Origin of the sequence: Nocardia sp. NPDC051052 (genome assembly GCF_044456045.1) — a bacterium.
Classification (GTDB): Bacteria; Actinomycetota; Actinomycetes; order Mycobacteriales; family Mycobacteriaceae; genus Nocardia.
In genome coordinates, this window is the sequence record NZ_JBITFL010000008.1 from 170202 (window position 1) to 226537 (window position 56336).

Consider the following 56336-nt stretch of genomic DNA (forward strand, 5'->3'; position numbering starts at 1 on the left):
GAACTGTGCACCCAGCGCATCGCCCACGGACAAACCATCGAGGCTGTCGGAAACGGAATCGGAATCCAGCGGCATAAGTGCGGCAATCGTGCCAAACCGCAACCGGTTACCGCAACCGTCGATTACACGACGCGCTGCTCCATGCCGGACGTCATGTGTTCGACGATGCACTTCTCGAGGTGCGCGAGCCACTCGTAACCCTGCGTGGTCCCCGAGATCCACGCCGCCGTCGCGCCGCTGAGCACGTCGTGGGGGCGCGGGGGTTCGGGATCATCGACCGGCACCGCCGGTTCCTCCCGACGATGTCTGCCGCCGGGCTCGGGCGCAACGGGCGGTGGGGTTTCCGCGGGCGGGCGGTCACTATTCGGGACCTCCGGTATCGCTTCCGGCTCGCCGACCGATGGCACGGAGAACGGTCCGCTCGGCTCACCCACGGTGGTGAGGCCGCGACTCGCGGTCGGCTCGCTGCTCTGTGACCCCTCCCGGTCAGCAGCGATCAACGCGGTGATCAACGCGGCGGTCGACACCATTGCCAACCGCATCGGAACGTCGGGCTTTCGTGGTGCGCGGTGCTTACCCATCGGCTACTTTCCGTCGAATACCGTCGGGATTGAGAGTTTAAGACGCGCAACCAATTCGGGCCAGCAGTGTAAGTTCTTCTTCACGAAAGTTAAGTCGCAAACGGACTTTTCGCGTATAGGTTTGGCGGTTGCGTGGCGACGTGCAATTATTCGGAATTCATCCCGATTCTCCGGGCGCGCAGGGTGTGAGATCAGCTACTCATGTCCGCCACCGACTGGATCATTCTCGCAATTTCGCGGACGATCAGATCCGGCTCGGTGGCCGGACGGCACACTCCGTCGTCTTCACCAGCACACGTTAGTTCATGGCGGCGGGCGCGACCTGACTCCAATCGAAGGCCAGCTCGCCCTTGGCCGCGATGACCTGTTCCCACCAGTCGCGGTTGTCGCGATACCAGCGCACGGTCTCGGCCATTGCCGTCTCGAACTGGTGGGTCGGCCGCCACCCCAGTTCGGTTTCCAGCTTCTCGGGGTTGATCACATAGCGACGGTCGTGGTTCGGCCGGTCTTCGATGTGCTCGATCCATTCGCTCGGTTCCAGCCCGAGCGCGGTGACCACCAAGTGGGCGATCTCGAGATTGGTGACCTCGTGCCGGGCGGAGATGTCGAAGATCGGGAGCAGGCCGGGGTCGGTGGCCGCGGCCCTCGGGATCGGTCCCAGGTCGGCGTGCAGCACCTTGTGTACCGCATCGCAGTGGTCGGTGACGTGCAGCCAGTCGCGGCTCTGCAGGCCGTCACCGTAGACGGGGACTTTGCGGCCACGCAATACGTTGGTGACCGCGAGCGGGATCAGTTTCTCCGGAAGCTGATATGGGCCGAAGTTGTTGGCGCAGTGGGTCAATCGGATGTTCATCGCCGGATAGGTCGCCATGTATGCACGCACCATCTGATCGCCCGCGGCTTTCGACGCCGAATACGGGGTCTTCGCGTTCAGCGGGGAACGCTCGGTGAACCACGGCTCACTCGGCGGCAGTTCGCCATACACTTCGATGGTCGACACATGGACGTGCGACTTCACCGGCACAAGTCGGCTGCACTCCGCCATCACCTGCGCGCCCAAGGCATTGCTACGCATGAACGCCGACGGCCCGACGATCGCCCGATCGTTGTGCGACTCCGCCGCGAAGTTGACCACGAAGTCAGGCCGATGGGCCCGATAGAGCGCCTCCATGGCCGCCAAGTCGGCGATGTCGGCCTGCTCGAACACGATCCGATCGATCACCGCGGCCACATTGGTCATGTTCCCCGCGAAACCGATGTAGTCGACCGCGATCACCTGCGCGTCCGGCTCCCACTCGAGCAGGCGGTGCACGTAATTGGCGCCGATGAAGCCAGCAGCACCGGTGACAAGGTAGACGGCCATGGGTACAGAGCCTAGCCAACCGTCAGGGCGCCGTTCGGCCGCTCTCAGCAAAATCCGCACTCTCTCTCTTGGGAGCCGCACCCGGAATAGGGCCCTAAAGCGAGTGTAGATCCCTAGGGAGAGTGCGGATTTCGAGGGGTGTGGGCTGGTTGGGGTTAGGCTACGACTGAGCGTTGGGGGACGCCGATGTATTCGCTCAGGGGGCGGATCAGGGCGTTGGATTCGCTTTGTTCGATGATGTGGGCGGTCCAGCCGGTGATTCGGCTCATTACGAAGATGGGGGTGAATACTTCGATGTCGAAGCCGAGTAGGTAGTAGGCGGGGCCGGTGGGGAAGTCTAGGTTGGGTTTGATGCCGGTTGCGTTGTTCATGGTTTGCTCGAGGATTTCGTATATCTGGACCCATTTGTGACCGTCGGTGGCTGTGGCGATGTCGATGAAGGACTTCTTCATCGTCGGTACCCGGGAGTCACCGTTCTTGTAGACGCGGTGGCCGAAGCCCATCACCTTTTGCTTCTTGGCGAGCTTGGCGCGCAGCCACTGCTCGGCGTGGGCGGGGTCGCCGATCGCGATCATGTCGTGCATGACCGCCTCGTTGGCGCCGCCGTGCAGCGGGCCCTTGAGCGCGCCGATGGCCGCGGTCACCGCGCTGTAGATGTCGGACAGGGTCGAGGTGACCACGCGGGCGGCGAAGGTCGAAGCGTTGAAACTGTGCTCGGCGTAAAGGATCAGCGATACTTCGAACGCCTGCACCAGTTCCCGGGACGGGATCTTGCCGAAGCACATGTTCAGGAAGTTCTCGGCGAACCCGAGGTGCGAGTGCGGGGCGATCGGGTCCTGACCGCGGCGGCGGCGGTGGTCGGCCGCGACGATGGTCGGCAGCACCGCCATCATCCGTAATGCCTTGGCGCGGTTGGCGGCTGGGCTGTTGTCGTCCTCGGCGGGATCCTCGGCGCCGAGGTAGCTGATCGCGGTGCGCACGACGTCCATCGGATGGCAGTTGTCGGGCATCTTCGTCACCAGCGACAGCAGCGACCGGTCGGCGCGGCGGGCGGCCCGCTCCTGCTGGCAGAACCGTTCCAGCTGAGCGTCATTGGGGAGTTCGCCATGCCACAGCAGGTAGGCGACCTGCTCGAAGCCGCAGTGTTCGGCCAGATCCTGCACGGCGTAACCGCGGTAGGTGAGTGAATTGGTTTCCGGCACCACCTTGGAGACGGCAGTGGTGTCCACGACGACACCGGCAAGACCTTTGTAGATAGTAGGTATGACGGTCTCCGGCCCACCCGTCGTCCGGCCACCGGGATCGCGGAGCGATGCGGTATTCATTGGTCCCTTCCCAGGCTGAAATTGAAGACGTCGGAATCGAATTCGTTGTAGCGCTCGTACTGCAGCAGTTCGTAGAGCCTGCTGCGGGACTGCATCCGATCGAGCAAACCCGCCTGGGTACCCTCGGCGAAGATCTCGCGCAGTCCGTTCTCGGCCGCCCACATCGCCAGGCGCAGGGTAGAAACCGGATAGATGACCGCGTTGTAACCGATCGACTCCAACGTCTTCCCCGACAGCAGCTCGGACTTGCCGAACTCGGTCATATTGGCCAGCAACGGAATCGAGACGGCGGCGCGGAACTTCGCGAAGTCGGCTTCGGCGTAGAGCGCTTCGGTGAAGATCAGGTCCGCACCGGCGTCGGCGTACGCCTCGGCGCGGTCGATGGCGGCGTCGATGCCCTCGATCCCGGCGGCGTCGGTGCGCGCGCAGATCACGAAATTCGGGTCCCGCCTTGCGGATACAGCCGCCCGCAGCCTGCGCACCATGTCCTGGGTCGGCACCACGGCCTTACCGTCGAGGTGCCCGCAGCGTTTCGGGTTGACCTGGTCCTCGAAGTGACAGCCCGCGATCCCGGCGTCCTCGAGGACGGTCACGGTGCGCGCGGCGCTCATCGGTTCACCGAACCCGGTGTCGGCGTCGATGAGCACCGGCAGCTCGGTGACCCGCGCGATCTGCTGGCCGCGCTCGGAAACCTCGGTGAGCGTGGTGAGCCCGATATCGGGCAGCGCGAGATCGGCGGAGACCACCGCGCCGGAGACATAGACCCCCTCGAACCCGATCTCCTGAATCAGCTTGGCCACCAACGGGTTGAACGCACCGGGAAACCGCTGAATCGAACCCGAGGCCAGACCTGCGCGGAAAGCAACGCGCTTGTCGGCGGCCGAGGTCTCGGCGGAAATAAGGCCCGCCATCAGAAGAGCCCCTTCGGCAGCTGCGGTGCCCGCGCGAGGACATCGTCGGAGACCGTGAACGACAGCTGGGACAACTCCGCGGCACTGAGTTCGGCGGCGCGCTGCGCGACGTCGAGGAAGCGATCCTGCTCGGCGGGTGCGATGACGCCCTCGGCCAGCGCGCGGAACTTCGCGATGTACTGCGCGCGGGCGAACGGCCGCGCCCCGAGCGGATGCGCGTCGGCGATCGCGAGCTCGTCGACGATCACCTCACCGCTCTTCAGGGTGACTTCGGCCCGTGCGCCGAACGCCTTCTCCGCGGGGTCGGTCGAGTGGTAGCGCCGCGTCCACTCGGGATCCTCGGCGGTGGAGATCTTGCGCCACAGCTCAACGGTGTCGGGCCGCCGCGCCCGCTCCGGCGCGTAAGACCGCTCGTGGTGCCAGGTTCCGTCCTGCAGCGCGACCGCGAAGATGTACATCACCGAGTGGTCGAGGGTCTCGCGCGAGGCCGTCGGATCGAACTTCTGCGGGTCGCCGGAGCCGGTGCCGATGACGACGTGGGTGTGGTGGCTGGTGTGCAGCACGATCGAGGCGATCTGGTCGAGATCGCCGATCTGATCGCGCATCCGGCGGGCCAGGTCGATCGGCGCCTGGCTCTGATACTCGGCGGAATGTTCCTTGGTGTAGGAGTCCAGGATCGCGCGCTTCGGCTCACCAGGGCCGGGCAGCGGCACCGAGTACTCGGCTTTCGGCCCGCCGAGCAGCCAGGCGATCACACCGTCCTCGCCCTCCCAGATCGGCGACGGCGCGCCCTCACCGCGCAGCGCCCGGTCGACGGCTTCGACGGCCATCTTGCCCGCGAACGCCGGCGCGTAGGCCTTCCAACTGGAGATCTCGCCTTTGCGGGACTGCCTGGTCGCGGTCGTGGTGTGCAGCGCCTGGCCGACGGCCTGGTAGCTGGTTTCGGCGTCGAGGCCGAGCAGCGTCCCGATGCCCGCCGCGGCGGACGGGCCGAGGTGCGCGACATGGTCGATCTTGTGCTCGTGCAAGCAGATCGCGCGCACCAGATCGATCTGGATCTCGTAGCCGGTGGCCAGGCCGCGGATCAGGTCGCGGCCGGTGCGTCCGGCGTGCTGAGCGACGGCCAGGATCGGCGGGATGTTGTCACCGGGGTGGGAGTACTCGGCGGCGAGGAAGGTGTCGTGGAAATCGAGTTCACGCACCGCGACGCCGTTGGCCCAGGCGGCCCACTCAGGGGAGTAGCTGCCGTCGGCACCGAACACGGCCGCGCCCGGTTGATACGGGTGCCCCTGCGCTTGGGCGCGGGCATTGGCGACCGGGCGCCGGGTCAGCGACGCCGCCGCGACCGAGGCGTTGTCGATGATCCGGTTGATGATCATCTCCGCCGTCTCCGGCGCCACCTCGACCGGGTCGGTGGCGACCTCGGCGATGCGCCACGCGAGGTGTTCTTCGCGAGGGAACTGCTCGGCGGAGCGGTGGGTACGAACGAGATGATTCTTCATATTTCGCACGCTACACATAGCGGCCCACTGCGGAAATACCTCGCAAATGCCTATATTTGCGGAAGCAAATCAGTGAAGTTGTAAAAGTTGTGTAAGACGGGAGTGCTAGATTTCGGTTTATGCAGAAGATGTATGCGGGCGGTCGGCTGCGCGCGCTGCGTGAACAACGAGGCCTGACCCAGACCAGGATGGCCACCACTCTCGGGCTGTCGGTCAGCTACGTCAACCAGCTGGAAAACGACCAGCGCCCGCTGACCGTCCCGGTGCTGCTGCGACTCAACTCGACCTTCGATCTGGACATGCAGTTCTTCGCCGCCGACACCGACGCGAGACTGCTCGCCGATCTCCAGGAAGTGTTCGCCGAGGACCCCGACGGCGTGACTGTCACGACCACCGAGATCGATGAACTCGTTTCCCGCATTCCCGCCGCGGCACGGGTGCTGGTCGGCATGCACCGTCGTTTACGCGGCGCTACCGAACAGCTCGAACGCGTCTCCGCCGGTATCGACACCCACGCCCCGGACTCGGGCATCGGCATGCCCTACGAGGACGTCCGCGACTTCTTCTACGACCACCGCAACCACATTCCCAACCTGGACGCCGCCGCCGAAGAACTGTTCGCCCGCCGCGGATTCACCCTCGGTGGCTTGGATCTACAGCTGACCAGGCTCCTGCGCGAGGAACACGACATCGCGGTCGTTATCCGCACCGATGACCCCGATCAGCCCGGCCCGAAACGCACTTTCGACCCCGCCACCCGAATCCTCACCCTGGCTCGACGGCTCTCGGCCGGGCAACGCGCGTTCCAGCTCGCGACCCAATTGGCGTTCCTCACTCAGGCCGACACCATCGACGCGGTTATCGCACAGGCGGATTCGCTCGCCCCGCAGTCGCGTGGCCTGCTTCGGGTCGGACTGGCCAACTACTTCGCCGGAGCATTGATCCTGCCGTACACCGCGTTTCACGATGCCGCGGAGGCGCTGCGTTACGACATCGACTTGCTCTCAGCGAAATTCGAGGTCGGCTTCGAAACCGTCAGCCACCGGTTGTCCACCCTGCAACGTGCGGGCCGCCGCGGTGTGCCGTTCTTGTTCGTCCGCACCGACCGTGCCGGAAATATCTCGAAACGCCAGTCCGCCACCGCCTTCCACTTCTCCCGAGTAGGCGGCAGCTGCCCCTTGTGGGTGGTACACGAGGCTTTCGCGACGCCGGGCCGCATCCGGACCCAGATCGCCCAAATGCCGGACGGTCGCCGCTACTTGTGGCTGGCCCGCACCACCGACGAAAGCACCCCCGGCTACCTCTCACCCAAACGCGACTTCGCCATCGGCCTCGGCTGTGACCTCACCTACGCACCCAAACTCGTCTACTCCCACGGACTTCCGATCGACGACCCCGGCGCCGCCATCCCGATCGGCCCCGGCTGCAAAGTCTGTGAACGCCCCGCCTGCGCCCAACGCGCCTTCCCCCAACTCGGCCGCCCCATCCGCGTGGACGAAAACAACGCCCTCAACATCCCGTACACGCCGAGTGACCAACGCGGCTGACCCTCGCACCTGGGTCTCGGTCAGTGGGGAATGAGGCTGTGCGGGCGGGGTTTTGGGCGGGATGCTAGGTGGGCCTCGATGATCTGGACTACCTGGTAGGCGTCTTCGGTGGGCTCTAGTAGCGGTAGGTATTCGACGCTGCGGGCCAGGGCTGGGAGGTCGACGGATAGATACATTGCCATCAGGGGGTTTACGAATAGTTCTGTGCCGCTGGTGCGGTCGGTGGCGTGCGTGTCACCGAATTTCCCGCGTAACGCGTCGGCGATCTGGGAGTGAACGATACTGGGGCGCAACGGGGTTTCGGTTAGGCAGTGGGTGACGGCGGCGAGGTAGGCGGCGGCCTCCGGGCTGTCGGGCGGGATGGAGAAGGCGCCGAGGTAGGCGTTCTGGCGTTGCAGGGCGGCGAGGTTTTCCAGTACGTGGGCGTGACAGACGCCGTGGTAGGCGTCGATGCCGAAACCGACGGACACCACGACGCGGGTGATGTGGTCCAGTCCTGCGACGGCGGCGAGGCTGGTCATGTCCTCGTGCGGGGTGCCGAGCCCGGCCTCGTCGCCGCGGAGCAGGATGTCGGTGCCGCCGTCGATGAGCACCAGGGCATCCGCGTCGAGGTGTTCGATGAGGGCGCGGTAGGCGGCTCGGAGGGGACGAACGCCGGACTTGGGAAACGCGAACACAATTGGTTCGCGATCGGTGCTCGCCAGCCAGTGAGCCAGGGTGCGTTCGGGGAAGTAATCGTCGTTGCCGTCGGTCTCGGGGTGGACAGCGGCGACGCCCGGCGCGAGCCAGTCGTCGAGCGGGGTGCGGCGCAGGTCGCTGAACGACAGGTTCGCCAGGGACACCTTCTTGCCGAGCCCCTCCAGCGCCACCGCGAGTGGCAGGCCGCCGTACACATCGAATCCGCCGCCCGCCCCGGCGATCAGCACCCGCGAGGCGCCCCGCAGACGGGTGAACAGCGGAGGCTCGACCAAGTGAAACGAAGGCACTCAGTCATGATGGCCGCGGCGAGAAGTTCGTGCCACTCGGTTAGTGGGGCGTGGGCAGGCGATCGGGTGCGTCCCCTGATTTCGAAGCCGCGGCGATCCGGCTCGTGCGACTGACCGCGCGGGCCACCGTGTTTCGCACCACGAGGCCCGGCCGGGTGCGGGGCACCAAGATCCGGGAGACCAGACCGACGCGTCGCTGCCGTGGGTCTACTTCACGGCGGAGTCGCGACTCGTAGGCGGCGAAGGCGCGGGCGTGATCACCTGGATGGGCGGCGAGCTCGTCCGCGAGGGCGTACGCGCCCGCCATCGCGATACTGGACCCGTCGCCCAGCAGAGCTGTCGCTCCCGCCGCATCCCCGAGCAGTACGACCCGGCCGCGGGACCACGAGGGCATCCGGACGGTGGTCAGGGGGTCGAAGAACGGAGCCGGGTGGTCGAGGTACGCCGCCACGAGTTCCGGTGTCCGCCACCGCACGTCGGCGTAGGCGTCGGCCACCGTCTGCTTGTGCAGTGCGATGTTCTTGCGGTCGTGCGGTGCTAGCTGTGCGGCCCGGAAGGTGAAGATCGCGAGCGGGGTGGTCCGCGAGGGGTGGACGACCAGCATCCGGTTCGGCACGGTCAGCATCGTCATCTCGTTCGGGTCCTCGATGGCGTCGGGTTCCAACGGGACGGTCGCGCCATACAGACCCAGATCGCGCACGAACTGCCGCTCGGGTCCGAATACCAGGCGCCGTACGGTGGAGTGCATCCCGTCCGCGCCGACTACCAAGTCGAAGCGCCGTGGCCTGGACCGCCGAAAGGTGACATCGACTCCGCCGCTGTCTTGGTCGAGAGCGATGACCGTGTCGTCGAACAAGAACTCGGCCTCGGACTGCGCCGACCGGTGGAGCACGTCGGACAGGTCGGCTCGGGTTACCTCGACCGTCGGCGCCGCGTCCGAGGTGAGCGGGAGTCGCAGGATTCGCCTGCCGCCGGGGTCGAGCAGGGTCAGCGACCGATTGCGCGTGGCGAGCCCGCGCAGCTGCGGGAGGATGCCCATGCGCTCGGCGACCGGGATCGCGGGCCCCTTCACGACGATCGCGCTACCACCGGAGCGCAGCTGCCGGGCTTGTTCGACGACCGTCGGCCGGTATCCATGCTGGGAGAGCCAGTATGCGAGTGCGGGCCCTGCGATTCCGGCACCGACTATCAGCACCTCGCGCTTCTTCATGACGATGACCTCTCAGAGTGTCGATGACCAGGTCCCCGGCGAGTACTGGGCCGGGTCTCGGTGAGCGGCGGCACAGCGCAACACAACCGGGTCAAGGTACGATCAAATTCGTACCTGAGTAAAGCACCTCATTGAGGTACGATGCAAGTCGTACCTGAAGGGAGGTGTCGCGTGGCCGCGATGAACCAGGTCGGGCCGAAGGCCGATGCGCTGGATCTGGGTGCGGTGCTTCGCGCCCTCGCCGACGAGCATCGTCGTTCGGTGATGACGGAGTTGGCCGCCGACCGCAGCGACAGCGAACGGGGCTGCAACTCGTTCAATCTTCCGATCTCGAAGCAGACCCAGACCCACCACTTCCGGGTCCTTCGCGAGGCGGGCCTCATCGACGAGATCGACTATGGCAACCGCAAGGGCATCCGACTACGACGCACGGACATCGAGAAGCGGTTCCCCGGGCTGCTCGCACTCCTGAAAGCAGAGCCCCAAGGCGGTACCGCTCCGCGCTGAGCGCACCGCAGATCGCCGCGGACACCGCGTGCCGATAAAACCGTCCGACACTGATCGGACCTGGCTTCGGTCACTCTTGGATAAACATCGCCGAGGCTTTGCTGAACCGGTCGCGACGAGTGGTTCCATGTGCGGATGAGCCAGCGCGGTGACCTGCGTGCGCGGTACTTTCCGTCCACCTACACGATCCTCGCCGGTGTCGCTGTGCTGGTGTGGCTCGCGGCGTTCGTCGTTCCGCCGGGCGCCTACGACGTCGATGACAAGGGTCACCCGATCGCCGGGTCCTACCATCGCATCGAAGACGCCACGGATTTCGGCGCGCGGCTGCGTGATCTGTTTCTCGCACCGATCAACGGTCTCTACGGTATTCAAGACGCCAAGTCCGGTCAGGTGGGTCCCGACCTGTCCGGCCATCTCTACGGCGCGGCAGCGGTGTTCCTGTTCGTGCTGGCCGTCGGCGCGTTCATCACCGTCGCCTTCGCCACCGGCGCGCTCGACAGCGGCATCGGACAGCTGGCCTATCGGCTGCGCAGCCGGTCGTCGCTGCTGATCGTCGGCGTCATGGTGGTTTTCGCGATCGCGGGCACGGTGGAAGGTTTCGCGGAGGAAACCCTCGGCTTCTACGCACTCCTGGTGCCGTTGACGTTGGCGCTCGGCTACGACCGGATGACCGCGGTCGGCGCGATCATCTGCGGTGCCGGCATCGGCATGCTGTGCTCGACCGTCAACCCCTTCGCCACCGGCACCGCGTCCTCGGCTGCCGACGTCCCCATCGGCGATGGCATCATGCTCCGCATCGCCATGCTGGTGGTGCTCACCACGGCCACCGTCGGCTACGTGCTCTGGTACGCGCGCCGGGTCAAGCGGGATCCCGACAAGTCGTGGTCGGGCTGGCAGCCCGGCGACCGCGACGTGCGGGCCGATGACCACCGGACCGACCCGATGACCCGTCGGCAAGCCGCGGTGCTCTGGCTGGTCGCGCTCACCTTCGCGTTCATGATCTTCGCGATCATTCCGTGGGCGGAGGCGATCGACGGCCCCGGCGCCGCGCGGTTCCAGTGGGAATTGGATTGGTACTTCCCCGAACTCACCGCACTGTTCCTGGTCGGCGCGGTGGCGATCGGGCTGGTCGGTGGACTGGGCGAGAACAAGATGTCCGAGGCGTTCGGTAAGGGCTTCGGCGATTTCGTGGGGGCGGGCATGGTGATCGTGCTGGCGCGCGGTGTCACCGTCGTCATGAACAACACTGAAATCACCAGCACCGCACTGCATGCCCTGGAAGGCGTGGTGACCGGCACCTCCTCGGCGTTGTTCGCGATCGCGGTGTTTCTGGTGAATGTTCCGCTCGGCTTTCTGATCCCGTCCAGCTCCGGCCATGCCACCCTAGTCATGCCGATCATGGCGCCGCTCGCCGATTTCGCGAATGTGCCACGCTCCCTTGTTGTTACCGCGTGGCAGTCGGCCTCCGGCTGGGCCAACCTGGTCACCCCGACCACGGCGGTGGTGACCGGCGGTATTGCCCTGGCGAAGGTGCGCTACGACCGCTACGTGCGATTCGTCGCCCCGCTGATGGGCATCCTGTTCGTGCTGATCTGCGCGTTCCTCGCCGTCGGTGCTTGGGTCTGACACTCATGACTACTACGCAGTGCGTCATCGGACTACTGGTCTCGGGGGTCGTCGTGGGCGCCACATCGGTGTGCGGCGGTCCCGATCTCACCCCCGTGTTGCATGCTGTCCCGGCAGCGACCAGCCAGGTGGTGATCGTGCACGCGCCCACCGCCGCAACCACTTACGCGACGCTGGAGACATTCGAGAAGGTCGACGGCGACTGGCGACGCGCGCTCCCGGCGATGGTCGCCAGGATTGGCGAAAACGGCTTCAGCGACCACCACCGGGAGTCGGAGCCGTCGACGCCGACCGGCATGTACGGTTTCGGCGACACCCTTTACGGCATCGAGCCGGATCCGGGCACCCACTATCCCTATCACGTGCTCGCCAAGGGTGATTGGTGGAACGCTAACCCAACGACCCCTGGCTACAACACCTTCCAGCACGGCGCCGATCCAGGCGGCGCGAGCGAGGCGCTATGGCAGGTCACCCCGCAATACGCCTACTTCGCCGTCATCACCTACAACGTGCCGGCCATCCCCGGTGCGGGCAGCGCGATCTTCCTGCACGCCAACGGACCCGACGACACCTCCGGCTGCGTCAGCCTCGACCGTACCGACCTGGTGCACGTCCTACGCTGGCTGGACCCGACCCGTTCGCCACGCATCGTGCTCGGCCCCGACGGCGAACTGACCGGATCCTGATCACGGCTGACCAGCGACGTCAGCGGGGCGGGCCCAGTAGCCAGTTTCCGGGGGCGTTCTGGTCGTCGCTGAGATAGAACTCGACTATGGCGGTTCGGAATTCGGCGTAGCTGAGTGAACCGTCGCCGTCGCGGTCGAGGCGGCGGAAGGCGTCGCTGGAGTGGGCTGGGTCGATGCCGAGGCTGTCGTACATTCGGACGTACTCGTCGAAGCTGAGTGTGCCGTCGAACCAGTCGAAGAGGGTGTTGAACTTTTTGATTCTTCGCGCGATCTGCCATGGGTCTGTCCTTCTCGCTGACCGAGGTTTGTCGGTCGTGGATCGTCAGGGTGTAGCAGCGGGGCCGTCGATCGCTGTGTCGAACCTTTATCATTCATAAATCGAACGCTCGCAACGGATCTCGACCGTGTCGGTGCAACGTTTGCCTCCTCGGTCACGATGCGTTATGCAGGGGAACTCGAGCACTATTGATGGTTTGCCGGTCGATGCGGGTTCGGCTCGTTCACGGTGGTGGATGTGGAGACGTCGGGCCTACGAGCTGGGGATCATCGGGTCTTGTCGGTCGCGGCACTGACGTTGGACGGTGGCGGGAATGTGGCGCAAGAGTTTCATACTCTCCTAGACCCGGGCTGCGACCCGGGACCCGTGCGTATCCACGGGTTGACGAGAGCGGTGCTACCCGGTGCACGCTGTTCGAGCAAGTGCGAGAACAGCTTTCGGGCATGCTGACCGGCCGGGTGATGGTTGCGCACAATGCGCAGTTCGACTACGGGTTTCTTGCGCAATGACGGCGGCCTCCGTCGTGCCGACCCGAGGTCCTACGCCGACTGGATCCTATGGTGCTCGGACCGGGTAACGCGCTCGTGCCACCCGGCTCAGTTGCCTGAGTTCAGTTGCTCTGCAGTGCGATTCGGATGCCGAACGCCACCAGCAGGGTGCCCATGACGGTATCGATGGTGCGGCGGACGGTCGCTTTGGCGAGCAGGCCGCGTAGTGCGTTGACGATGTTGGCGAGCACCGTGAACCAGGTGAGGGAGACGAGCGCGGCGACGGCGCCGAGGGAAAGGGTGTCGGTGACAGCGGGTTCGGCGGGGACGAACTGGGGGAGTAGCGCGATGAAGAAGACCGCGACCTTCGGGTTGAGCAGGTTGGTGAGCAGGCCTTGGCGGAACGCGGCGATCGCGCTGGGCCCGCTGGCCGGTAGTTCCGCTGTCGAGTCGTAACCGCCGCGGCGCGCGGCAAGCAGCGCCCGGACGCCGAGCAACATCAGATAGCCCGCGCCGATGAGCTTGACGATGGTGAAGGCCAGCGCGGAAGCCGCGAGGAGCCCCGCGACACCGAGTGCGCTCACCACCGACCAGAGGAATACGCCGCCGGCAATCCCTGCCGCGCAAGCCATTCCGGCTCGGCGACCGGACAGTGCCGAACTTCGCGTCACGATAACGAAATCCGGCCCCGGCGACATGGCGGCCACCAGGATCACGCCACCGAGGGCAAGCGTCTGTGCTGTAGAAATCACCTCGCCACCTTAGCGATCCCGATGCGTCCGCGCAGCTGGATTTCGCCGGGGCGCATCGGGATCGCTGCGCTCAATGGCGCCGAGCGAAATGGTGCTTATCCGACAAGCGTTGATATTTATATCAGCGTTCGACCGATGATCAGTCGGTGTTGTGGGCGCTATTCTGGCGTGACTCGAGCATGCCCCGGATAACGGGCTGGCGGATTCTCTGGTCAACCGCCGCACTTCTGTCGAGTTCAGTAAGGAGCGTGGCAATGCCGACCGAGGTAGCTCCGGAAGACTCGCGATGGGCGCGGCCGAACGTTCCGGCCGCATTTCACGGTAACCACGACCGGGTCCGTGCCGTATTGGCCGAGCGGGTCGCGGCGAAGTCGCCGAACATGGTGCTGGCTAGCACCTATGTTCCGCCGGACGGCGCCGTCGCGGCGTATCTGCTCCATCGGATGTTCAGCGGCGGCGATTCCATCGGAACCGCGTGGCATTCGGTGTTCGTGAATTCCGGTGTCGAGGCCGTCGGCACGGTGCTGAAGTACTTGCGCAACCGGCACAATCGCGGTGCGGGGGATGGGGCGTGCCGCATCCTCGTGCTCGACCCGACCGGGACCGCGCGGTACGCATTCGGGCACGCGGTTCCGGGGCTGCAAGCACTGGTCGCGGACGGCATGGTGATTGTCGGCGCTATCGAGGAATTTCTGCGTCGACTCGATGCGGGCTGGGAATCATGTGTCGTGATCGCCGACGGTCTCGCACCGGATGCGGTGGCTCCGGTTCGCGCCGCGCTCGCGGCCGCCCGCGAGCGCGGCGCGGTAGTGGCCTGGGGCCTGCTCGGCGACGAAGCCGCGCTCGATACGCTGCGCGGATCGCTGGCCGCGGCTGATCTGGTGTTCTTCGGTGAGGTCGCGGTTGGCAATGAGATGCCCTGTGGCACTGTCTCGTTCACTCGCGAGATGTTCGCGCTGTGGAACAACACGATGGACAGCATCGCGCATGTGTCGACCTTCGGCGGCAACGGACTTGCCATGCACATGGTGACCGAGACATTGATGCGCTGGCGGCCGACGAATCGCCATGAGCGCGCGGCGATCGAACGCATGCGGTGCAACAGATTCGCGCGCAGCGCGCGCTTGCGCATGCACAGCAACACCTGGCAGACCAGGGCGATCGATCTGGCGGCCATCAATCTGACCTTCGACCAGGCCGATGGTGTCAACTATCGGCTCGGCGGACGCACCTACACCGACCTTGCGTCCGGCACCGGTCCCGCATTCCGCGGGCACAACGTGCAGTCGACCGACGCGATACTGACGGCGGGCACAATCGGCGACGAAACACCCAGGCTGGAAGCGAAGTTGGCGGAGCTGACCGGATTGCCGATCATGCTGCCCGCGGTGAGCGGGCAGAGCGCGGTCGACAACGCGATACTCGCCGCCCTGTGCTGTCGGCCCGGTCGCGCGACGGTGATCACCTGTCGTGGCAACTATTCCGGTAAAGGCCCGATGTCGCTGGCGCTGAGCAGGACGAGTTCATTCTTCCGCGACCGGGATGAGCATGCCTTCAGCCCATATCCGGTCGATGTGATCGAGGTCGACATCGATGATGCCGAGGGGCTGCGACGAGCCCTGCGACGTGACGATATCGCCCTGGTCTGGCTGGAAGTCGTGCAAGGCTATGACTGTGTCGAGATTCCGCAGTCGGTACTCGAGGAAATCGAGCATCGGCGCGCGGCCGCCGGCTTCTTAGTCGGCGTCGACGAGATATTCACCGGCTTCTGGCGCTGCGATATCGACAACTTCCTGACCTGTGCCGGTCGTGGCATGCGGCCGGATCTGGTCGCGCTGTCCAAGGCGCTCAGTGACGCGCTCGTCCCGATCGGGGCGGCGCTGATCTCGGCCGAGGTCTTCGACCAGATGTCGCGCGCGGCACCGGATATGGCGTATTGGCTGCGGACGCACTACCGCAACGATATGGCGGCCGCGCTCGCCCGCGCGGCGATCGAGGCGGCCGAACACGACCGGCGCGGGGCGGCCGATATCGAGGCGGCCATGGACGCCATGCTGCGCAGGGCAGCCCGATCCCCATTGTTCGAGGGCTATCGGCGGGTCGGCCTGCTCGGCAGGCTGGTGCTTTCGCCGCGTGCGATCGGCGCGCGGCCGCGGCCGTCGGTACAGAATTACGCCGAGGCGGTCGTCGCGCGACTTATCGTAAAGCGGTGTGGCGCAATTACTTTGCAAATGCGGATCGCGCCGAGCACGGCCGGCGACGGTGCCGATGAGTTGATCGCGGCGATGGCCGAGGTCGGCGAGTTTCTCGAGCGGCTGCCGCGCTGGACGGTAGATCGCACGACGCTGAACTCATTACTGGGTATGGCGGGTCGCGAAATTGCCGTTGCACTGCTTCGGGTGCGCGAGAGGTACGGCGATCGAAAGGATAGGACGCTCGATTGATAATGGTCCGAGCCGGACTTCGGTAAAACGACATTGTGCACATGAAGAATCGTTGATTTGCACAAGCTGTTCCGGATGAAAAAACGCCGTTATGCAACATTTACGTGCTACCCTGGTGAGCATTCGCTGGGACTGATGGGAGCGTGAGATGTTTTGTCACGCAATGGAACCGATCAAGCGGACTGGCGTGGACCGCAACTTCGAGGACCGATTATCGGACCCGTTGCGGCACCGATCTCCGGATCGGTGAGCGAGTGCCGAGGAACGGGCATGTCGGCGCACAGACCAGTGACCATTCGCCTGGTGGTCTGTGCGGATAGCGCCCTGATGCGCTCGGGATTGTGCGTGCAATTCGATCGCGAGCCCGATATTGATGTCGTAGACGACGTCGCCGGTGGGCACAGTCTGCTCGGCGCCATCAAGGCACACGCCCCCGACGTCGTCCTGCTTGTCGGCGCGGTCGAAGGCAAGCATCGTCTCACGGAGATCGTCGCGGCCTCGAAGGTCATCATGGTCATGACGGAGGAGGATGTGGCCCGCGCCGTCAAGCTCGTGCGGACCGGCGTGCGCGGCCTGCTGTCGTCGGGCTGCTCGCCGTTCGAGCTGCTGTGCGCCATTCGGGTTGTCGCAGTGGGTAATCGGCTGGTGGTTCCGCCGCAGATCGTCGGCGGACTCGACCATGTCGTGGCCTCCAGCGTCAGCCGGAACCTGGATATTCAAGTGGCCGGGAGCCTGACTCGCCGCGAGGCCGAGGTCCTCGGACTGCTCGCGCACGGCCGCTCCAATGCGGAAATCGCACGGCAGCTGTCGGTTTCGGCAACGACCGTGCGCAGCCACGTGCATCACGTCCTCCAGAAACTAGCGGTGGGGACGCGGGGGCAGGCCGTCGCGGTGGCCTATGAGACCGGATTGATCGCGCTGCTCGACGACAGCGCGGACAACGGGCAGGCCCGTGCGCCCCAACCGGGCAATGGCGTGCGCCGCGGTCGTCAGTGGCCCATGCCGAGCCCACCATCCACCGGAATCACCGCTCCGGTGATGTAACCGGCGTCGTCGCTGGCGAGAAAGCCGACCACCCGCGCGATCTCGGCGGCACCGGCGATGCGGCCGAGCGGGATCTTCTTGGTCACCTCGGCCCGCCACCGCGGTGTCAGCGAAGCCGTCATGTCGGTGTCCACGAATCCCGGCGCGACCACGTTGACGGTGATGTTGCGGGCGCCGAGTTCGCGCACCAGCGACCGCGCCAGACCGATCATGCCCGCCTTGGATGCCGCGTAGTTCGTCTGCCCCGCCGAGCCGAGCAGCGCCGTCACCGACGACACCAGGATGATCCGACCGCGCCGCTGTCGAATCATGGTCCTGGCGGCCCGGTTGATCACCCGGAACGTGCCGACCAGGTTGGTGTCGACCACGGACGCGAAGTCGGCCTCGGTCATCGACGCCAGCAGCACGTCTTTCGTGATGCCCGCGTTCGCGATCAGCACGTCGACCGGGCCGAGCCGCTGCTCGATCGTGGCGAACGCGAGGTCGACCTGCCGCTCGTCGGTGACATCGCATGGCACACCGAACAATCCGTCGGGCGGCGGGCCCGCGCGTACCGACACCGCCACCGCTTTGCCACGGCCGGCGAGCTCGCGGGCGATGGCGAGGCCGATGCCCCGGTTGCCGCCGGTGACGAAGGCGCAGTGGTCCATCAGCACACCTCCTCGGGGATGGCGGCGGCGAAGCCGGCGGGGTGGGCAAGCATGGCGGCTCAATCGGATCGTTCGCGCATGATCGCGGCGAGGTCGAGGCCACGAACGGCACGCAGCCCCGGTAGCAGCGACACGGTCGCGACGGCCAGGACCACGAGCGCCGCGACGCACAACGTGCTCGGATGGACGACGAGATCGAGCTGGAACTGGTCGTTGGTGTAGGTGGACAGGAAGCCGTGGCCGCCGAGCACTCCCAGCACCAGCCCCGGCCCGATACCGAGCAGCGTGATCAGCAGATTCTCACCGGTGATCAGGCGTGCGACCATCCCGGGCGGCATACCGCCCGCGCGCAGCACGCCGACCTCGCGGCGCCGCTCGACGACGTTGATCGACATCGTGGTGAAGATTATCGCGAAGGCCATCGCACTGCCCAAGGCCAGCATCACGCCGACGAACACGAAGAAGAAGCCGGTGTAGCGGTCGATCAGTCGGTTCAGCTCGGCCAGATCCTCGTAGGCCGCGATGCCGGGACGGCCGGACAGCTCGCGTCGGAGCTGATCGGGATCGGTGCCCGGCGCGAGTCGCAGCAGCACCGAGCTGACCGGCAGCTCGGCACCCGCCAATGCGTCGAGCTGGTCGATCGACAGGTAGGCGAAGGTGCCGATCGGTTCATCGAGTACGCCCGCGATCGGCACCCGAACAGCCTGCACGCCGGGCACTTTCACCTCGACGGTGTCGCCGGATTCGACGGGTAGCAGGTGCCGGATGCCCTTGCCGAGCAGAATGCCGTCGTCGGACCGGGACACGGTGGAACCGGCTGCGGGGCGAAGCCCGTGCATCGTGGTGTCGCGGGGCAACGCGATGAGTGCGGTCGAATAGGTATGTCCGCCCGCGGTCATGGTGATCGGCAGTTGCATCATCGGTTCGGCGGCCGCCACGCCGTCGACGCGGGCCAGCTCGGCCAGTCGGCCCTGATCGACGGGAGTGGTGAAATCGACTCGCGCGTCGGCGGTTTGCACCTGATGGAACGACACGTCCAAGGCCGAGGTCATGGTGTCGAGCATCGTCCAGGAGGTGAGGATGACCAGCAGGGACAAGGCAGTACCGAGCACCGTGCTCCAGGTGCGGCGCGGACTGCGGCCGATGTCGCGCAACACCAGCAGCCACCGGGCCGGGAGTCCGCGTAGCGCCGGAATCACCTTTTCCGGCAAGCTGATTCGGCCCGGGCGGGGTGGCGCGGGCCCGCGCATCGCCGCGGCGGGCGGGGTACGGAACGCGAGCAGTGCCGGTGCGAGTGCGCCGAGCGCGCTCGCGGCGACGCCGAAGGCCAGGCCGCCGAGGATGGTGATCGGCGAGACCTCGACGACCGCCGCCGACTTCGGCAGGTCGATCGCCCGTAGGTAGACACTGCTCAGTGCGCCGGATCCGGCCAGGCCGAGCAGGATTCCGCCGAGCGACCCGGCGAGGCCCGCCACCATCCCGTACCGCAGGTAATGCCACAGGATCGTCGCGCGCTCCATCCCGCCGGCCAGCAGCACGCCGATCACCGGACGCTCGGTCCGCACGCGCCGGTTCAGCAGGATGTAGGCGACCAGTCCGGCGACGCTCAGGAACAGCAGCGGAAACAGATAGGCGAGGCGACCGAAGGCATCGATGTCCATGCGCAGCAACCAGTTCGACGGCTGATCGGCACGGTCGAGTATCTCCTGTGCACCGTGACCGTTCGCGATATCCCGAATCTGGTCCACCGCTGGGCCCGGTGCGCCGGTGAACCGGATCAGGGCTTGATCGGTCGCGCCCGGAGTGACCGCGGTGGCCAATGGCTCGGCCGCGAAGATCACGCCGAAATTGTCGGGCAGTGGAAACATGTCCAGTCGACTGCGGGCAGGCCAGAGATACTCGGCCGAGGACACCACGCCCGCGATCGGCACGTCACGCCAGCCGTCGGGGCCGAGCAGCGACAGCGTTGCGCCGGAGCGCAATCCGAAGTGCTCGGCCATATGGTGTTCGACCAGGACCTCATTCGCGGCGGGATAGTGTCCGGACAGGACGACCGGGGAGTTGATGTCGGGTGGGTGGTCCGGGGGGAGGCCGACGATCCGACCGCGGAGCTTGTCCGCACCGACGCGCAGCGGCACGTCGGCCTGCCTGCGCACGATCGCGTCCGCGACGCCGGGCACCGAGCGTGCCTCGGCCGCGATGGCGGTCGAATCGCCGCCGGTCACCCAGACATCGGCGAACCGTTGCGTGTCGAACGTTCCGTCATAGGAGGCGGTCAGGTTTCGGTACGCGCCATAGGACGCGGTGAACAGTGCCACCCCGAGCACGATGATCATCGTCTGCGCGGCGAACTGCGGCCATTGGGTTCGGATGTCGCGCACCAGTTTCCGGCGCAACATCGGATGACGGTTCACCAGCAGACCTCGCTCGCGGCCAGCGGTGTGCGCTGGTGCATGTCGTCGACGATGTGACCGGAGCGCATGCGCAGCACCCGGTCGGCGATGGCGGCGATGGCTTGGTTGTGGGTGACGAGCACGACGGCGCGATCGTCGCGGTGGCATAGTCCCTGCAGCAGGCCGAGCACGCTGCGCCCGGTGTCCAGATCGAGTGCGCCCGTTGGTTCGTCGCACAGCAGCAGCCGCGGCCGGTTCACCAACGCCCGCGCGATCGCGACCCGCTGCTGCTGACCACCGGACAGCTGCGCCGGAAAGCGGTCCGCGCACTCGGCCAGTCCGACCTCGCCGAGTACCTCGTCGACCCGGGTGCGGACCGAACCGCCGGTCAATTCGGCGAGTACGGCGATGTTTTCGTAGGCGGTGAGGGTCGGCACGAGATTGAAGAACTGGTAGACGAAGCTCAGTGCTTCGCGGCGCAGCGCGGACATCCCCTTCGCGTCGAGGCCGGTGAGCGCACGGCCCGCGATGCTGATCGAACCGGTGGTGGGGGCCTCGATGCCGCCGACTACGTTCAGCAGCGTGGTCTTGCCCGAGCCCGAAGGGCCGAGTACCACGAGCAATTCGCCGGCAGTGATGGTCAGGTCGAACCGCGCCAGCGCGTGCACCGCGGTGTCTCCGCTGCCGAACGTCTTCGAAACACCCTGCAGCACCGCAAGTGCGGGTGCGTCGGGGAGCGTGGTCGTGCGGTGCGCGCGCCGGTCTCGGCCTGCGGAGTGGAACATCGGCTACCCGGGCCCGCGGGTGGCGAGCACCCGGACCTGTCCGAGCCTGCCCGCCGCCCCTTGCTCGCCGAGTGTCTCGAAGAATGCCAGACCGTCATCGAAGAGCTTGTCGCCGAGCACCTCTCGGCCTGCTGTCTCGAACAACCGATATGACTCGGCCCAACGCCGGTTGATCGCCACGAACATGGCGGTGCTGTCCCGGATATCGATGCCGACGAAGCCCGCGTGTGTCAGTAGTCGCCGATACCCCGATGGCGTCTGGGGGAATAGGCGGCCGTAGACGGACAAGGCACGCAACGTTTCCGCGTCACGGGGAAACGGGCCGGTCAGCACCTCGTCGGTGAAGACGAGGCGCCCGCCGGGTTTCAGCACCCTGGCGCATTCGGCGATGACCCGATGCCGATCGGGCACGATGACCAGACTGTCCACACTCATTACCGCATCGAATGTCGCACTGGCGTACGGCAGTTCGCGGGCGTCGCCGTGATCGAAGCGGATCGGCGGATCGGCGGCGGTCGCAGCGCGCCGGGCGATGGCTATCGCGGGCTCGGAGTAGTCGATGCCGGTCATCGCGCAGCCGGTGCTCTCGGCCAGGTAGCGGGCGATTCCGCCGGTGCCGCAACAGAGATCGAGGCCGGCCTTGCGCGGCGCCAATGCGGTAGCCCGCGCCAGCTCGCGGAGCTGATCTCTGGTCGTCCAGCTCAGCTGGCCGACGTAGCCGCCCCAGTCGCGCCAGAGATGGGCCATCATGGCCTGACCGGCGGGGGTGCGGGCGATCTGACGGTGGGTCAGGTCGTAGATTTCCCGGGTTTCCTCGATTACGGTGCGCACGCCAGGCTCCTCCTCGTCGTTGGCTATCCGGATGTCAGCGAGGCGCCACCGTCGACGACGATGGTCTGGCCCCTGATCCAGCTCGCGTCGTCGGTGCACAGGAACGCGACGACCTTGGCGAGATCCTCGGGCCGCCCGATCCGACGCATCGGACCGGCCTCGGCGGCCTGCCGCAGCCACTCCTGCGCACCCGCGAGCGCCCGGACCGACTCGGTCTCGATGAGCCCGCCGCAGACGGTGTTCACGTTGACCCCCGGTGCGAGTTCGACGGCCAGGTACCGGCCCATCGATTCGATCGCCGCCTTGCACACGCCGAGGCCGCCGTAGCTGGGTAGATAGCGGCGGCCGCCCATGCTCGACAGCAGCACGATGGCGCCGCGCCCGTCCGGCATCAGTTCGTACGCCGCGCGGCAGCCGAACAACGCGGCGGTGAGGTTCGTGTCGAGGGTGTAGCGCCAGTGCCGGGCCTCCAGCGCGAACAGCGGTTTCATGATGGCCGACGCGGCGTTGTTGACATAGAAGTCCACCGCACCCCACTGTGCTTCGATATCCGCGAAAAGCCGCTTCAGCTGGTCTGTTTCGCCGACATCGACGCGCAGCGCGAGCGCCCGCCTGCCCTTGCGCTCGATCTCGGTGACGACCTCGCGGGCGGCCGAGCGCCTGCGCCAGTAGGTCAGGATCACGTCCGAGCCGCGATCGGCGAACTCCAGCGCGATCGCCCGGCCGATGCCCCGGGAACCGCCGGTGACCAGGACGGAGCGACCCGCCAGATCCTCTGACATGGCACCTCACCTCTCTTCGTACGGTGCGCCGAGCACCAACGCGGCGACTTCTGGACCGTCCACGTTCCGGCTGAGCGTGATCGCATACCGTGCGCCGAATGCGCACGGCCGCGCCGAAACGACGTCGACCTCGCGTGCGGAGCTGTCGAGCCGACCGAGGTTGAGCGTCGGCGGGATGACGCCGTCGCGCACGCTCAGGCAGGCGAAGGCCGCCTCGGCGACGTCGGTGGCCGGGCCCATGTGGCCGGTGGCGGCCTTGGTCCCGGTGAGTCGCATACGGCATTGGCGTGCAAGGGTTTCCGCGATGCCACGCAACTCGGAGCGGTCGCCGTCCGCGGTGGCGTCGCCGTGTCCGTAGACGTAGCCGACCTGTCCTGGATCGATGTCGGCGTCCGCGACGGCGCGCTCGAGGGCGCCGCGGACGCCACTGCCCTCGGGGTCGGGGGCGAGCGGCCTGCCGCGATCGGTGGCGGCACCGAAACCGACGACCTCGGCAAGGATCTTCGCGTCGTTGGCGCGGGCCAGGTCGATATCGGCGAGGACGAGCGCGGCGGCTCCCTCGGCGCAGATATACCCGTCGCGATCCTGGTCATAGGGCCGGACCGAGCGCACACCGGACGCGCAGGCGGACGTCAACCCGAATTCGTGCAGCGCGAGTCGCGCGAATTCGTCCGCGCCCGCGTCGGTTCCGCCGCACACCGCGACGTCGACGCGCCCATCGCGCACGGCACGGAAGGCACGGCCGACCGCGCACAGGCCCATTGCCGAACCATCGACCAAAGTGCTGTTCGCGCCGCAGATCTCATGCCGGATGGTGATCTGGCACAGGGCCGCGTTGGGCAGCCCGGACAGCAGGAAGTCCGGTTTGGCGCGGTGCAGCGCCGCATAGCCGAGCCGTTCGTAGTCGAGGGTGCCGTCCGCGCGCCGCGCGGTGGCCAGTACCGGGGCGAACCGCTCGAGGTAGTTCTGCTCGTCCTCGTTCTCGTTGGAGCCGATGTAGATTCCGCGCCGCGGTGCCGCCGCGGCCCGAAAGACCGGGCCCGCATCGGTCACCGCCAGGTCGGCCGCGAATACGCCGAGCCGGGACGCTCTGGTCAGCCGTTTGAGATGTTTGCGGTCGGCGGGTGCGACGGCGTGCTCGGTGTCGTCGACCGCGCCGAAATAGCCGAGCTCCGGTGGACTTTCGCCGTCCCGGCGCCGTAATCCTGTTTCGGCGGCCAGAATTCGTCGCCATTGTGCTCGATAGTCGGTGCCGAGGCAGGACAGTACGCCTACCCCGACCACGGCGACGCGGCGCCTCATTTCCCGCTCACCTTCGCACCGTTGAGTCGCAGCACCTGATAGTGCCGTCGGGTGCTATCAGGATCCTCGAACTCCGCGAGCGGGTAACTGCGGCAGCGGAAGGTGGCGATGGCGATCTTGCGCCCATGTGCCTGCGCGGTGCCGCGGAAATCCAGCTCGGCCGCCGGGACCGGCGCGACACCGCCGTCGAGGTTGTCCACCTCGATGGTCAGCCGATCACCCGGCACCGCGAAGTCGATGAATTTGCTGTGCTGCACCGCGCTCAGCACGACGGTCGTGCGGAAGTCGCTGCCGGTGATCACCAGCCAGCGCGCCAGCTGGGTCATCGCCTCCAGGACGAGCACGCCGGGCAGCACCGGCTGCTGTGGAAAGTGATCGGCGAAGTAGTCCTCGCTCATCGCGGCGTTCTTCACGCCGGCGACCCGGCGTCCGCCGTCCAGCTCGGTGATCGCGTCAACCATGAGGAACCGCACGGGTACTCCTATCCCACTCCGCCGACCAAGATGGCCTGCCCATTGAGGTACGTGCTTTCTCGTGCGCCGAGAAAGACCGCGATGGCGGCGACGTCGTCCGGCGCGATCGGCCTCGGCATCGCCGCGCGCCGGGCGAGATAACCGGCGACCGCCTGGATATCGACGTCGAAACCGCCGAAATACGCCCTGCTTGCGCCGGTGTCGGCCAGCGTGGGACAGATGGCGTTGACGCAGATGCCACGCCGGCCGACCTCCTGGGCGACGCTGCGGGTGAAGCCGATCACCGCCGCCTTCGCGGTCGCGTACGCGACTTCGTCGGCGCCACCGGTCAAGCCGAGGGCCGACGCGACGTTGACGATCCGGCCGCTGCGCCGCGGCAACATCCGGCGCACGGCCTGCCTGCTGCAATAGAAGACGGTGTCGAGGTTGACCCGGAGCATCCGGTGCCAGTCGGCGTCGTTGTGGAAGACCAGCGGCGAGCGCAGCGCACCGCCCGCGTTGTTGATCAGGATGTCGATTCGGCCGAAAGTCTTGTCGGTGTGCTCGAACAGCCGCGTCACGTCGGTGGGGTCGGTCAGGTCGGCGACGTGCGCGGTAATCGGCACGGCGGCAACGGCTTCGATGGACTTCACGGTGGCCTGCAGCCGCGTCTCGTCGACATCGGTCAGCACCAGCGCCGCGCCCTCCTCGGCGTATCGGGTGGCGATGGCGGTCCCGAACACGCCGGCGGCACCGGTTACCAGTGCGACGGTGTCACCGAGCCGGTTCATCCGCGCACCGCCTCGGTGGCGAGCAGTACGTAGGCGACGGCGTAGTCGCCATCGTGGCTCAATGACACTGCGGCACCGCTGATGCCGAGCCGCCGCGCGAGCGTCACCAGACGGTTGTGCAGGAGTAGCCGCGGTGCGCCGGAGGCCCGGCATATCTCGATGTCGCGCAGCCGCCGCAGGACCGGTGGCAGTCCGAGGCCGACCTGCAACGCCTTCAAGGTGGCTTCCTTGGCGCTGAACCGTGCGGCAAAATGCGGTGCGGGATCGCGAAATCCGGTGCAGTAGACGACCTCCGCCGGTTGGAACACCTGCTCGGCGAACGCGTTTCCGGCGCCGAGCAGTGCTCGCACTCGACCGACCGCCGCGATATCGACACCGACCGTCATCGCCGCCGGCGCTGAGATCGCCGGCAGCAGCATCGATGTCGCGACGCTCCTGGTCACGGCCGTCGCTCCGAATCACCCGGGTCACCGGAGCCGCCCGCGCCGACGGCCGTGCCATAGTGTCGCTCCACGGCTCGCCGGTAGGCCAGGTTGAGGCCGATGACGGCCCGCTTCTTCGCCGCGGACTGCGGGCCGGGCAGCGCGCTGTCGGCGGTGTAGCGGCGCAGCCGTTGCCGGGTCACCGCGCGGGAATAGGTACTGGTGTAAAGGTATTCGAGGCCGTCCTCGAGCTGGCCGACGGTCATCGACACCGGCGCCACCGAGGCACGCAGGTGCGAGGGCCCGGCCGGGCCCGGGTCGACCATGCGCCCCTCGCGCCGATGTTCTTCGTACAGCGGAACTCCCGGGCCGCTGCCGAGCGGATTGAAATGGGCGATCTCTATTTCGTTCTCGACGACGAACTCCAAGGTCCGTTCGAAGACGTCCGGCGTATCGCCCGCGAAACCGAAGACGAACGAGCCGATCACCCCGATGCCCGCGTCGTGCAGGCGGGCGATGTGGGCGCGGTAGTCGGTGGGGCGGCTCCAGCCCTTGTCCGAGGAGATCAGGTTCTCCGGGCGAACAGACTCCAGACCGATGAAGACGAGCATGCATCCCGCCCGCCCCGCCGCCTCCGCCAGCGACGCCCGCTGCGCGATGGTGATCGTCGCCTGACTGCCCCACAGCACCCGCAGCGGTGCCAGCTCGGCGAACAGTGTGCGCGCATAGCGCGGGTTGCCCACGATGTTGATATCCGAGAACTGCACGAAATCGCCGGTGCGCGCGTCGATCTGCGCGAGCACCTGATCGATCGGGCGGGTGCGGAACACCTCATGGTGGTACCGGGTCTCGATGCAGAAGTTGCACGAGAACGGGCACCCCCTGGTGGCCTCGACCGGGAAGACGTAGTCGTGCGGCGGCAGGTGCTCGGGACCGTACTGCGGCAGCGTCGCCAGGTCGACGGGACCGCCGAAATAGCGCGGGCGCAGCTCGGCCCGGCTCGCATCGGCGAGTACCCGCGGCCACACCTGCTCGACCTCACCGCGGATGATCGCGGCGGCCCCGATCCGCTCGGCCTCGGGGTCGTAGCTGGGGAAGTATCCGTCGACAACGACCGGCGTACCCAGGTCGGCGAAACCGCGGACCAACTCGCCGGTCCGCCGCTCGCCGAAGAACTTCGAGGTGACGGCGACCAGGTCGGCATCGGCGAATTCGGCGAAATCGGTGATGGGCGTCGAGTTCTCGTCGATCACCGTGACCTGGTGCTCGATCGAGGTGATGGCCGCGCGATAGGCGAGGTTGACCGGGACCGGGTTGAGCATGCGGTTGCCGTAGATCACGCTCTTGTCCCGGACGTCGGGGTTCACGAGTAACACGTGCATGTGCGCCGATCCCATCCTCAGACTGGTGTCATCGAGTCGTCGGCGGCGCGGCGCACCACCAGGCTGCCGTTCTGTCCACCGAGGCCGAACGAGTTGGTCAGCGCCACCTCCACCGGTAGCTGCCGTGCCGTGCCGGGCACGTAGTCGAGATCGCATTCGGCATCGCGGTGGCGATAGTTGACGGTCGGCGGCACGGTGGCGGTGCGCACGCTCAGCACGGTGCTGATGAATTCCACGGCACCGCACGCGGCGATGAGATGGCCCGTCATCGACTTGTTCGCGGTGATCGCGAGTTGTGCTGCGGCACTGCCGAAGACGTGTTTGATCGCGGTGGTCTCGACCCGATCGTTGAGGATGGTCGCGGTGCCGTGCGCATTGACCAGCCCGACCTGGGCGGGGGAGACCCGCGCGTCGGCCATGGCCGCCCGCATCGCCAGCGCGGCGCCCGCGCCGTCCGGATGCGGCTCGGTGAACCGGTGCGCGTCGAGGGATCGGCCGAAGCCGGCCACCTCCGCGTACCACGGCGCCGACCGGCGGCGGGCGTGTGCCTCGGTCTCCAGCACCACCATGCCCGCACCCTCGCCGACCACGAAGCCCGTCCGGGTCGCGTCGAACGGTCGGCCGGTTCGGCCGGGCAGATTGTCGGTGGACGGTGCGCCGAGCGCGACGAGGCCCGCCATGCCGAGCGGGTTGATCATGGAATCCATTGCGCCGCACAGCACGACGTCGACGCCGCCGCGGCGGAGCAGCCGGAACGCGGTGCCGATGGCGTGCGCGCCCGCGGCGCACGCCGAGGTGATCACCGTGGTCGGGCCGCGGACGCCGAGGTATCCGGCCAGCAGTCCGATCACCAGATCCTGTGGGTCACGGATCAACGAAACCGGATCGATCGTGGATCCGTCGGCCAGCGGGGCGGGCAGGCGAAACCGGCCGTCGTCGTCGAGATGCCTGGCGATGTCGTCCATTCCGACGATGCCCAGCCCCGCGCCGATCACCAGGCCGACTCGGTCCGCCGAGCTCGCCCTGATCGGCTCGCCTGCCCGGGTCAGGCCACTGTCGTCCAGCGCCATGGCGCAGGCCGCGAGCGCGAAGCGGGCCTGCCGGTCGGCGTGCAGCTCCGGCGGGAAGGGGCCGTCCCAGTAGTCGGATACGTCGAATTCGGTGACCTCGGCGGCGATCCTGGTCGGCAGCGCGGACGCGTCGAACAGCGTGATCGGTGCCTCGCCCGAGGTGCCCGCGACCAGGTTGGCCCAGAATTCGCGGTGGCCGAGCCCGATCGGGGTCACCGCACCGAGCCCGGTCACGACCACGCGGTTCACCGGTGCACCGGCCCGGTCGGTACGGCCCGGATCCGCTCGAGCGGCCAGCCGGAGTAGTAGCGGAACCGGTTTTCCTCGGCCGCGACCTCTGCCGGGTCGCTGATATCCTGCAGGACGTAGTTCAGCCGGGCGATGTGTGCGATGGGCGTTGTCTCGTCGTAGGCCGCGCAGCTGAGTTGCGCCCAGCGCTTGCTCAGACCGAGCATCCTGGCCTCGACCCGCATCGCCCGTCCCGGCGCGAGCTCGCCGACGATCTCGGCTCGATCGATGAGGCACAGGAACGCCGAGACGGTGAAATCGGTGCTCAGATGGACCAGCCAGCCTGCCACCTGGGCCATCGACTCGAGCAACAGCGAACCGCTGAGCACCCTGCGGCCCGCGTAGCCCGCGGCCAAATGGTCCTCGGTGAGCGAGACGTGCTTCACCGCGATCATGGATTCGCCCTTGGTCGCCTCGAGCACCCGGTCGTAGAGCAGGAATCGCATCAGGCCCCCTTCGCCTCGAACTCGCCGAAGACGACGCACTCACTCTGTCCCTGGAACCCGGCGGCGAGGCACGCGATGGCATGGCCGGTATCGATCCGGCGCGGACCGGCGTACACCAGATCCAGGCCCGAATCAGGTTCGGGATGACGGAGATTGGCGATCGGCGGCACGTAGTGTTCGACGAGGCTGTGCACCGCGAAGACACTGTGCAGCGGCAGCGCGGCCGCCAGCAGATGGCCGGTGGCGCCCTTGGCGGACGTCACGGGGACATCGGCTGCGCGGCTGCCGAGTACGGCGCTGACCGCGGCTGCTTCGACGGCATCACCGGTCGGCAGTCCCGGCGCGTCGGCGTACACGCCACCGAGCTGGTCCGGTGTCAGCGCGGCGTCGTCGAGTGCCGCGGCGAGCGATTGTTCGATGGCCTGGCGCGGTGGATGCGGTTGCGGCCCGGGCGGAATGCCCACCGCGGCACCGTGACCGAGTACCTCGGCGAGAATGTGCGCGCCCCTGGCTCTGGCGTGCGTGAGCGTCTCCAGCACCAGCACGGCCGCGCCCTCGCCGGGCACCGTTCCGGTGCGGTCCCGATCGAACGGACGGCACGACCCGGCCGCCGGATCGGTGGTCGCCGCGACGATGCCGAGATAGAGGAACCGTTGCAGCGCTGAAAGATTCAGGCGCGGGCTGACCCCGCCCGCGAGCATGACCTCGGCGTCGCCTTCCTGCAGCATGCGCAGCGCGGCACCGATGGCCTGCCCGCCCGCCTCGCCGAACGGGCTGAACGACGCGTTCGGCCCGTGCAGGCCGTACTGCATGGCGATCTGGCAGAGCGTGGCGTTGTTGAGCATCACGATCGAGACCATGGGGGAGATGGCGCGCCACCCGGTGCGGCAGAATCGGTCGATGTCGAAGCCGTCCGAATCGCGCAGCGATCGCCGTGCGGCCAGCTCCAGATCGGCGATGTCGTAGTCGATCATGGTGACCCCGAGCGTGATTCCGGTCGCGTCGGCGTCCACGTTGCCCCGGTGGATCTTCGCCGAGGTCATGGCCTGGCCGGTCGCGGCGAAGGCCATGTGGGTATGCAGCCGCATGGCACGCGCGGCTTTGCGGTCGGTGATCCAGTCCCTCGGGTCGATACCGTGTACCCGGCCCGCCGCGAGCGGCCGATCGGCACCGTCGGGCAGCTCGAGGTTTTCGGCGAGACGGTGTAGCGGGGCGACGCCGGATTCCCCGCGCAGCAGTGCGTTCCATTGAGTCCGCGGATCGTTGCCGAGCGCGGACACCGCGCCGACACCGGTCACCACCACGCGTTCACGCATGGCCGTTACCGTCCGCCGGGCCGGGCCAGCGGCGCAGCACGATGCTCGCATTCTGGCCGCCGAAGCCGAACGAGTTGCTCATGGCGACTCGAACCTGCTGCGCGCGAGCCGTATTCGGCACATAGTCCAGATCGCAGTCCGGGTCCGGGAATTCGTAGTTGATGGTGGGTGGGATCAGGCCGGTGCGGAGCACGTACAGGCAGGTGATGCACTCGATCGCGCCCGCGGCAGCGATCGTGTGACCGATCATCGACTTCTGTGAGCTGATCGGTATCGAGGTCGCTCGGTCCCCGAAAACCTTGTGCACGGCTCGTGTTTCGGCGCGATCGTTGATCAGCGTCGAGGTGCCGTGTGCGCTGATGTAGTCGATGTCCTCGGCCAGCAGGCCGCCGTCGATGAGCGCGCCCGACATCGCGAGCACCGCGCCCTCGCCGTGTGGCGGACTGTCGGTGATGCGGTAGGCATCGCAGGACGCGCCGTACCCGGCCACCTCGGCGAGCGGTTCGCGGCCGCGCCGGAGCGCGTGCTCGAGCTCCTCGAGCACGACGAAGGCGGCGCCCTCGCCCATCACGAAGCCGCACCGCCTGCGGTCGAACGGACGACTTGCCGAGGCAGGCCGGTCGTTGAATCGGGTGGCCAACGCGGTGAGCAGGTCGAACGATGAGATCCCGAGGAAGCTGAGCAGCGAATCGCAGCCACCGGCCAGCACCACGTCGGCGTCGCCCTCCCGGATCCAGAGGGTGGCCTCGCCGATCGCCTGGGTGCCCGAGGCGCAGGTCGCCGAGACCGTCATGGTCGGCCCGGCCGCGCCGCAGGCATTGGCCAGCGCCGCCGCGCTGGCGTTCTTGCGCATGCTGTGGCGCTGCGCGGCGAGCAGGCCGACGAACTCCCGGCCGGGACCCGCTGGGCCCGTACCGAGTCGCCTGCTGTGGATCAGCCCGTCCAGTGCGCCGATGTCGTACATCTGGCCGGAGGTGCCGACACACACCCCGAACCGCGCTGCGGGCGTATCAACAAGCCCGGCAGCGTGATTCGCGGCGGTGCCTGCCGCGAGTCCGAGTTGTACCGCGCGCGGCGCCGTGCTCGACAACTCCTCGAGGCCGGCCAGGTACCCCGCCGACGTCGCCGCGGCGAGAAACCCGTCATCGACCTCGCCCGCCACCTGCGAGCCGAGTCCGGACGCGTCGAATCGCGAGGTGGTGCGCACGCCGGAGCGACCGTCGACGAGGTTACGGAAGGTCGTCTCGGCATCCCAGCCGAGCGGCGTCACCATCTCCGCCGCCGTGATGACCACCCGCCGTTGGCGGGCCTCGCCGAACACCGGTCACTCCGCGCCGGAGTTGACCGGCGCGGGCTCGCTCGCCTGGGCGGTCGCGGCCTCGGCTTCGGCCGCTTGGGCACGGCTCTGCTCGAGCAGTTGTGCCACCTCGTCGAGATCCCGGATCTCCTCGAACCAGATCTGGTTCAGCTCGTCGCCGGGTATCGCGGTGAGTTCGGTTGCGCACTTGTCACATTCGGCATGGAACTCACCGTCTTCGTTGCGCAGGAAGGTGCGGCCGCCGCCACACGCCGGGCACTGCTCCGGGATGGTGTCGAGCAGCCGCTGGCACAGGCCGCCCCAGGTATGCACCGTCCAGAGTGCGGCAACGTCCTCGACGCGCATTCCGGGCTCGACCTTGCTCAGGTCGACTCCGAGGAGGCGTTCGCGAACCAGATAGGCGCCGAGCGGGGTCAGCCTGCGTAGCGTGTCGACCGCCGCTCCGGCGCCGAACACGTCCTCGGCCTGTTCGTTCAGGTCGTCGCGTGGCACGGAGATCGGCAGGAACTGTTCGAGCCGGAACGTGATGTCCAGGAAGTCGATTGATTCCGCGCCGAGCTCCGGGATCAGCAACTTGTCCGGCGTCACGTCGTCGAGTTCGACGGCGAGCGCCAAAGCGACCGCGCTGCGTACGATGTCATCGAGTTCGTCCGAACTCAGCATTGACCCCACGGCGTTTCTCCTCGGATCGGTGTACATAATGGGCTTCTCTCTGCGGTAACGGGTTTCAGCCCTTGGCCGTGAGCCGGGAATACCTGGCGAGCACGCCGTCGAGGCGTCGATAGAGCTCGTCGACCTCATCGGTCGTGATGGTGAGCGGCGGGACGATGCCGATCGTGCCGCCGAGGCCCTCCGCACCCTGACTGCCGATGATCAGACCGCTCAGCGCGAGCCGGTCCTCGATCACCTGCCATTGCTGTTGCGGGATGGGCTCTTTGGTGTTGCGGTCCTTGACGAGCTCGATGCCCATCAGCAGTCCCGCGCCGCGGATATCGCCGACGATCGGGTACTCGCGCAGATTCGCGAATTTGTCGAAGAGGTATTTGCCGGTCTGGCGCACCTGATCGACGATGCCGTCGCGCACCATGATGTCGAGGGTGGCCAGCGCCGAGGCGCAGCAGAGCGGGTTTCCGTTGGTTGTGCTGCCCGTCGCGATGAAACCGTCCACCGAGGAAAGGAATTCGCGGTACACGTCGTCGTGCACCACGACCGCGCCGAACGGCAGGTAGCCGCTGTTGATCCCCTTGGACAGCGCCATGAAATCCGGTCGCACACCGAAATAGTCGGCGCCGAACCATTCACCGAGCCTGCCGAATCCGGTGATCACCTCGTCGTAGCCGAGCAGCAGGTCGTTGCTGTCGCAGATGTCACGCAGTCGCTCGTGATATTCGGGGGTCGGCACGATGGCGCCACCGACCCCGAGTGCCGGTTCGACGAGCACACCCGCGATGTTCGCCGCCCCGAGCCGATCGACCATCGTCTCGACGGCGTCGGCGCAGGCGAGGGTGCACGTTCCGGCGCAACCGGATTCGCAGCGATACGCATAGGGCGACGGCGCGTGGTGGAATCCCGGCACCAGCGGCTCGAACTGTTGACGGAACCGGCGGAACGCGGAACCGGTTGCGCTCAATGCGCCGTAGGTGACCCCGTGGTATGCCCGGTCCAGGGCGATCACGCCGAGCTTGGTGGTGTCCGCGCCGAAACGGAGCCGTTGATACTGGCGCATCATCTTGATGATGGTTTCGTTGGCCTCGGATCCGGTGGACGCGTAGAACACGGTGTTCATGCCGTCGGGGGTCACCGCGGCCAGTCGGCGTGCGTACTCGTCGGCCGCCGGATGAGTCGCGCGCTCGATGGGGAAGTACAGCAGCTTGCCCGCCTGCTCGCGGATGGCCTCGATGATTTCCGGATGGGCGCCGCCGAGGCTCAGATTGCATAGTCCGCCGAATGCGTTGAGATACCTATTGCCTTCGGTGTCCACCACCCAAACACCCTCGGCCGAGGCGATACTGATGCCGCGCCGGCGAAATCCGCGCATATTGGTGAATCCGTGCCAGAATGTCGAATCCGTTTCCGACGCAGTGTGATTCGGCATGACACTCCTCGCGTCGCCAACTCGATGACGGCCCGGAGTGGAAGATGTTCCGGGAGAACCGGACCCGTCTGAGACGACGATAGCCTTGGGTACGAGCCTGTTTCCTCGGCCGAATGGTCACACCTGGCTCAACACTTGATGGAGGGCGGCGCGGCGCTCCGCTGAGCATCGAGAGACCCGATCGGGGCGGACAACGTCGCGAGGTCCCATCCGGTGCGGCGGCAGATGAGACCCGCCTCGGTAGCCTCGGCCGCGATCGTCCGCATATCCAAGGCCCACCACTCCTGCGCGCTGACCGATTCCCGCACCGTCCGCCTGTCCTCCAGCACCCGGCACACCGTGGTCAATTCGATCCGCCCCGGGATGGCGGCGGGCCGCGAGCCGAGCCAGAGTTCGTGCTGTCGCACACCGAATCTCGCCGCGCCCACCCGAATCGGCCGGACCGTTCGGTGCGCGGGAAACGGGGCGGCGTCCACGACCGCATGGCAGTCGGGGGCCAGCCGGTCGGCGAGCAGTCGCCACAACCGATGCCGATCGTCCGGCGCGAGATATCCGAGCACGCCGCACGCGACGACTCCGCCGAGCCGGGCGGGCAGGGTGGTGTCCTGGAGCACGGTCGCCTCGATGGTTACCCGCCGCGCCAGCGCCGGATCGGCATGTACCCGGCTGGCCAATGCGGCGCGCATAGCCGGCGAGGGTTCGATCGCGATGATCGGGACTTCGGGGACGGCGTTGCCGATGATCTCGATGACCAGTCCGGTGCCGGCGCCGATATCCACAATCGGTGAATTCGTCTGTGCGGCAGCGGTCATCGCCGTGGTCAACGCGGTCGCTCGCGGCTTCCAGTAGGGACGACCGGCGATATCGTAGAACTCCGCCGCCTCGCCGTAGCTGTCGGCCATCGGGGGTCACCGCCCGGCGACGGTCGTCGGGCGCGCTCGCCTGCGATGTTCCAGGATCTGTTGCATATTGCGAAGTTCCAGCACGTCGCAGGCGTGAAAGACTGGCCAGAACGACCCGGGCCAGACCCGGCCGCGGCGGGGGGACAGGTGCGGGTACGGATTCTTGGCGTAGTACGGATGACGCCAGATCGTCCAGGACACCAGCGATCCGCTGCGCTGCTGCACCCTGCGGGCGGACAGGACCCTGCCGCAGAACACCATCCACAGGTCGTCGCCCTGATCGAACGCGGACTCGTAATCGACGGTGCCGACCTCGCGATTGCCGCTGATGCGCAGGTGGATCTTGGTCGCCGGCTCGGTCGCGTCCTCGCCGACGTACCGCCCGTTGCCGTCGGGCCGGAAATTCCGCATGCTATAGGTGAATTCCTCGACGCTGCGGATATCGAGCAGATAGTCGTAGAGGACTTCGGGCGGACAGTCGACGTGCTGATGCACCGTGTACACCTCGTTGTCGGTGGCGCCGCCGCGCAGCTGTTTGGTGAGCGCCAGCAGCTGGTTGGTGGCATCGGTGCGCGAGACCGTTTCGCACCGGAACAGTCCGGGGATATCGGCCAGCTGCGTGGTTGCCATGGGTCTCCCTCGGTCAGGTCGGAATGTTGTTCCAGCGGTGCAGTTCTCGGCAGATCACCGGCATCGGGAAGTAGCGCAGTCCCAGGTCGCGAAAGTGCCGTGCGATCGGCGATTCGAGCATCATGACGTCGCCGAACACCCTGGCGCGGTGCTGCTCCGCGTCGACCCGGGGCATGCGGCGGCGCGCGAACCTGGTGAGGGCGATGTCGATGTGCGCGGCATCGACACGGACCAGTTCGTCGTCGAGCACGGCCGCCGACTCCATCGCGAGCGACGCGCCGACGCCCGTGCTCGGCACCAAGCCCGCGGCGGCGTCTCCGAGCAGCACGATCCGGCCCCGAATCCATTGGGGGACGGTGATGTCCATCAGATCCACACATTCGACCCGGTCCGCGTCCCGCAGGGTGCGCAGGATCCCGCACTCGTCGGTGCGGCGCGGGTCGCTCGGCGGCCACTGACCGTCGGCTGTCGCGGCGCCCGTGCTGTCGAACGAACCCGCGATCGCCACGAAGCAGGCGACCCGATCCGGTGTCGGATACGCGGACATGATCCGGCGCAGCCCCCAGGTTTCATGCAGTTCGCCCGGTGGGGTGACACCGCGTCGCGCCCACCACCACCAGATGCGCCAGCCGAACCGATGTTCGGCGGTGTCCAGCTCCGCTTGGCTGCGCGTTCGTGAGCGGATGCCATCCGCACCGACGACCAGGTCGAAATCGCGCTCCCTGCCGTCGTCGAACCGGACCCGCACGGTTGACCCGATCTGCCGCATCCGGTCCACCTCGGTCTCCAGATCGACCGGTGTTCCGCCGTTCGCCGACACGAGAATGGCGAGCAGCTCGGCGCGGGGAGCCGCGCGCGGTAGCCCGTGCCACGCGTCGAGGCGGTCGAGGTCGAAGGTGCGCAGCACCCCGCCGTCGCGATCGTGCAGGACATAGCGTTGTAACGGCGCGCTGGCGTCGATGAAGGAACTCCACAGGCCGAGGCTGTGCAAGACCCGGCTGCCCGTCGGCCACAGCGTGATCGCGGTTCCGGCATGGCCGTAGCCGCGGATCGTGTCGATCACGGTGGGGCGCAGTCCGCGTTGTCGTAGTCGCGCCGCGAGCGTGAGTCCGGCGATCCCGCCGCCGACGATCAGGATCCTCACCCGGTGACTCCCTGCGGCACCGTTGCCGAAAGCAGTGTCGCGGCCGCGCGCTCGCCGGAGCGACAGCACGCCTCGATCGAGGTGCCAAGGAGATAGTCACCCGCCAGGGCGATATCGGCGAACGGGGCGGCGGCCAGGGTGAGTGCGTCCAGAAAGTCACCGTAGTGCGGCAGATAGCCACAGTAGGCCTGCGGCCAATGGCGGACGGCGACCGCGGTTCTCGGCTGTCGCACCACGCCGAGGTGGGCGCGCAACTGCTGTTCGGTGTCGGTGACCAGGTCGAGGACGTCCGCCTCGGCGGGCTCGGTCAAGCGGCCGTGTTTACCCGAAAAAGTGTATCGGACAATATTTCTCGTCTCCTTGCCGTAGCTACCGGCGTTGCTGCACGGCTGGTCGTCCAGAGCGATGGCGCGGACATCGGCGGCGAAGACGTCGTGGACGTACCGCACGACCGCGACTGTGGCCGGGAAGTATCGCACCGAGCGCAGCAGCCCGGCCAGCGACTCCGACAGCGGTGCGAGTAACGGCGCCGCCGCGTAGGCGGGAGTGCAGACGGCGACGGCGTCGTACCGCGTCTGGGTGGACCGGCCGCCCGCGTCGACGAGGTCGAGGGCGACGCCGCCGCGGACCTGGCTGATGCCGGTAACCGCAGTGCGGTAACGGATCTCGACGAGCTCGGTGATCCGGCCGAGCAGTGCCGAGAGCCCGACGGTCGGCTGGTCGAACTTGTCGAGAAGCATCCCCATGTTGGTGGGGAAGTTGCCGTAATACGCCTCGTCCGGCTCGGCGCCGTTCATTCTGACCGTGATCGGGCGGAGGAAGTTGGCGGTGGTGCGCCTGCCGAAATGGTCGGACAGTGGACGATCGTCGTGGCGGCCGAGCTTTCTGGCGAGATCGGAGCCGAGGAACCGGGCCGTGTCCGCGCCCTTCACCTTCCTGGCGATGCTGTCGAGTGTGGTCAGGTCCCGCCAATCACACATCCGCAGAATGCCGTTCATCGTCTCGGCGCGGTTGTCGCTGTCGAGGCTGACGAGCCGGCCCGCGACGATCCGGGACGTATTGATGCCGAAGGGTTCGTATCCGGTGCCGCCGAGCAGGTCGAGCATGGCTCGGAAGCGGGAGTAAGCCCGTCCGATGTTCTTGCCGCCCAGCATCACCTCGCGGTCGCCGAGTTCGGCGAAGCCGAGGCGGCCACCGATCCGATCCTCGAGTTCCAGTATTTCCACCGCGCAGCCCGCGCGGTGCAGGGCCAGCGCGGCGGCGATACCGGCGACCCCGGCCCCCACCACCGCGACTCGTTCCGGTGTCGTCACGTGGTTTCTCCCGTCAGCCCGAACCGGATTCGTCGAGTACGTCGAGGGCGATGGCGCCGAGCGACTCGCCCGCCTGCTCGAAGGCGACGCGCACCCGATGTCGTCTGCTCGGACCCGGCTCGCCGGAAGCGGCGATCTCGGCGTGGCAGTCGGTGCGCAGATCCGGTTCACAGAAGTTGCCGAAATCGACGTCACAGCCGACGATGAGAGCCCGGCGCGGGTTGGTGCCGCGGTGTTCCGCCAGCGTTGCCAAGCAGGCCTGCCTGGCCGCCTCCAGCATCAACATGCCGGGGACGTGATCCATCGGATGGTCGAAGAACACCGGATGCGTCGGATCGAAGGTGAGCAGGAAGGCCATGCGGTCGTCCCCGGTCGCAATACCGTTGGCGAGCAGGATATTCCGCGGATGGTGCCGGCCGACCTGGTTCGCGCCGAGCAAGGCGGTGGGGTCGACCGGGCGCGCGGGCTCCGGATCGAGTTTCAGGGTCTTCTTCCGTGCCCGTTCGCGAATGTATTCGTAGTAGTGCTGCGGCAACGGCAGCCATCGTCCACCGGCCCGGCCGCACTCGTGGCCGTCGACGATGATGGTCACCGGGTGCTGCGCCAGTCGCTCGGACGTGCGCGCATTGACGATGGTCAGCACGCGTGCCGGGTCCGGCCCGGTGCGCAGCCATTCGGGCGCGAAGACATCGATTCGCATATCGCGGAAGACCAGGAACTGGTTGTCCGGCACATTGACGAACTGATGTGCCACATACTCGGTCACCTGCCTGGTGACCTCCATGATGGCGATGGTGTCCAGGTAGTCCGGATTGCCGCCGTCGTTGAACAGCATGTGGCTGCGGGGGAGCATGGCCGCCACGGCCCATTCGCGTTTGCCGATGACCGCCGAGTCGGTGAGGAACACCTCGTTGACCGCGGCGCGATGCACCAGGGAACGTGGCACCGTCTGCTCGAAGCTCAACTCGGCTAATGCTTTTCGGTCGCCATCCGGCGAAGGGCGGGTGGTCACTGCGGTTTCGTCCACGGTTGCCTCTCCGGGCCTCGTGTTTCGAGCTATCGCGAGCGTATCGGCGTGACCAGCGCGGATCATCGTGCGTTCGGTGAAATGATCTCAACGTCTGAACGAATACCGGTGCCGCAGCGGGCGATACGCTCGTGCTGTGCTCGAGAGCGACGACAGGGTAGAGCTGCCGGCCCGGTCGGGCGAGCCGAGCGGATGTGCGTTGATCTTCCCGGGTCAAGGCGCGCAGCGACCCGCCATGGGCGAACGATGGCGAGACACACCGCAGTGGCGGATCGTCTGCGAAGTATCCGAATGGACCGGGTACGACATCGCCGAGCTGGTATTGCGCACCGGCGAACAGCGTTTGCGGAGCACCGATTCGGCGCAGTTGTCGATTTTCACGATGTCCCTGATGGCGCTGGACTACCTGACCGAGCATCGGCTGGTCGGTGGGGTACTCGCGTGCGCGGGGCACAGCCTGGGGGAGTACACGGCGCTGGTGGCGGCGGGTGCGCTGACGCCGCGGGCCGGTGCGCGGCTGGTCGCGGCGCGCGGTGCGGCGATGCGGACGGCCACTCGGCAGCGGCCGGGGACGATGGCCGCGATCCTCGGCGCAGGCAGCGACCTCGTCGAACAGCTCACCGCCGTGGCGCGTTCCGGCGGCGCGCAGGTCTGGGTGGCCAACGTGAACGGGCCGCGGCAGGTCGTGGTGTCCGGCACGGTCGACGGGGTCGACGCGGTGGCCGAACAGGCGCGCGAGTCCCGGCTGAAGGTCGTGCGGATCCCCGTCGACGGCGCATTTCACACCCCGCTCATGGCGTCCGCGGCGCCGCTGCTGCGCCGGGCCCTGCACGCGGTCGAATTCCAGTCGACCGACATCGAGGTGGTCGCGAATGTGGACGCGGGGCTGTTCACCGCCGCGCGGTGGCGAGAGCTGGCCGAGCGGCAGCTGACCGCGCCGGTGCGGTGGACCGACGTCATCCGCGGACTGACTCGACTCGGTTGTGCGCGGCTGGTCGAGGTCGGGCCGAGCAGGGTGCTCGCGAAGTCCATCGGCCGGGGCGAGTCCGCGCCGACGGTGCGATATTTCGGCTATCCAGGGGAGCTCGGACCATGAGGCAACGATGGAACCGGACGGCCGGGCGGCGCCGGAATCGGTTGAGCGAGTTGGATTGCATCCATCTGCGCCTCGACAGTATCGGGCACCCGATGCACTGGATATTCGGCCTGCAGCTCGAACCGGGTGATCCGATCACCATCGAGCAGTTGCGTGCCCGGGTGGCCGATCGTGCCCGCGAGCACGAGATGTATCAGTGGCGCCTGCCGGAGCGTCTGCGTCGGCGCCCGAGATTCCTTGGTGCGGAGGTAGATCCGCGGCAACGGGTGCACGAGTCCAGGGTGGCGGACCGGAGCGGGTTGTTGCGCGCGATCGAGCGGCTCATGGCGACGCCGATGACGCGCACCTCGCCACTGTGGGACATCACCCTCGTCGATGAGGCGGACCGCGGCGGACAGACGGTGTTGCTTCGCGTGCACCACTGTCTGAGCGACGGCCTGGCCGCGCCGGGCTTCGCCGCGCTGATCGTGGACACCGTCGGCGCGACGGACTACGACAGGTTCGTTACCGCGCAACGGTTTCCGTTCACCAGGTCGCTCACCTGGCGGACCTGTACCGAGGTCCCCCGGCAGTACCGCGCCGCGCGCTCGGTGCGCCGGTGTGGGCGGGTACTGCCTTTTCCACCGCAAGACTGTGTCCGTCAGGTCGCCACGTTCTCGATTCCGGTGCGGCGGTTACGACAGCACGCGGCGAGCGCCGCTGGGTCGAGCACCGAGTACCTCTTGGCGACCGCCGCCGAAGCGTATCGGCGAGTGGCGCCCGAGGTTTCGGGGAACGGCCTGCGGATCATGGTGCCGGTCACGTTAGACCAGGAACTGCGGCACACCGGTAATGCCACCGGGTCGGCGTTTCTCGATGTCGATATGTCGGGTGCGCGGATGGCCGATCGCGTCAAGGCGGTGCGGGAACGACTGGCCGTCATCGATCCGGTGGATCAGGCCCGCGCGCTGGCTTCAGCGGGTGTTGATCTGCAGTATCTGCCGTGGCGGGCGCAGACCCGCCTGATGGCGCGGATGGTGCGCGACACCTGTCAGCTCAGCGTGAGCGTCACGCCGGGATTCACGCTGCGGCACAGCGTATTCGGACGCGCGGTGACCGCAACGCTGCCGCTGTCGCCGCTGATGGCCGACGAGCTCATGGTCACCACGCTGATCATGCGCGACCAGCTGACCGTTGGTGTGGTTGCCGATCCGCGGGTATTGCCGTGTGCCCTCGCGGACTTCGCCGACTGCCTGCGCGACCTGCTGCTGGATGGGGCCGAACTGTCGGTGGCTTCGAGCTAGCGACTCACGGATTCCAGCGGGTGATCTCGGAGATCACCATGTTCTCCGGCAGCGCACGCATCATGGCGTTGCGCACAGCGGTGCCGAACCTGGTCCGGCGCAGCATCACCGGAATCAGCCACCGCGATCGGTTCTGTACCGCGTCGACTCGGGTTCGGCGTCGGTGCACATACCGCTGCAACGCATCCGGTACCTGGGCCGCGTCTACCTTCGACAGTTCCTCGGCGAGCACAAGCGCGGACTCCATCGCCATCGACGCGCCGACACCCGCGGTCGGCAGAAAGGCCGCGCCCGCGTCGCCGAGCAGCACCACCCGGCCGAACCGCCAGCTCGACATTCGGAGATCGTCGAGGTCGAAACTGCCGACCCGGTCGATGTCGTCGAGCGCGTCGATCATCCAATCCATCGGTCCCGCAACGCCATCCAGGCGGTCGCGGAGCTGCCGCGGGGTGGTCGGTGCGCCCGAGGCGGGTAGCGCGGCCGCACAGCCGACCGATCCGGTCGTCGGGTTGTAGCCGAAATACCGTGCCGTACCCCAGAACTCGTGCGACTCGTCGGGTGCGACATCGACGCCCCGCGTCCACCAGGTCCATAGCCGCAGCCCCGTGCGGTGCATCGGCACGTCCCCCGCGACCAGCCCGCGTACACCCGAGTCGATGCCGTCGGCACCGACCACCACATCGTATTCGGCGCTCTGCCCGTCATCGAAATGGACAACGACGACGCGTCCGTCCTGTTCGATACCCGCCACCGTCCGAGCCATCCGCACGTCGGTGCCGCCGGCATAGGAGCCGAGCAACTCGATCAGCTCGGACCGTCTGAGCGCGCGCGGGACACCGTCGCCGAGCCGACCGCGAAAGTCGAAGTCCCGCAGTCGGCCACCGCCGTCGACGTGTGTCGAGTAGGCGTTGATCGGTACGGTGAGCGCGTCGAAACGCCGACCCAAACCGAGGTGTTCCACCACTAGGCGGCCCATCGGCCACAGCGTGATGACATACCCGACGTCGCCGTACCGCGCCACCCGCTCCACGACCGTGGGTTCGATACCGTTGCACCGCAATGCCGCGGCGAGCGTCAGGCCCGCGATGCCGCCGCCGACGACCAGAACCCGCGGCGTGGTAGTCATCATGGCGGCGAGTCTATTTTCCGCGAGGCGATCCGCTCATCGGCCGAAAGTTGATCTGTGCTCGCGACCACGCCGTTCGTTGAGCGCGGTCCGATCGTTCGATGCAAGACCCGCGCGGTGCCAGCCGATACGCTCGGACCGTGCCCGATCACACGCTGCCCATCGTGCTCGATATCTTCGAAACCGACCTGGGCATGGACATCCGGCAGCCCGAGCCCGAGACGATCCTGATCGGCGATCTGGGATTCGACTCGGTGGCGGTCGCGATCGGCATCGTCGCCATCGAGGAACGCGTCGGTGTCCGGTTGACCGTGCACCAGCTGCTGTCCTGTTGGACGGTCGGCGACATCGTTCGCGTCATCGACGCGGCGCTGCCGTCGCCGACCGCGGCGCCCGACGCTCGCGGCGGCTAGTCGACCGGCTCAGTCCCGCAGCGCGGCGAGCATGCGCTCCTTGCCGGAAAGGATGTGCGCCTCCATCAATCGTCCGGCGGTCGCGGTGTCGCCCGCGGCGATAGTGTCGAGGATTTCGCTGTGCTGGCAATTGGAAATGGTGCGGGCGGTGTCGGATTCGAGGCCGTGGCGGCGGAAGAGGTGCAGTTCCTTGGAGACGTCGTCGTAGAGGTCGGCCAGGCGCGGGTTGTCGGCGAGGGCGACGAGGGTGCGGTGTAGGTCGACGTTGCGGGGGTAGTAGTCGTCGACCGTGGGGACGGCGGCTTGGAGTTGGTCGACCTTGGCGCGTAGCTCGATGAGCTGGTCCTGGGTGATGCGTTCGGCGGCGAGGCGGCCGGCCAGGCCGAATAGGCTGGCGCGGATGTCGTAGAGCTGGGCGGCCTCGGCTACCGAGACCTCGCGCACGAACATGCCTCTGTTGGTGCGGAATTCGACGAGTTTGCCGCGTTCGAGCTGGCGCAGGGCCTCGCGCACCGGCCCTCGGCTGACGCCGAGCCGCGCGGCGAGGGAGGACTCGTTGATGCGGTCGCCGCCGGTGAGGGCCCCCGCGATGATCAGCTGCTCGAGTTCCTCGGCGATCACCTGCAGCAGCGAACTGGACTGATGTTCGGCCACCCGGCGTTGCAGCGCGGTCATCGCCTGTGCCTGTTCGGTCATCCCCGTCTCCCTTGCCCACACCCAGTCAACAGTTTCGCAGTGTTGCATAGGCGATCGTCAATTGCAAATCGTTGACAGTTGACGATTCGCGCGCGCAGACTCGTTCCACCGTCCCGAGCGAACGAAGGAGGACGGAATGAAAATCAAAGACATCCGAGCTAGCGTGCACACCACCTCGATCGATGTGCCACTACTGAGCGAACGGGTCAGCGGCTACGGCCGCGAGGAACAACGCGAGTTCGTGTTCTGCGAGGTCGAGACCGACGAGGGGCTGACCGGTGTCGCCCTCACCGGTCACTTCCTGGCCAGAGCCGTGGTGGTCGCGCTGGAGCAACACTTTCTGCCCGTCGTGGTCGATATGGATCCGCGTGAGCTGGAGGCGATTCACCAGCGGGTGTGGCGAAAACTGAACCCGCGCACCATGACCGGCGTGGTGTCCAGTGCACTGTCGCTGCTGGACATCGCGCTATGGGACATCAACGGCAAGGCGGCGGGGCGGTCGGTCGCCAGCATGCTCGGCGGCGCGCGCACCGAGGTGCCGGTGTATGTGACATTCGGCTTCCCGCAGTACGACCGCGAAACCCTCTGCGCCGCAGCGCAACTACAACTGGATCAGGGCGTCACCGCGCTGAAGCTGGTGGTGGCGGTGGACAAGGGCGGCTGGCGTGAGGACGCGGCGCGCATTCACGCGGTCCGCGACGCGGTCGGCCCCGACATCGACCTGATGATCGACGCCAACTACCTGTTCACCCCCACTGAGGCCGCCTGCCTGTGCCGCGCCGTCGAGGACGCGAACCTGACCTGGTTCGAGGAGCCGCTGCACCAGAACGACGCCCGCGCGATGGCGGATCTGCGCAGGAACACCCGAATTCCGCTGGCCGCCGGGCAGATGGAGGGGCATCGATGGCGGCTGCGCGAGCTGGTCGAGAAGCAAGCCGTGGACATCCTGCAACCCAATGTCTGCTACTGCGGCGGTTTCACCGAGGCACGCAAGGCCGCGCACCTCGCGCAGATCTACAATCTGCCGCTCGCGCACGGCGGCGGCTGGCCGCTGTTCAACCTGCACACCCTGGCCGGGCTGATGAACGGCTGGATCCTCGAATGGCATCTGGGCATGGTGCAGGTCGGCGAGCTGCTGTTCCCGGACGCGCCGAAACCGGTCAACGGCCGGATCGCCGTGCCGGACCGTCCTGGTCTAGGGCTGACGGTCGATCGCGCTGCGTTGCGCGACACTCTTGTTGTTGACCAGTGACGTGCGGCGATTCCCATGAGCAGCACGGCAATCGAGGCCATGCCAGAGTCGACGACGCCTCATCCGCGGTGGCGGCGGCTGGCCACCAACACCAGCTTTCAGGTGCTGGTCGCGGCGATTCTCGCGGCGATCTTCGGCATCGTCGCGCCGGATGCGGCGGCGAGCACGCAGCCGATCGCGAAGGCGTTCATCGCGCTGATCCAGATGCTCATCGCGCCGATCGTGTTCTTGGTGATGGTCACCGGGATCGTCGCGACCGGCGGGATGAAGGCGGTGGGCCGGATCGCGGCGCGTGCGCTGATCTACTTCGAGATCGTGACCACGGTGGGCATGCTGCTCGGGCTGCTCGCGGTGAACCTGTTTCGGCCCGGCGCGGGTGTCGCGCCACCGGCACACGCCTCCGGTGATCTCTCCAGCTATGTGAACGGCGGTGCGGACCACAACTCGTTCGGCGAATTCCTCTCGGAGATGGTGCCGGACAACGCGGTCAACGCGTTCGCCACCGGCAGCATCATCCAGGTGCTGATCTTCGCGGTGCTTTTCGCCATCGCGTTGCTCGAGATGCCGGATCGGATCTCCCAGCCGATCGTGGACGGCTGCGCCAAGCTCAGCGACGTGTTCTTCCGGATGATCGGCATGATCATGCTGCTGGCGCCGATCGGCACCTTCGGCGCGGTGGCCGCGACGGTCGGCAAGTACGGGCCGGAAACCCTTACCGCGCTGATGAAGCTGGTCGCGATCTCCGCGATCGCGCTGGTGGCGTTCGTAGTCGTGGTGCTAGGCGGTGTTTCGCTGCTCGCGGGCTTCTCGCTGTGGCGGCTGATCAAGGTGCTGCGCAAGGAGTTCGCGGTGGTGCTCGGCACCTCGTCGTCGGAAGCCGTGCTGCCGCAACTGATGCAGCGGTTGGAACAGGTCGGTTGTCGCCGCAGCGTGATCGGTCTGGTTGTGCCGACCGGGTTTTCGTTCAATCTGGACGGGGTGGCGGTGGTGGTGCCGATCTGCGTGGTCTTCATCGGCCAGGTGTACGGCATCCCGCTCGGCTTCGGTGACCAGCTCGGCTTGTTCCTCATCTTTCTGGTGCTGTCCAAAGGCACTGCCGGGGTGAGTGGTTCGGCCTTCATCACGCTGGCCAACACGGTGGCCGCGACCAGCCTGGTGCCCGTCGCCGGACTCGCGCTCGTCCTCTCGGTCGACCGCTTCCTCTCGCTGATGCGCGCCCTGACCAACGTCCTCGGCAATGCGGTCGCGACCGTCGTCATCGCGCGGTGGGAACCCGACGGCCTCGATCGCGAACTCGCCGCCCGCGCCATCGGGCTGACCCGCCCGAAAACCACAGTAGGAGACAAGTAATGCCAAGAATCGTCGCGATCCACGAAGGTGTGGTGCCGATCAGTTCCTCGATGAGCAACGCGTTCATCGACTTCAGCGCGATGGACTGTTCCATCGTCGCGGTGGTCAGCGATGTGATCAGGGACGGTGAACCGGTCGTCGGCTACGGCTTCAATTCCAACGGGCGCTACAGCGCGGGAGAGATCTTGCGCCGCCGCGTCATTCCGCGGCTGATGCAGGCCGACCCGGACGAACTGCTGACCGAGGACGGCGCCGCCATCGACCCGGCCGTGGCGTGGAATCTCATGCTGCGCAACGAGAAACCGGGCGGCCATGGCGAGCGCTCGGTCGCCGTCGGCGTGATCGACATGGCGCTGTTCGACCTTGCCGCCAAGCTCGCCGGATTACCGCTCTACCAGTGGCTCAGCCAGCACTACGATCTCGGCGCACCGGACGAGGACGTGTTCGTCTACGCCGCGGGCGGATACTACGCACCGAACAAGGGGCTGACCCAGCTCCAGGAAGAGATGCGCGGCTTCCTCGACCAGGGCTACGACGTCGTGAAGATGAAGATCGGCGGCGCGAGCCTGGCCGACGACGTCAAACGGGTCGAGGCGGTGCTCGAGGTACTCGACGGTGACGGATCGCGCCTGGCCGTCGACGCCAACGGCCGATTCGACCTGGATACCGCGCTCGAGTACGGTCGCGCCCTGGCGCCGTACGGCCTGTTCTGGTACGAGGAACCCGGCGACCCGCTCGACTTCGCCCTGCACACGACGCTGTCGGAGCGGTACCCGGGCCCGCTGGCCACCGGCGAGAACCTCTTCTCGCTGCCCGACGCGCGCAACCTCATCCGCTACGCGGGCATGCGCCCCGACCGCGACTACCTGCAGTTCGACCCGGTGCTCGGTTACGGCCTCGTCGAATACCTGCGGATCCAGGACATGCTGCGTCAGCACGGCTGGTCGTCACGCCGTTGCATCCCGCATGGCGGCCACCAATTCTCGCTGCACATCGCCGCGGCCCTGCGTCTGGGCGGCAACGAGTCCTATCCCGGTGAATTCCAGCCCACCGGCGGCTTCGCCGACGCCGCCGTCATCGAGCACAGCCGGCTGCGGCTCACCGACACACCCGGCATCGGCTTCGAAGACAAGGCTGAACTGCACCGAGTCTTCCGAGCGCTGCACACGGGGTAGTACCTCCCCACCACAGGGCCGCGGACCGGTTAAGATCAACGCGGCCCATGCGGACGTGGCGGCGTCCCTGGGTGTACGGGGAAGTGGCCCGCCCGGCGGATTATCGACCTTCCGCTGGGCGGGCCACACACCGCTCGCGCTCCGGTGCTTCGAGAATCCGCCCGCCTCGGCAGCCGTGCATGTGCACTATCGCCGTTCGAGAATCCCAGCCATCACCACAGTGCCGGTGTTCATCGTCGGCGGTAGCGGACGCGGCACGGTTGCTCGAGCTGCACCACCATTTTGGAGTGGTCATTGCGGTAGGTGTCTGACGGCTGGGCGAGCTCGAATTCCCAGTCGCGCAGCAGAATCGAGAAGATCGCTTTGAGTTGCATGAGCGCGAACGGGGCGCCGACGCAGCGGTGGCGGCCCGCGCCGAAGGGAATCCAGGTCCAGCGGTTGATGATGTCTTCCTGGCGCGGATCGAGGTAGCGGCTCGGATCGAAGGTGTCCGGGTCGGGGAAGTCCTCGGGAATCCGGTTGGAGATCGCGGGCGTGGCCGCCACCATGTCGCCGGGTGCGATGCGGTGCCCGCACACCTCGAATTCGTCGCGGGCGATACGCATCAGGATGATCAGCGGCGGATGCAGCCGCAGTGACTCCTTCAGTGCCGCCTCGAGATTCGGGATCTGGCGCAACGCGTTGTGACTGACTTCCGAACCGTCGGCGTACAACTCGTCGAGCTCGGTGACCACCGTGCGCAGCACGTCGGGATGTCGCAGCAATTCGATGGTCGTCCACGCCGCGGTGCCGGAGGTGGTGTGGTGTCCGGCGAACATCATCGAGATGAAGATGCCGGTGATCTCGCTCGCCGAGAATCGTGGTGCGCCGTTGTCGTCGCGCACCGAGATGAGAATGTCGAGCATGTCGCGAGAGTCCTTGCCGGACGGTGGATTCGCGGCTCGGCCCGCCATGATCGACTGCACCAGTTCGACCAGTTGCTCGCGTGCCTCGTCGCGGCGGCGGAAGCTCTCGATCGGCGCGTAGGGGTCGACGTAGGCCAGCGCGTCGGTGCCCTGTTCGAGCTCGTGGTAGAGCCGCGCGAATCGCGCGTCGAGCTCGTTGCGGAACTTCACGCCGATGAGGCAGGCCGAGGACGTGTAGATGGTCAGCTCGGCGAAGAACTCGAGCAGGTCGATTTCGCCCTCGTCGTCCCAGGCGGCCAGCATCCGATCCACCTCGGCGGCAATGGTTGCCGCGTGCCCGCGCATGGACTCGGCGCGCAATGCCTGGTTGTGCAACATCTCCTTGCGGCGCTCCGGGCTCGCGTCGAAGACCACACCCGCGCCGAAGATCGGCGTCATGAACGGGTAGGCCGCGCCCTGGTCGAGATCGTCGTCGCCGGAACGGAAGAAGAATTCGTTCGCCTCCGCACCGGACAGCAGCACGACGTCACGCCCGGCGAGCTCGAAGGTGCCGATGTCGCCGCATTCGGCACGGACTCGGCGCATCAGCGCGATCGGATCGGTGCGGAACTCATCGAGATGCCCATGCTTATCCGCGCCGCCGGACACCCGCTGCGGCTTGACCAGTGTCATCGGAAATCCTCTCAGCAGCCTGTCCAGATGCACGCTGGACATGTGTCTGGACAGTACTTCAAAGAGTCGTCCGATGCCCAACGTTTCACCAGTTCACCCCTCGCCGAACACAAGTCGGTCCGGAGCATCCCCCGACCGGTATCACTAAAGACCCGCACCCTCACCGGCGGCACCGAGTGTGTTCACCGGGTGGTGCGCCGGTAGCGGGGTCGTTGTCGGACTGACCGTAGACCGCGTCCACCAGCGCCGGGCGGACCACCCTGCCCAGGTATGTGTAGCCGCGGCGAATCAGGTTGTCTACGTGGAGGTTTCCGTCGGGTTCGCCTCGAAGGGAGCGGATTTCGTGGGTTTCGGGGTCGATCGATTCGCCGGGGTGGCCGAAGGGGTGGACGCCGCAGGTTTCCAGGATGACGTGGAGTTCCTCGATCAGGGAGGTGACGAAGGGGTCAGGGGTGTGCTGGTCGGCTCGGTCGATCAGGCGGGTGAGTTGCAGCACGACCGGGAGGAGGTATTCGGCGCCGAGGCCCGCTTCGGCGGTGGCGGCGCGGAGTTGCAGGGATTCGACGAGTTGGCGGTAGCCGCGGTCGTCGAGGAGGCGACGTTTGAAGAGTTCGGACAGACCGGCCAATTCTGTTCGGAGGCTGTCGAGTTGGTCGGCGACGGTGTTGTCGGTCATGTCACCTTCGTCCAGTTCAGTTCGAAGCGACTGGCTTCGACTTGGGTCGCCGTGAGGTTGGCGTCGCGTGCGATCTCCATTTCGCCCAGGTTGGTTCCGTCAACGAGGTCGACCACCTCGATGTGCAGCGTGCCGTCGAGGTCGCAGGAGAAGACGACTCGGATCGGGGAACCGGCCGGTCGTTGGGCGAGGGTGAGTTGGGCGGTGCCGAGAATACGCACGTATTTGGGGTCGACGCCGTTCTCGTCACCTTCGGTGACCTGCAAGAACAGCAACTCCTGGCGATCTACGACGGTTGCGAACCAATCGGCGGTGATCTGGCACGGCACGGTCATGTTGGGTCGCACGACCATCGCGTTGGACGGCACGCCGTGCTCGTTGTCGGCCACCACACCCAGACCGTGCGACACCACATCGCGAATCGCAACAGTGCGTCGACCGGCCAGGGCCGGCGGCCGGCCCGCCGACTCCGCGTGCCGGAGTTCGCCGATGATCGCGGCGCCGAGCGCGACCGCCTCGTCGGGATGGATCGAGACATCGGCGGACCTGCCCGTGACCCGTTCGACGAGGTCACGCACCATCGGCATGCGCGTCGAACCGCCGACCAACAGCACCTTGTCGAGGTCGCGGTAGGTGAGCCCAGCCAATTCCACGGCTTCTTCGACGAGATATTCGCAGCGAGTGAGCAGATGGCGAGACAGCTCGACGAATTCGGCCCGGGTCAGCCGCAATTTCGCGGAATGGTCCTGGTGGGTGATGAAGATGGTGGCCGACTCGGCGGTCGACAGTCGCCGCTTGGCGTCCTCGGCGCGTTCGCGCAGTTGCGCCCCCGCAGTGGAATCCTCCTCGAAACGCGCACCGCCCGCGCGCTCGAATTCCGCCCGCGCCCAGGTGATGATCGCGTTATCGAAATCGTAGCCGCCCAGCTGTGGGTCGCCGCCGACCGCGAGCACGTCGAAAGTGTCGCTACCGCAACACATTACGGTGACGTCGAGGGTACCGCCGCCCAGATCGACGACGAGCAGGGTGCCGGCGTAGTCGCGGCCGAGCCCGAAGCTCACCGCCGCCGCTGTCGGCTCGTTCACGATGCCGATGACATTGATTCCGGCGATCTCGCCCGCCTGCCGTGTCGCGGTGCGCTGCGCCTCGTCGAAGTACGCGGGCACGGTGATGACCGCGTCGGCGACGTATTCGGTGAGTTCGCGCCCGGCATTGGACACCAGGGATTTGAGAATCAAGGCCGAGATCTCCTCCGGCCGATATTCGCCATCGGTCGACTCCGGGAAGAATCGGTAGTCGGGATTTCCCATCTGCCGCTTGATGAACTGCACGGTATCCAGCGGGAAAGCGCTCAATTGCCTTTTCGCCTTGGTTCCGACGACGATGTCGGAACCGTCGAACAAGACCACCGAAGGTGTCAGACTGGCACCGTCGCGATTCGGGATTATCTCCGGTATTCCTGCCTGATTTATCGCGGCGACGGCCGAATAGGTGGTGCCGAGATCGATACCGATAACGCGTGCGCTCATCGTGCCAACTGACTTGCCGCTTTCCAACGGGGCACCCAGCAGGTCTTGTAGACGAGGAATCCGATGCCGCCGGCTGCCAGGATCGACAGGAAACCGACACCGGCCGCGCCGGAACTGAACAGAATGAAAGCCAGGACCACGGCAGCCAGGGGAATGCCGACCGCCCGCAGGCTGGAGAAGCCGAACAGGCCGGGAACCTGCCAGGTCATCTCCTCCATACGGGCGAGGTACGACAGGATGTCGCGCGCACGGTTGGCGATGTCGAGATCATCGGTGGGCAGGCTCTCGGCGCGGGTGGTGAGCTCGCGCATGGTGGCGATCTCGGCCGGTGAGGTCGCCGCGTAGGAGTCGTTGTTCTGCACGCGCGGAGTCTGCTCGGCCTTGTCGAGTAGCGCGCTGGCGAGGTAATAGGCGACCAGCGGCACGTCACGATGGGCGGCGTAGACCGGTTCGATCACTTCGAGCGCCTTGTCGACCTGGCCGTGTTGCAGATAGACCCCGCCGATGGCGACCTGGTAGATGTACTCGTTCGGCGCGAGCCGTGCGGCGGCTTGATAGCTGTTCAGCGCGTCGGACCACTGCCCCATCTGCTCTTGGATCAGGGCGGTCTGGAACAGGTAGTCGGGGTTGTTCGGCGCGATGGTCGTGGCCTGCCTGGCCTCGTAGATCGCGTCCTGCAACTGCCCGAGGCCAGCATTGGCTCGGGCGCGAATGATCCACGCCTCGGGCGAGTTTCCGGCGGTGTGGGTCGCTTCCCTGGCCGCGTAGGCGGCATTGCGGTAGTCGCCGCGGCCGAGCGCCGCGCGGGCCTTGGCGACCCAATCGCCGCCACCCTGCACCGCCGCCGGTGCCGCGACGCCGCCCGCGTTCAGGTCGCGGTCATAGGCTTGTCGCTTCGGCGGCTCGAGCAGGATGTCGAATGCCTGACGCAGCAGGCTCGTCTTCGTCTCGGCTTCCTGGCGCGTGCTCTGATCCGCGCTCGCGGTCCGTTTGGTCCAAATGCGGGTTGCTCGTTTGTGGGCGTCACGAATGGTGTCCGCCGAGGCGTCGCGCTCGACGCCGAGAAGATCGTAATAGTCGACCTGCACGGTCACTGGCTTACTCCAAATCGGTTGCGGAAAGGCTACTGCTGCGAACTCGGTCACATCGTAGGAATAACATCGCGCCGGCCGCGATTTCTCCCCACTGTGACAGTCCGGCTGAGGCCGCGGTATCGGTTGTTCGGTGGACAAATCGACCGTTTTGCTGTCAGTCATCGGGAGGACAGACAAGCCGCGGCGGACTCGATACCGTTCCCTGGCGAAGTAGTGAACGAAACAGTCGAAGGAGAATCGCTGTGGCCGGTCTGAAATGCAAGTGCAATCGCCCGCTGGTGGATTGTCAGGCGTGCAAAGGAAAGGGTGGGGGATCCGACTTCGGGAACCACCTGAATTGTGGTCAGTGCGATCGAGGGTTGGTCTGCCCGGACCACGGCAAGAACTGGAAGTAACCTGTCGGCGGTGCCCGGTGGGCACTACCAGGTGTGCACTTTGCGGCAGCGCGGGCAGATAGTCGAGCAGGTTCGCATCCGCCCCGGACCCCCCGCCGCGCGCGGCATCGGCGCGCCAGGATCCGCACCCTCACTCGGGATTCGCACTTGGAATAGGGCCCTAGAGCGAGGCGGGTCCCGAGTGAGGGTGTGGATCCTGCTTTCTCGACGACAAGACTGGTCGAGGTGCCAGCAGGTCGCTAGCGGGTGAGGCGTCCGAGAAGGGCTGAGGCGCAGGCGATTCCGAGGAAGGTCGCGAGGACGAGAACGCCCAGGTCGGTCCAGAGGTGGTAGGTGCCGCCGATAAGGAGTCCGCGCAGTGCGTCGACTTCGTAGCTGAGGGGGTTGATGTGGCTGATGGCGCGCAGCCAGGTGGGCATCAGGTCGAGGGGGTAGAGGGCGTTGGAGGCGAAGAACAGTGGCATGGTGATCGCTTGGCCGATGCCCATCAGGCGGTCTCGTTTCACCACGAGACCCGCGATGGTCATCGAGAGGCATGCGAAGAAGGTTGCGCCGAGGAGCACGGCGACTACCGCGGCGAACAGCTTCAGCGGGTTCATCGTCATGTGCACGCCCATGATCAGTGACAGCACGACGATGATCAGCACCTGGGATACCGCGCGTACCCCTGCGGCGAAGCATTTTCCGGTGATGAGCGCGGCTCGGGGCGTCGGGGTGGCCATGAGCTTGTTGAGTATTCCGGCGTCGCGGTCCCAGATCAGCATGATGCCGTAGAAGATCGCGATGAACAGTGCCGATTGCGCGATGATGCCCGGCGCGAGGAAATCCAGGTAGGGCATGTTCCCGGTGGGGATGGTGTGCAGCCGGGCGAAAGTGGTGCCGAAGATCAGCATCCAGAGTGCCGGTTGTACTGCGCGCGTGACGAGTTCGGTGCGGTCGTGGCGCAGCTTCTGGAGTTCGACCAGCGCGAAGGTGTTGATCCGGGAGCCGAGGGCGCGCAGTCGGCCGATGCCGTGCGGGGCCAGTCGCAGCGGCGGGTAGTCAGCCGGCGCGTTGAGCGGTTCGACGGGTGCTTCGGACACCACGCAGCCCTCCTTCGGTGGTCGAGTCCTCGTCGAGCGCGGCGCCGTGGTGGCGGAAGACGTCTTCGAGGGTGGCGTCGGGGCCGAGTGCCGCCTCGAGTTCGGTGGGGGAGCCGACCGCCTGCAGTTTTCCCTTGTGCAGCAGCGCGACTCGGTCGCACAGCAAATCGGCCTCGGCCATGTAGTGGGTGGTGAGCAGCACCGTGGTGCCGAAGCGGTGGCGCAGATCGCGCACCCGGTCCCAGACGCTGTCGCGGGCAATGGGATCCAGGCCGACGGTGGGTTCGTCGAGGATCAGCAGGGCGGGCCGATTGACCAGGGCCTGGGCCAGTTCCAGTCGGCGGACCATGCCGCCGGAGTAGCCTGCGGCGAGCCGATCGGCCACGTCTAGCAGGTCCATGGCGGACAGGACCTCTTCCACCCGCTCGGCGCGTGCGCGGCGGGGTACGTCGAACAGTCGCGCGAACCAGGTCACGTTCTGTCGGCCGGTCAATGAACCCTCGATCGAAAGTTGTTGCGGTACATAGCCGAGGTTGTAGCGGATATCGATATCGCGCCGCCCGACCTCGAATCCGAGCACCCGGACGGTGCCCTCCTGTACCGGCATCAGCGTGGTCAGCAGGCGGATCGTGGTGGTCTTGCCCGCGCCGTTGGGGCCGAGCAGGCCGAAGACTTCGCCGCGTTCGATGCGCAGGTCCACCTGGTCGACCACGATGTGCTCGCCGTAGCGGTGGGTCAGGCCCGTGCATTCGACGGCCGGGCTGTGTTGTGGTGGGGCAAGGGAATTCGTGCTCATCGCCGTGTCCTCTGTTCGTGCTCGTGCAGGATGCCGGTCAGCTTGCCGACCACCGCCAGGCCGTGGATCAGCTGCTCGCGTTCGTCGGCGGTCAGCTCGTCGAGCGCGGCGGCGACCAGTCCGTGTCTGCGCCTGCGGGTTTCGTCGACCGTCCGCTGGACCGGCGCGGGCAGGCTCAGCCGGGTCGCGCGCCGGTCGGCCGGATCCGGTTCGCGCACCAGCAGATCCGCCTTCACCAGCGCGGTGACGAAGGTCGACACGCTGTTGGGGGCCAATCCCATTTCGGTGGCCGCGGCCTTGACCGAGATGTGCGGGTTGCGGCCGACGAGGCGCAGAAACTCCGCCTGCGAGGCGCTGACGCCGGGCTGATCGAAGGATCGGCCGACCAGCCGCCCGATCTGTCGGCGGAAGCGGCCGAAGGTACTCAACAGTCGCCCGACCAGCTCCACCTGGGCCGCGGTGTCCAGCTGCGCTTCCATGTCGTCATATTAGCTCTGACACAGAGCTAAATCTAGAGGGGTCTGCGTTGCTTGGCCGGTCGTAGGGGACAGCAGCCCCAAATGTGCGCACATTTGCACGAACATCCGCAAGCGCGGTCGGCTGGGAAAATGCCAAACTCGAAGGGTGAAGAAAGATCGAGCCTATGCGCGTGACGAGCCGGCCAGCGCCCAGGACAGCACGAATATCGGTGATGTACCGACCGTGCTCCGGCGGATGCTTGGCTCGCGACTCCAGCAGTTACGCAAAGAACGGAAGCTGACCCAGCAGGACGTCGGGGTCGGAATACATACTTCCGCCCCGACGATCAGTCGCATCGAATCCGGCATGGTCGGGCTCCGAACTTGCGACGTGATCAAGCTGCTGGAGTTCTACGGCGTCACCGATCCCGAGGAGCACGACAGGTATCTGTCGCTGGTGCGACTCGGCAACCGGCCCGGCTGGTGGCATCGTGACAGTGATTCGCTGCCCAAGGGATTCGAGTTGCTGAACCTGGAGTCGGCCGCCCGCACGATTCGCTGTTACGAACCCGCGGTCGTTCCCGAACTGCTGCAGACGCCGGAATACGCCAGGGCGGCACTGCGATTACGTTATCCGGAGCGGCCGGAGAGCGAGATCGACCGGCTGCTCGAGGTGCGACTGCGGCGCCAGGAGATTCTCGGCCGTCCCGGCGCACCGTACCTGTGGATTCTGGTCGAGGAGAGCGCGCTGCGCAGGCCGATCGGCGGTACCACGGTGTGGCGCAATCAGATCGAGCGCCTCGGGGAGGCGATTCAGACAGCGAACATCGTCATGCACGTGGTCGGCGACGAGGTCTGCGGGCAGGCGATCGCGGGCAGCGCGTTCCTGTATCTGCGCTTCAACGAACCGCAGTTGCCCGACGTCGTATGTGTCTCGCAACCGACCAGCACGCTGTACCTCGAAAGCTGGGAAGACATCAAGCGTTACCGGTATATCGCCGACCTGCTCGCCATGCGGGCCGCACGACCGAGCGAAACCGCGAGTCGGCTGGAGTCGCTCGAAGCCGGGCCGGCAGTGCCCGGGAGCGGAACAGAGTCGGCATGAATTCGACACCACCCCAAGAAGAGTCGGGACCGCAGCCTGCGGAGTCACGCCCGACGGGCCCGCCGTGGCTGGAGTTGGCGGCCGCGGCGGTCCTCGCGATCCCGGCAGGTTTCTTGACCGATTGGCCGACCGCGGTGCAGGTGCTTGTCACCATTTTCGGAGGCATGATCAGCGTCCGCCAGGTGTCAGATCGTAGGTAGGGGAGGCAGTTCGAGGTTGTCGCGGAAGGTGGCGCCGAGGTAGTCGGTGCCGATGATATTGCGGCGGCGAAGTTCTGGGAGCAGGCCGTTCAGGAGGAAGTCGCGGGTGCGCGGTTCGGCGAGGCCGCCGACGCTGAGCACGTCGAGTACGCCCGCGTCGTAGCGTTCGGCGATCGCGTCGGCGAGTTGTTCGGGGGTGCCCGCGGCGGCCCAGTGGCCGGTGTCCTTGGCCGCGATGATCAACTCGCGCAGTGTTTTTCCGGAACGGGCGAAGCCGCTGAAGATTTCGGCTCGGCCGCGCCGCCGGTGTATCGAACGTAGTTCGGGCAGTGCCTGTTCCGGGATCGGCTGGTCCAGGGGGAGTTCGGACAGGTCGATGCCACCACCGAGCATATCGGCGAGCGCGATGCGACCCGCGTCGAAATCGGTGGCCTCGGCGCGCTCG

Annotated in this window: 55 protein-coding genes (2 of these 55 cut by a window edge); 14 read left to right on the forward strand and 41 right to left on the reverse strand. The window is 66.8% G+C overall.

Annotated features, from left to right (window positions below; translation table 11 throughout):
- The 6 genes from ACIBCN_RS27405 to prpD form a co-directional block, all read right to left on the reverse strand.
- Window positions 1-27, reverse strand: the 5' end (the start) of a protein-coding gene (locus ACIBCN_RS27405; RefSeq protein ID WP_396994547.1) for an ADP-ribosylglycohydrolase family protein. 852 nt of this gene lie to the left of the window's left edge; the window shows 27 of its 879 coding nt (coding positions 1-27); the start codon lies at window positions 25-27; its stop codon lies off the left edge, out of view.
- Between the two features lie 95 nt (window positions 28-122).
- Window positions 123-581: a hypothetical protein gene (locus ACIBCN_RS27410; protein ID WP_396994548.1), complete on the reverse strand. Its 459-nt coding sequence runs from the start codon at window positions 579-581 to the stop codon at window positions 123-125.
- A gap of 298 nt (window positions 582-879) precedes the next feature.
- Window positions 880-1944 (reverse strand): dTDP-glucose 4,6-dehydratase, encoded by a 1065-nt coding sequence (locus ACIBCN_RS27415; protein WP_396994549.1) that lies wholly within the window; start codon window positions 1942-1944, stop codon window positions 880-882.
- A 155-nt stretch (window positions 1945-2099) separates the two neighbouring features.
- Complete coding sequence (locus tag ACIBCN_RS27420) at window positions 2100-3269, reverse strand: bifunctional 2-methylcitrate synthase/citrate synthase (RefSeq protein WP_396994550.1); 1170 nt, start codon at window positions 3267-3269, stop codon at window positions 2100-2102.
- Window positions 3266-4180: a methylisocitrate lyase gene (gene prpB, locus ACIBCN_RS27425; protein ID WP_396994551.1), complete on the reverse strand. Its 915-nt coding sequence runs from the start codon at window positions 4178-4180 to the stop codon at window positions 3266-3268. Before prpB ends, ACIBCN_RS27420 begins: the two co-directional genes overlap by 4 nt.
- Complete coding sequence (gene prpD, locus ACIBCN_RS27430) at window positions 4180-5682, reverse strand: 2-methylcitrate dehydratase PrpD (protein WP_396994552.1); 1503 nt, start codon at window positions 5680-5682, stop codon at window positions 4180-4182. The genes prpB and prpD overlap by 1 nt, the downstream gene beginning before the upstream one ends.
- A gap of 119 nt (window positions 5683-5801) precedes the next feature.
- Here prpD and ACIBCN_RS27435 point away from each other — a divergent pair, with 119 nt between their 5' ends.
- Window positions 5802-7229, forward strand: a complete 1428-nt coding sequence (locus ACIBCN_RS27435) for a short-chain fatty acyl-CoA regulator family protein (protein ID WP_396994553.1) — start codon at window positions 5802-5804, stop codon at window positions 7227-7229.
- 20 nt (window positions 7230-7249) lie between these two features.
- Here ACIBCN_RS27435 and ACIBCN_RS27440 read toward each other — a convergent pair whose 3' ends face one another.
- Both ACIBCN_RS27440 and ACIBCN_RS27445 read right to left on the reverse strand, forming a co-directional pair.
- Window positions 7250-8215 carry a DUF1152 domain-containing protein gene (locus tag ACIBCN_RS27440; RefSeq protein ID WP_396994554.1) on the reverse strand — a complete coding sequence of 322 codons (966 nt, stop codon included), beginning with the start codon at window positions 8213-8215 and terminating at the stop codon, window positions 7250-7252.
- Between the two features lie 40 nt (window positions 8216-8255).
- On the reverse strand, window positions 8256-9425 hold the full coding sequence (locus ACIBCN_RS27445) for an FAD-dependent monooxygenase (RefSeq protein ID WP_396994555.1): 1170 nt from the start codon (window positions 9423-9425) through the stop codon (window positions 8256-8258).
- 180 nt (window positions 9426-9605) lie between these two features.
- On the opposite strand from ACIBCN_RS27445, the gene ACIBCN_RS27450 reads away from it, so the two are divergent.
- The 3 genes from ACIBCN_RS27450 to ACIBCN_RS27460 all read left to right on the forward strand — a co-directional run bounded on the left by ACIBCN_RS27450 (window position 9606) and on the right by ACIBCN_RS27460 (window position 12244).
- The gene (locus ACIBCN_RS27450; protein WP_396994797.1) at window positions 9606-9932 is read left to right on the forward strand and encodes an ArsR/SmtB family transcription factor; all 327 of its coding nucleotides are present in this window, start codon (window positions 9606-9608) and stop codon (window positions 9930-9932) included.
- Window positions 9933-10067: 135 nt separating this feature from the next.
- Window positions 10068-11558 carry a YfcC family protein gene (locus tag ACIBCN_RS27455; protein ID WP_396994556.1) on the forward strand — a complete coding sequence of 497 codons (1491 nt, stop codon included), beginning with the start codon at window positions 10068-10070 and terminating at the stop codon, window positions 11556-11558.
- Window positions 11559-11563: 5 nt separating this feature from the next.
- Complete coding sequence (locus tag ACIBCN_RS27460) at window positions 11564-12244, forward strand: L,D-transpeptidase (RefSeq protein WP_396994557.1); 681 nt, start codon at window positions 11564-11566, stop codon at window positions 12242-12244.
- Window positions 12245-12263: 19 nt separating this feature from the next.
- Here the strand turns inward: ACIBCN_RS27460 and ACIBCN_RS27465 are convergent, their stop codons facing one another.
- Complete coding sequence (locus ACIBCN_RS27465) at window positions 12264-12437, reverse strand: hypothetical protein (protein WP_396994558.1); 174 nt, start codon at window positions 12435-12437, stop codon at window positions 12264-12266.
- 321 nt (window positions 12438-12758) lie between these two features.
- On the opposite strand from ACIBCN_RS27465, the gene ACIBCN_RS27470 reads away from it, so the two are divergent.
- On the forward strand, window positions 12759-12971 hold the full coding sequence (locus tag ACIBCN_RS27470) for a hypothetical protein (protein ID WP_396994559.1): 213 nt from the start codon (window positions 12759-12761) through the stop codon (window positions 12969-12971).
- Window positions 12972-13131: 160 nt separating this feature from the next.
- Here ACIBCN_RS27470 and ACIBCN_RS27475 read toward each other — a convergent pair whose 3' ends face one another.
- Window positions 13132-13761, reverse strand: coding sequence for a LysE family translocator (locus tag ACIBCN_RS27475; protein WP_396994560.1), 630 nt, complete (start codon window positions 13759-13761; stop codon window positions 13132-13134).
- A 254-nt stretch (window positions 13762-14015) separates the two neighbouring features.
- Here ACIBCN_RS27475 and ACIBCN_RS27480 point away from each other — a divergent pair, with 254 nt between their 5' ends.
- Together ACIBCN_RS27480 and ACIBCN_RS27485 are read left to right on the forward strand one after the other, a co-directional pair.
- Window positions 14016-16205 (forward strand): aminotransferase class III-fold pyridoxal phosphate-dependent enzyme, encoded by a 2190-nt coding sequence (locus ACIBCN_RS27480; protein WP_396994561.1) that lies wholly within the window; start codon window positions 14016-14018, stop codon window positions 16203-16205.
- Window positions 16206-16475: 270 nt separating this feature from the next.
- Entirely contained in the window at window positions 16476-17249 is a 774-nt protein-coding gene (locus ACIBCN_RS27485) for a response regulator transcription factor (protein WP_396994562.1), read from the forward strand.
- On the opposite strand, the gene fabG is transcribed toward ACIBCN_RS27485, so the two are convergent.
- The 21 genes from fabG to ACIBCN_RS27590 form a co-directional block, all read right to left on the reverse strand.
- Window positions 17195-17899 (reverse strand): 3-oxoacyl-ACP reductase FabG, encoded by a 705-nt coding sequence (gene fabG, locus ACIBCN_RS27490; protein ID WP_396994563.1) that lies wholly within the window; start codon window positions 17897-17899, stop codon window positions 17195-17197. The genes ACIBCN_RS27485 and fabG overlap by 55 nt on opposite strands.
- A 59-nt stretch (window positions 17900-17958) precedes the next feature.
- Window positions 17959-20298 (reverse strand): FtsX-like permease family protein, encoded by a 2340-nt coding sequence (locus ACIBCN_RS27495; RefSeq protein WP_396994564.1) that lies wholly within the window; start codon window positions 20296-20298, stop codon window positions 17959-17961.
- A gap of 11 nt (window positions 20299-20309) precedes the next feature.
- Window positions 20310-21077, reverse strand: a complete 768-nt coding sequence (locus ACIBCN_RS27500) for an ABC transporter ATP-binding protein (protein ID WP_396994565.1) — start codon at window positions 21075-21077, stop codon at window positions 20310-20312.
- A 3-nt stretch (window positions 21078-21080) separates the two neighbouring features.
- Complete coding sequence (locus ACIBCN_RS27505) at window positions 21081-21908, reverse strand: class I SAM-dependent methyltransferase (protein WP_396994566.1); 828 nt, start codon at window positions 21906-21908, stop codon at window positions 21081-21083.
- Window positions 21909-21931: 23 nt separating this feature from the next.
- Window positions 21932-22690 (reverse strand): SDR family oxidoreductase, encoded by a 759-nt coding sequence (locus ACIBCN_RS27510; RefSeq protein WP_396994567.1) that lies wholly within the window; start codon window positions 22688-22690, stop codon window positions 21932-21934.
- Window positions 22691-22696: 6 nt separating this feature from the next.
- Window positions 22697-23992 (reverse strand): beta-ketoacyl-[acyl-carrier-protein] synthase family protein, encoded by a 1296-nt coding sequence (locus tag ACIBCN_RS27515; RefSeq protein WP_396994568.1) that lies wholly within the window; start codon window positions 23990-23992, stop codon window positions 22697-22699.
- Complete coding sequence (locus tag ACIBCN_RS27520) at window positions 23989-24465, reverse strand: 3-hydroxyacyl-ACP dehydratase FabZ family protein (RefSeq protein WP_396994569.1); 477 nt, start codon at window positions 24463-24465, stop codon at window positions 23989-23991. Before ACIBCN_RS27520 ends, ACIBCN_RS27515 begins: the two co-directional genes overlap by 4 nt.
- Window positions 24466-24473: 8 nt before the next feature.
- Window positions 24474-25235 carry an SDR family NAD(P)-dependent oxidoreductase gene (locus tag ACIBCN_RS27525; protein ID WP_396994570.1) on the reverse strand — a complete coding sequence of 254 codons (762 nt, stop codon included), beginning with the start codon at window positions 25233-25235 and terminating at the stop codon, window positions 24474-24476.
- Window positions 25232-25678, reverse strand: a complete 447-nt coding sequence (gene acpS / locus ACIBCN_RS27530) for a holo-ACP synthase (protein WP_396994571.1) — start codon at window positions 25676-25678, stop codon at window positions 25232-25234. Before acpS ends, ACIBCN_RS27525 begins: the two co-directional genes overlap by 4 nt.
- Window positions 25675-27039 carry a B12-binding domain-containing radical SAM protein gene (locus ACIBCN_RS27535; RefSeq protein ID WP_396994572.1) on the reverse strand — a complete coding sequence of 455 codons (1365 nt, stop codon included), beginning with the start codon at window positions 27037-27039 and terminating at the stop codon, window positions 25675-25677. The genes acpS and ACIBCN_RS27535 overlap by 4 nt, the downstream gene beginning before the upstream one ends.
- 17 nt (window positions 27040-27056) lie before the next feature.
- Entirely contained in the window at window positions 27057-28358 is a 1302-nt protein-coding gene (locus ACIBCN_RS27540; RefSeq protein ID WP_396994573.1) for a beta-ketoacyl-[acyl-carrier-protein] synthase family protein, read from the reverse strand.
- On the reverse strand, window positions 28355-28843 hold the full coding sequence (locus tag ACIBCN_RS27545; protein ID WP_396994574.1) for a hypothetical protein: 489 nt from the start codon (window positions 28841-28843) through the stop codon (window positions 28355-28357). Before ACIBCN_RS27545 ends, ACIBCN_RS27540 begins: the two co-directional genes overlap by 4 nt.
- Window positions 28843-30159 (reverse strand): beta-ketoacyl-[acyl-carrier-protein] synthase family protein, encoded by a 1317-nt coding sequence (locus ACIBCN_RS27550; protein WP_396994575.1) that lies wholly within the window; start codon window positions 30157-30159, stop codon window positions 28843-28845. The genes ACIBCN_RS27545 and ACIBCN_RS27550 overlap by 1 nt, the downstream gene beginning before the upstream one ends.
- Window positions 30152-31480 carry a beta-ketoacyl-[acyl-carrier-protein] synthase family protein gene (locus ACIBCN_RS27555; protein ID WP_396994576.1) on the reverse strand — a complete coding sequence of 443 codons (1329 nt, stop codon included), beginning with the start codon at window positions 31478-31480 and terminating at the stop codon, window positions 30152-30154. The genes ACIBCN_RS27550 and ACIBCN_RS27555 overlap by 8 nt, the downstream gene beginning before the upstream one ends.
- 3 nt (window positions 31481-31483) lie before the next feature.
- On the reverse strand, window positions 31484-32140 hold the full coding sequence (locus ACIBCN_RS27560; protein ID WP_396994798.1) for an acyl carrier protein: 657 nt from the start codon (window positions 32138-32140) through the stop codon (window positions 31484-31486).
- Between the two features lie 64 nt (window positions 32141-32204).
- Entirely contained in the window at window positions 32205-33572 is a 1368-nt protein-coding gene (locus tag ACIBCN_RS27565) for an aspartate aminotransferase family protein (RefSeq protein WP_396994577.1), read from the reverse strand.
- Window positions 33573-33700: 128 nt separating this feature from the next.
- Window positions 33701-34474, reverse strand: a complete 774-nt coding sequence (locus ACIBCN_RS27570) for a class I SAM-dependent methyltransferase (protein ID WP_396994578.1) — start codon at window positions 34472-34474, stop codon at window positions 33701-33703.
- Window positions 34475-34480: 6 nt separating this feature from the next.
- Window positions 34481-35104 carry an SRPBCC family protein gene (locus tag ACIBCN_RS27575; protein WP_396994579.1) on the reverse strand — a complete coding sequence of 208 codons (624 nt, stop codon included), beginning with the start codon at window positions 35102-35104 and terminating at the stop codon, window positions 34481-34483.
- A 13-nt stretch (window positions 35105-35117) separates the two neighbouring features.
- Window positions 35118-36248 carry an FAD-dependent oxidoreductase gene (locus ACIBCN_RS27580; RefSeq protein WP_396994580.1) on the reverse strand — a complete coding sequence of 377 codons (1131 nt, stop codon included), beginning with the start codon at window positions 36246-36248 and terminating at the stop codon, window positions 35118-35120.
- A complete protein-coding gene (locus tag ACIBCN_RS27585) occupies window positions 36245-37561 on the reverse strand; it encodes an FAD-dependent oxidoreductase (RefSeq protein WP_396994581.1) in 1317 nt (438 codons plus the stop codon). Before ACIBCN_RS27585 ends, ACIBCN_RS27580 begins: the two co-directional genes overlap by 4 nt.
- Window positions 37562-37574: 13 nt before the next feature.
- Window positions 37575-38588 (reverse strand): AfsA-related hotdog domain-containing protein, encoded by a 1014-nt coding sequence (locus tag ACIBCN_RS27590; protein WP_396994582.1) that lies wholly within the window; start codon window positions 38586-38588, stop codon window positions 37575-37577.
- Between the two features lie 136 nt (window positions 38589-38724).
- Between ACIBCN_RS27590 and ACIBCN_RS27595 the strand changes: the two genes are divergently transcribed.
- On the forward strand, window positions 38725-39684 hold the full coding sequence (locus ACIBCN_RS27595; protein ID WP_396994583.1) for an ACP S-malonyltransferase: 960 nt from the start codon (window positions 38725-38727) through the stop codon (window positions 39682-39684).
- Entirely contained in the window at window positions 39681-40967 is a 1287-nt protein-coding gene (locus ACIBCN_RS27600) for a wax ester/triacylglycerol synthase domain-containing protein (protein WP_396994584.1), read from the forward strand. Before ACIBCN_RS27595 ends, ACIBCN_RS27600 begins: the two co-directional genes overlap by 4 nt.
- A 4-nt stretch (window positions 40968-40971) precedes the next feature.
- Here ACIBCN_RS27600 and ACIBCN_RS27605 read toward each other — a convergent pair whose 3' ends face one another.
- The gene (locus tag ACIBCN_RS27605) at window positions 40972-42096 is read right to left on the reverse strand and encodes an FAD-dependent oxidoreductase (RefSeq protein ID WP_396994585.1); all 1125 of its coding nucleotides are present in this window, start codon (window positions 42094-42096) and stop codon (window positions 40972-40974) included.
- A gap of 98 nt (window positions 42097-42194) precedes the next feature.
- On the opposite strand from ACIBCN_RS27605, the gene ACIBCN_RS27610 reads away from it, so the two are divergent.
- Window positions 42195-42506 carry an acyl carrier protein gene (locus ACIBCN_RS27610; protein WP_396994586.1) on the forward strand — a complete coding sequence of 104 codons (312 nt, stop codon included), beginning with the start codon at window positions 42195-42197 and terminating at the stop codon, window positions 42504-42506.
- Window positions 42507-42515: 9 nt separating this feature from the next.
- Here ACIBCN_RS27610 and ACIBCN_RS27615 read toward each other — a convergent pair whose 3' ends face one another.
- On the reverse strand, window positions 42516-43202 hold the full coding sequence (locus tag ACIBCN_RS27615) for an FCD domain-containing protein (RefSeq protein ID WP_396994587.1): 687 nt from the start codon (window positions 43200-43202) through the stop codon (window positions 42516-42518).
- A 136-nt stretch (window positions 43203-43338) separates the two neighbouring features.
- On the opposite strand from ACIBCN_RS27615, the gene ACIBCN_RS27620 reads away from it, so the two are divergent.
- Genes ACIBCN_RS27620 through ACIBCN_RS27630 form a run of 3 tightly spaced genes read left to right on the forward strand, consistent with a single transcriptional unit; the run spans window position 43339 to window position 46979 of the window.
- The gene (locus ACIBCN_RS27620; RefSeq protein WP_396994588.1) at window positions 43339-44454 is read left to right on the forward strand and encodes a mandelate racemase/muconate lactonizing enzyme family protein; all 1116 of its coding nucleotides are present in this window, start codon (window positions 43339-43341) and stop codon (window positions 44452-44454) included.
- 15 nt (window positions 44455-44469) lie between these two features.
- A complete protein-coding gene (locus tag ACIBCN_RS27625) occupies window positions 44470-45804 on the forward strand; it encodes a cation:dicarboxylate symporter family transporter (protein ID WP_396994589.1) in 1335 nt (444 codons plus the stop codon).
- Window positions 45804-46979 (forward strand): mandelate racemase/muconate lactonizing enzyme family protein, encoded by a 1176-nt coding sequence (locus ACIBCN_RS27630; RefSeq protein WP_396994590.1) that lies wholly within the window; start codon window positions 45804-45806, stop codon window positions 46977-46979. The genes ACIBCN_RS27625 and ACIBCN_RS27630 overlap by 1 nt, the downstream gene beginning before the upstream one ends.
- 230 nt (window positions 46980-47209) lie before the next feature.
- Here ACIBCN_RS27630 and ACIBCN_RS27635 read toward each other — a convergent pair whose 3' ends face one another.
- The 7 genes from ACIBCN_RS27635 to ACIBCN_RS27665 form a co-directional block, all read right to left on the reverse strand.
- Window positions 47210-48556, reverse strand: a complete 1347-nt coding sequence (locus ACIBCN_RS27635) for a cytochrome P450 (protein ID WP_396994591.1) — start codon at window positions 48554-48556, stop codon at window positions 47210-47212.
- 160 nt (window positions 48557-48716) lie between these two features.
- Window positions 48717-49232, reverse strand: a complete 516-nt coding sequence (gene grpE / locus ACIBCN_RS27640; protein ID WP_396994592.1) for a nucleotide exchange factor GrpE — start codon at window positions 49230-49232, stop codon at window positions 48717-48719.
- Window positions 49229-50761, reverse strand: a complete 1533-nt coding sequence (locus ACIBCN_RS27645) for an Hsp70 family protein (protein WP_396994593.1) — start codon at window positions 50759-50761, stop codon at window positions 49229-49231. Before ACIBCN_RS27645 ends, grpE begins: the two co-directional genes overlap by 4 nt.
- Complete coding sequence (locus tag ACIBCN_RS27650; RefSeq protein ID WP_396994594.1) at window positions 50758-52017, reverse strand: tetratricopeptide repeat protein; 1260 nt, start codon at window positions 52015-52017, stop codon at window positions 50758-50760. The genes ACIBCN_RS27645 and ACIBCN_RS27650 overlap by 4 nt, the downstream gene beginning before the upstream one ends.
- Window positions 52018-52489: 472 nt before the next feature.
- Window positions 52490-53332: an ABC transporter permease gene (locus ACIBCN_RS27655; RefSeq protein ID WP_396994595.1), complete on the reverse strand. Its 843-nt coding sequence runs from the start codon at window positions 53330-53332 to the stop codon at window positions 52490-52492.
- On the reverse strand, window positions 53292-54128 hold the full coding sequence (locus tag ACIBCN_RS27660; RefSeq protein ID WP_396994596.1) for an ATP-binding cassette domain-containing protein: 837 nt from the start codon (window positions 54126-54128) through the stop codon (window positions 53292-53294). The genes ACIBCN_RS27655 and ACIBCN_RS27660 overlap by 41 nt, the downstream gene beginning before the upstream one ends.
- Complete coding sequence (locus ACIBCN_RS27665) at window positions 54125-54607, reverse strand: MarR family winged helix-turn-helix transcriptional regulator (protein ID WP_396994597.1); 483 nt, start codon at window positions 54605-54607, stop codon at window positions 54125-54127. The genes ACIBCN_RS27660 and ACIBCN_RS27665 overlap by 4 nt, the downstream gene beginning before the upstream one ends.
- Before the next feature lie 145 nt (window positions 54608-54752).
- Here ACIBCN_RS27665 and ACIBCN_RS27670 point away from each other — a divergent pair, with 145 nt between their 5' ends.
- Window positions 54753-55691 carry a helix-turn-helix domain-containing protein gene (locus ACIBCN_RS27670; RefSeq protein WP_396994598.1) on the forward strand — a complete coding sequence of 313 codons (939 nt, stop codon included), beginning with the start codon at window positions 54753-54755 and terminating at the stop codon, window positions 55689-55691.
- A 185-nt stretch (window positions 55692-55876) separates the two neighbouring features.
- On the opposite strand, the gene ACIBCN_RS27675 is transcribed toward ACIBCN_RS27670, so the two are convergent.
- Window positions 55877-56336 carry the final stretch of an NtaA/DmoA family FMN-dependent monooxygenase gene (locus tag ACIBCN_RS27675; protein WP_396994599.1) on the reverse strand. 836 nt of this gene lie beyond the right edge of the window, so 460 of the gene's 1296 nt are visible here — the last part of the coding sequence; its start codon lies beyond the right edge, outside the window; its stop codon occupies window positions 55877-55879.

What these genes read in the sequence shown, in the direction of transcription:
- ACIBCN_RS27565 (WP_396994577.1), bottom strand. Translation starts at nt 33,572, where the DNA reads ATGCCGAATCACACTGCGTCGGAAACGGATTCGACATTCTGGCACGGA.
- ACIBCN_RS27545 (WP_396994574.1), bottom strand. Translation starts at nt 28,843, where the DNA reads ATGCGATTCCTGCTCTACGACCGGGTGCTCGAGGCGACCAAGGGCGAA.
- grpE (WP_396994592.1), bottom strand. Translation starts at nt 49,232, where the DNA reads ATGACCGACAACACCGTCGCCGACCAACTCGACAGCCTCCGAACAGAA.
- ACIBCN_RS27620 (WP_396994588.1), top strand. Translation starts at nt 43,339, where the DNA reads ATGAAAATCAAAGACATCCGAGCTAGCGTGCACACCACCTCGATCGAT.
- ACIBCN_RS27665 (WP_396994597.1), bottom strand. Translation starts at nt 54,607, where the DNA reads ATGGAAGCGCAGCTGGACACCGCGGCCCAGGTGGAGCTGGTCGGGCGA.
- ACIBCN_RS27635 (WP_396994591.1), bottom strand. Translation starts at nt 48,556, where the DNA reads ATGACACTGGTCAAGCCGCAGCGGGTGTCCGGCGGCGCGGATAAGCAT.
- ACIBCN_RS27535 (WP_396994572.1), bottom strand. Translation starts at nt 27,039, where the DNA reads ATGCACGTGTTACTCGTGAACCCCGACGTCCGGGACAAGAGCGTGATC.
- ACIBCN_RS27435 (WP_396994553.1), top strand. Translation starts at nt 5,802, where the DNA reads ATGCAGAAGATGTATGCGGGCGGTCGGCTGCGCGCGCTGCGTGAACAA.
- ACIBCN_RS27600 (WP_396994584.1), top strand. Translation starts at nt 39,681, where the DNA reads ATGAGGCAACGATGGAACCGGACGGCCGGGCGGCGCCGGAATCGGTTG.
- ACIBCN_RS27480 (WP_396994561.1), top strand. Translation starts at nt 14,016, where the DNA reads ATGCCGACCGAGGTAGCTCCGGAAGACTCGCGATGGGCGCGGCCGAAC.
- ACIBCN_RS27605 (WP_396994585.1), bottom strand. Translation starts at nt 42,096, where the DNA reads ATGATGACTACCACGCCGCGGGTTCTGGTCGTCGGCGGCGGCATCGCG.
- ACIBCN_RS27650 (WP_396994594.1), bottom strand. Translation starts at nt 52,017, where the DNA reads ATGACTGACAGCAAAACGGTCGATTTGTCCACCGAACAACCGATACCG.
- ACIBCN_RS27560 (WP_396994798.1), bottom strand. Translation starts at nt 32,140, where the DNA reads ATGCTGAGTTCGGACGAACTCGATGACATCGTACGCAGCGCGGTCGCT.
- ACIBCN_RS27615 (WP_396994587.1), bottom strand. Translation starts at nt 43,202, where the DNA reads ATGACCGAACAGGCACAGGCGATGACCGCGCTGCAACGCCGGGTGGCC.
- ACIBCN_RS27525 (WP_396994570.1), bottom strand. Translation starts at nt 25,235, where the DNA reads ATGAACCGGCTCGGTGACACCGTCGCACTGGTAACCGGTGCCGCCGGC.
- ACIBCN_RS27575 (WP_396994579.1), bottom strand. Translation starts at nt 35,104, where the DNA reads ATGGCAACCACGCAGCTGGCCGATATCCCCGGACTGTTCCGGTGCGAA.
- ACIBCN_RS27410 (WP_396994548.1), bottom strand. Translation starts at nt 581, where the DNA reads ATGGGTAAGCACCGCGCACCACGAAAGCCCGACGTTCCGATGCGGTTG.
- ACIBCN_RS27610 (WP_396994586.1), top strand. Translation starts at nt 42,195, where the DNA reads ATGCAAGACCCGCGCGGTGCCAGCCGATACGCTCGGACCGTGCCCGAT.
- ACIBCN_RS27445 (WP_396994555.1), bottom strand. Translation starts at nt 9,425, where the DNA reads ATGAAGAAGCGCGAGGTGCTGATAGTCGGTGCCGGAATCGCAGGGCCC.
- prpB (WP_396994551.1), bottom strand. Translation starts at nt 4,180, where the DNA reads ATGGCGGGCCTTATTTCCGCCGAGACCTCGGCCGCCGACAAGCGCGTT.
- ACIBCN_RS27500 (WP_396994565.1), bottom strand. Translation starts at nt 21,077, where the DNA reads ATGTTCCACTCCGCAGGCCGAGACCGGCGCGCGCACCGCACGACCACG.
- ACIBCN_RS27460 (WP_396994557.1), top strand. Translation starts at nt 11,564, where the DNA reads ATGACTACTACGCAGTGCGTCATCGGACTACTGGTCTCGGGGGTCGTC.
- ACIBCN_RS27495 (WP_396994564.1), bottom strand. Translation starts at nt 20,298, where the DNA reads ATGTTGCGCCGGAAACTGGTGCGCGACATCCGAACCCAATGGCCGCAG.
- ACIBCN_RS27415 (WP_396994549.1), bottom strand. Translation starts at nt 1,944, where the DNA reads ATGGCCGTCTACCTTGTCACCGGTGCTGCTGGCTTCATCGGCGCCAAT.
- ACIBCN_RS27570 (WP_396994578.1), bottom strand. Translation starts at nt 34,474, where the DNA reads ATGGCCGACAGCTACGGCGAGGCGGCGGAGTTCTACGATATCGCCGGT.
- ACIBCN_RS27660 (WP_396994596.1), bottom strand. Translation starts at nt 54,128, where the DNA reads ATGAGCACGAATTCCCTTGCCCCACCACAACACAGCCCGGCCGTCGAA.
- ACIBCN_RS27455 (WP_396994556.1), top strand. Translation starts at nt 10,068, where the DNA reads ATGAGCCAGCGCGGTGACCTGCGTGCGCGGTACTTTCCGTCCACCTAC.
- ACIBCN_RS27625 (WP_396994589.1), top strand. Translation starts at nt 44,470, where the DNA reads ATGAGCAGCACGGCAATCGAGGCCATGCCAGAGTCGACGACGCCTCAT.
- ACIBCN_RS27485 (WP_396994562.1), top strand. Translation starts at nt 16,476, where the DNA reads ATGTCGGCGCACAGACCAGTGACCATTCGCCTGGTGGTCTGTGCGGAT.
- ACIBCN_RS27510 (WP_396994567.1), bottom strand. Translation starts at nt 22,690, where the DNA reads ATGTCAGAGGATCTGGCGGGTCGCTCCGTCCTGGTCACCGGCGGTTCC.
- ACIBCN_RS27515 (WP_396994568.1), bottom strand. Translation starts at nt 23,992, where the DNA reads ATGAGGCGCCGCGTCGCCGTGGTCGGGGTAGGCGTACTGTCCTGCCTC.
- fabG (WP_396994563.1), bottom strand. Translation starts at nt 17,899, where the DNA reads ATGGACCACTGCGCCTTCGTCACCGGCGGCAACCGGGGCATCGGCCTC.
- ACIBCN_RS27550 (WP_396994575.1), bottom strand. Translation starts at nt 30,159, where the DNA reads ATGCGTGAACGCGTGGTGGTGACCGGTGTCGGCGCGGTGTCCGCGCTC.
- ACIBCN_RS27645 (WP_396994593.1), bottom strand. Translation starts at nt 50,761, where the DNA reads ATGAGCGCACGCGTTATCGGTATCGATCTCGGCACCACCTATTCGGCC.
- prpD (WP_396994552.1), bottom strand. Translation starts at nt 5,682, where the DNA reads ATGAAGAATCATCTCGTTCGTACCCACCGCTCCGCCGAGCAGTTCCCT.
- ACIBCN_RS27630 (WP_396994590.1), top strand. Translation starts at nt 45,804, where the DNA reads ATGCCAAGAATCGTCGCGATCCACGAAGGTGTGGTGCCGATCAGTTCC.
- ACIBCN_RS27465 (WP_396994558.1), bottom strand. Translation starts at nt 12,437, where the DNA reads ATGTACGACAGCCTCGGCATCGACCCAGCCCACTCCAGCGACGCCTTC.
- ACIBCN_RS27420 (WP_396994550.1), bottom strand. Translation starts at nt 3,269, where the DNA reads ATGAATACCGCATCGCTCCGCGATCCCGGTGGCCGGACGACGGGTGGG.
- ACIBCN_RS27450 (WP_396994797.1), top strand. Translation starts at nt 9,606, where the DNA reads ATGAACCAGGTCGGGCCGAAGGCCGATGCGCTGGATCTGGGTGCGGTG.